Here is a 57671-nt window from a genome sequence, read left to right on the forward strand (position 1 = left end):
GCGTGTATTGTTTTCTGAGTCGCCGCCGCTGATGCGGAAAGATAGCGGCGAAAACCCCCTTCTGAACGGCCTGGAAAATGGTTCGCTTTGTGGCGAGCCTGGTGGGTTGGGGTGGTCTTCTTCCTGGTGTGGGTCCTGGGTGATGGATTTGTGTTGGGGTGGGGGATCGGGTAAGTTTGGAAAGTTGCTCCGGAGCGATCTGCGACTGGTTTTTGGTTGTGGTGGTGCCGGGTGTGTCTGTTGTTTGAGAACTCAATAGTGTGCCAAGTTTGTTGATACCAATTGTTTTTTGATTGGTTGTTTTGACTGGATCCGCCACCCCGTGGTGTGGTCTGGTTTTTACAGCTGGTTTCAAATTTTGTGCAGCCGGGTGTGGTGTTATTTCCACCTGCTTGGTTGTGTCTGTTTTTCTTCAACGGAGAGTTTGATCCTGGCTCAGGATGAACGCTGGCGGCGTGCTTAACACATGCAAGTCGAACGATGAACTGGTGCTTGCACTGGGGATTAGTGGCGAACGGGTGAGTAACACGTGAGTAACCTGCCCTTGACTCTGGGATAAGCCTGGGAAACTGGGTCTAATACCGGATATGACCTTCCATCGCATGGTGGTTGGTGGAAAGCTTTTGTGGTTTTGGATGGACTCGCGGCCTATCAGCTTGTTGGTGGGGTAATGGCCTACCAAGGCGACGACGGGTAGCCGGCCTGAGAGGGTGACCGGCCACACTGGGACTGAGACACGGCCCAGACTCCTACGGGAGGCAGCAGTGGGGAATATTGCACAATGGGCGGAAGCCTGATGCAGCGACGCCGCGTGAGGGATGACGGCCTTCGGGTTGTAAACCTCTTTCAGTAGGGAAGAAGCGAAAGTGACGGTACCTGCAGAAGAAGCGCCGGCTAACTACGTGCCAGCAGCCGCGGTAATACGTAGGGCGCAAGCGTTATCCGGAATTATTGGGCGTAAAGAGCTCGTAGGCGGTTTGTCGCGTCTGCCGTGAAAGTCCGGGGCTCAACTCCGGATCTGCGGTGGGTACGGGCAGACTAGAGTGATGTAGGGGAGACTGGAATTCCTGGTGTAGCGGTGAAATGCGCAGATATCAGGAGGAACACCGATGGCGAAGGCAGGTCTCTGGGCATTAACTGACGCTGAGGAGCGAAAGCATGGGGAGCGAACAGGATTAGATACCCTGGTAGTCCATGCCGTAAACGTTGGGCACTAGGTGTGGGGGACATTCCACGTTTTCCGCGCCGTAGCTAACGCATTAAGTGCCCCGCCTGGGGAGTACGGCCGCAAGGCTAAAACTCAAAGGAATTGACGGGGGCCCGCACAAGCGGCGGAGCATGCGGATTAATTCGATGCAACGCGAAGAACCTTACCAAGGCTTGACATGAACCGGTAATACCTGGAAACAGGTGCCCCGCTTGCGGTCGGTTTACAGGTGGTGCATGGTTGTCGTCAGCTCGTGTCGTGAGATGTTGGGTTAAGTCCCGCAACGAGCGCAACCCTCGTTCTATGTTGCCAGCACGTGATGGTGGGGACTCATAGGAGACTGCCGGGGTCAACTCGGAGGAAGGTGGGGACGACGTCAAATCATCATGCCCCTTATGTCTTGGGCTTCACGCATGCTACAATGGCCGGTACAAAGGGTTGCGATACTGTGAGGTGGAGCTAATCCCAAAAAGCCGGTCTCAGTTCGGATTGGGGTCTGCAACTCGACCCCATGAAGTCGGAGTCGCTAGTAATCGCAGATCAGCAACGCTGCGGTGAATACGTTCCCGGGCCTTGTACACACCGCCCGTCAAGTCACGAAAGTTGGTAACACCCGAAGCCGGTGGCCTAACCCCTTGTGGGAGGGAGCTGTCGAAGGTGGGACTGGCGATTGGGACTAAGTCGTAACAAGGTAGCCGTACCGGAAGGTGCGGCTGGATCACCTCCTTTCTAAGGAGCACCTACAACGGTTGCTGTCCCGTGTATGCGGGGTGGTGGTGTTGTCAGGAGTAAAGGCCCGTTTCGCGGACGAGTGTTTCGTGGCGGGTGCTCAAGGGTGGAATATCAACAAATAGCGGTCGTGGTGTTTTCTGCTTGTCTTAGTACGAGCCAGTGATGGTTCTGGAACGGTGGGTGGGTGATGGCGCGGTTTAGTGTTTGGCACACTGTTGGGTCCTGAGGCAACAGGGCCACGGATGGCTCCTGCCTGTTTGGGTGGGGGTTGTTGGTGGGTTTGTTTGTTTCTGGTTTCCTGGCTGCATCGATCATGCATGGGTGCGTCTGCTGTTGCGGGCGTGGTGTGTGGGGTGTGTGGTTTGGGGTTGTTGTTTGAGAACTACATAGTGGACGCGAGCATCTTGTATAAGAAGCAATTTCCAAGAATATGAACCTGGATCTGGCTGCGCTGTTGATGCCCTTTGTGGGTGTTGGGGTGTGGTTGGTTTCTGTGGTTCTCTCGAGAAATTTTTTGATCTTTGTGGTCAAGTTTTTAAGAGCACACGGTGGATGCCTTGGCATTAGGAGCCGAAGAAGGACGTAGGAATCTGCGATAAGCCTGGGGGAGTCGATAACCGGACTGTGATCCCAGGGTGTCCGAATGGGGAAACCCCGCTGAGCGCGCGAGTGACTTGGTGACCCGTACCTGAACACATAGGGTGCGTGGGGGGAACGCGGGGAAGTGAAACATCTCAGTACCCGCAGGAAGAGAAAACAATAGTGATTCCGTTAGTAGTGGCGAGCGAACGCGGATCAGGCTAAACCGTTCCATGTGTGATAGCCGGCGGGCGTTGCATGGTCGGGGTTGTGGGACTTTCCATACCAGTTCTGCCGGGCTGGTGGGGTGTGATGTGCGCGCATAGGTGAACGGTTTTGAAAGGCCGGCCAGAGAGGGTGTTAGTCCCGTAACCGTAATGTGTTTGTGCCGCCTGTGAGAGTATCCCAAGTAGTACGGGGCCCGAGAAATCCCGTGCGAATCTGTCAGGACCACCTGATAAGCCTAAATACTCCCTAATGACCGATAGCGGACCAGTACCGTGAGGGAAAGGTGAAAAGTACCCCGGGAGGGGAGTGAAACAGTACCTGAAACCGTGTGCTTACAATCCGTCGGAGCCAGTCTGATTCTGGTGACGGCGTGCCTTTTGAAGAATGAGCCTGCGAGTTAGTGTTACGTCGCGAGGTTAACCCGTGTGGGGCAGCCGTAGCGAAAGCGAGTCTGAATAGGGCGTTGCAGTGGCGTGATCTAGACCCGAAGCGAAGTGATCTACCCATGGCCAGGTTGAAGCGACGGTAAGACGTCGTGGAGGACCGAACCCACTTCAGTTGAAAATGGAGGGGATGAGCTGTGGGTAGGGGTGAAAGGCCAATCAAACTTCGTGATAGCTGGTTCTCCCCGAAATGCATTTAGGTGCAGCGTTGCGTGTTTCTTGCTGGAGGTAGAGCTACTGGATGGCTAATGGGCCCTACAAGGTTACTGACGTCAGCCAAACTCCGAATGCCGGTAAGTGAGAGCGCAGCAGTGAGACTGTGGGGGATAAGCTTCATAGTCGAGAGGGAAACAGCCCAGACCACCAACTAAGGCCCCTAAGCGTGTGCTAAGTGGGAAAGGATGTGGAGTTGCCCAGACAACCAGGAGGTTGGCTTAGAAGCAGCCACCCTTAAAAGAGTGCGTAATAGCTCACTGGTCAAGTGATTCCGCGCCGACAATGTAGCGGGGCTCAAGTACACCGCCGAAGTTGTGGCATTCAAACATTTACTAAGCCTTCGTGGTTCAGGTGTTTGGATGGGTAGGGGAGCGTCGTGTGGGCGGTGAAGTCGCGGTGTAAACCAGCGGTGGAGCCTACACGAGTGAGAATGCAGGCATGAGTAGCGAAAGACGGGTGAGAAACCCGTCCGCCGAATGATCAAGGGTTCCAGGGTCAAGCTAATCTGCCCTGGGTAAGTCGGGACCTAAGGCGAGGCCGACAGGCGTAGTCGATGGACAACGGGTTGATATTCCCGTACCGGCGAAAAACCGTCCATGTTGAACAGGGGATACTAACCGCCCGAGACCTGCCCGCTCACCCTTGTGGTGTTGTGGGTTTTGGTGGAGCGCGGGACCTGATCCTGGGAGGCAAGCGTATTAACAGGTGTGACGCAGGAAGGTAGCCGAGCCGGGCGATGGTTGTCCCGGTCTAAGGATGTAGGGCGAGTGGTAGGCAAATCCGCCACTCATGGTGCCTGAGATCTGATGGGACCCCCGTTTGGGGGGATTTGGTGATCCTATGCTGCCGAGAAAAGCATCGACGCGAGGTTTTAGCCGCCCGTACCCCAAACCGACACAGGTGATCAGGTAGAGAATACTAAGGCGATCGAGAGAATTATGGTTAAGGAACTCGGCAAAATGCCCCCGTAACTTCGGGAGAAGGGGGGCCCCAACCTTGATACACCTTCGCGGTGTGGAGGGGATCGGGGCCGCAGAGACCAGGGGGAAGCGACTGTTTACTAAAAACACAGGTCCGTGCGAAGTCGCAAGACGATGTATACGGACTGACTCCTGCCCGGTGCTGGAAGGTTAAGAGGACCGGTTAGCCTCACGGCGAAGCTGAGAATTTAAGCCCCAGTAAACGGCGGTGGTAACTATAACCATCCTAAGGTAGCGAAATTCCTTGTCGGGTAAGTTCCGACCTGCACGAATGGAGTAACGACTTCCCCGCTGTCTCAACCATAAACTCGGCGAAATTGCAGTACGAGTAAAGATGCTCGTTACGCGCAGCAGGACGGAAAGACCCCGAGACCTTTACTATAGTTTGGTATTGGTGTTCGGAGTGGCTTGTGTAGGATAGGTGGGAGACGTTGAAGCCCGGACGCCAGTTCGGGTGGAGTCATCGTTGAAATACCACTCTGGTCACTTTGGACATCTAACTTCGGCCCGTAATCCGGGTCAGGGACAGTGCCTGATGGGTAGTTTAACTGGGGCGGTTGCCTCCTAAAAAGTAACGGAGGCGCCCAAAGGTTCCCTCAGCCTGGTTGGCAATCAGGTGTCGAGTGTAAGTGCACAAGGGAGCTTGACTGTGAGAGAGACATCTCGAGCAGGGACGAAAGTCGGGACTAGTGATCCGGCGGTACATTGTGGAATGGCCGTCGCTCAACGGATAAAAGGTACCTCGGGGATAACAGGCTGATCTTGCCCAAGAGTCCATATCGACGGCATGGTTTGGCACCTCGATGTCGGCTCGTCGCATCCTGGGGCTGGAGTAGGTCCCAAGGGTTGGGCTGTTCGCCCATTAAAGCGGTACGCGAGCTGGGTTTAGAACGTCGTGAGACAGTTCGGTCCCTATCCGCTGCGCGCGCAGGAAATTTGAGAAGGGCTGTCCTTAGTACGAGAGGACCGGGACGGACGAACCTCTGGTGTGTCAGTTGTACTGCCAAGTGCACCGCTGATTAGCTACGTTCGGATGGGATAACCGCTGAAAGCATCTAAGCGGGAAGCTCGCTTCAAGATGAGATTTCCATACACTTTATGTGTGAGAGGCCCCCAGCCAGACCACTGGGTTGATAGGCCGGATGTGGAAGCGAGGACTAACGACTCGTGAAGCTGACCGGTACTAATAGGCCAACAACTTACACCACACAGATACATACAAAAATCTGCTTGCGTCCACTATGTGGTTCCCAACCAACAACCCCCAACACCCGGGGTTTGATACGGCACGGAACCAACAACTGAATAACAACACCACACATGTTGTAACCACAGTCTTCCCACCAACCCCACAAAGGGGTTGGGACGGGTAACAAGGTTACGGCGGTCATAGCGTGGGGGAAACGCCCGGTCCCATTCCGAACCCGGAAGCTAAGACCCACAGCGCCGATGGTACTGCACCCGGGAGGGTGTGGGAGAGTAGGACACCGCCGGACACACACCACTGGTCGAGGCCCCAACCAACACGGTTGGGGCCTCCCACATTTAAAAACACCACCACCCACCCCCGTGAAGGGGTGGATATAGCCTCCGAATTCGGTGATTAACCTCAAAAAGTCGCGGAAACACGCGGAATTTGCGGATCGGAACGTCCCAAGCTGGTAAGTTTTCGAACAGTGGCTTGCGCGCATGCCGCGTGCAGGCTTCAGAATCAAGAATCGTCCAGGAGGACATAAATGGCTAAGAACCGTAGTGAACTTGTTGCAGAGGTAGCTGGCAAGGCCGGCACCAGCCAGGCTGCCGTCAACTCCGTCCTCGACGCTCTGTTCGAGGTTTTCGAGACTTCTGTCGCCGCCGGCGAGAAGATCACCATCCCGGGCTGGCTCGCCGTAGAGCGCACCGACCGTGCCGCTCGCACCGGCCGCAACCCGCAGACCGGCGAAACCATCCAGATCGCAGCAGGCCACAGCGTCAAGCTGACCGCCGGCTCCAAGCTGAAGGCTGCTGTCTCCAAGAAGTAGAGCATTCTCCCTGTCCGGCGCGCAGCCGGCTGGAAAGGAGCGGCAACCCCATGGGTTGCCGCTCCTTGGCTTTAAGCCGGATTCGCCGCCCGGGCAGGCGTAGCGGACAATGGAATGGTGTCTTCTGCCGCAAAACCCCGTTCTACCGCGCCCCAGTCCGAACCTGGCAAGGGAGCCCCGGTCCGGGACGCCGGGATCAGGGGAATCCCGTTGCCCTGGCAGCTGGCGGGACTGGCAGCCCTCATCCTGGGCCTCACGGCAGCACTGCTCTTCTCCGGCGCGGCAGCAGCCCGCAGCGTCGCGGATCCCGGCGCCCTGGTCCGGTGGGGCCTTCCCATCAGCAAGGCCATCCACAACGTGTCACTGGCCACCGTCGTCGGCGGCCTGATTTTCGCCGTCGGCATCCTCCCCAAGAACCTCAACGCCCGCAGCCGCGACCGGGAAACATCCCGGGATGCAGGCCCCGAGCATCCGGCCTTCACCCGTGTCCTGGCCGTGGCAGCCGCAGCGGGCGCAGTGTGGACGCTATCCGCCATTGCTGTCCTGGTCCTCACCTACGCCGATATTGCGGGCCAGGGGCTCTCCGGGGACCCCGCGTTCACCCAAGCCCTGGTGTACTTCATGACGGATATCGAAACGGGCCGGGCGTGGCTCGCCGTCACCATCATCGCCGCCGTAGTGACAACCGCGCTCTTTGGCGTAAGGTCCACCGGCGGCCTGTTCCTCACCCTCATCCTGGCCCTCGTCGGCCTGGTCCCGGCAGCCCTGATCGGGCACTCGTCAAGTTCCTCAGACCACGAAGGGGCCATCAACTCGCTGGGCCTGCACTTGGTGGGCGTGAGCACTTGGGTGGGCGGCATCATTATCCTGGCCATGCTGTCCGGCATCCTCACCGGACCCAAGGCCGGCACGGCAGCTGATATCACCGAACCGACCCTCCGCCGCTTCTCCACACTGGCAGGCTTCGCCTTCGTGCTGGTTTTCGCCTCCGGCATCATCAACGCCAGCATCCGCGTCACCAGCTGGGCAGACCTCTTCGGATCGGCGTACGGCCAGCTGATCCTTGCCAAGACGGCCGGGGCCGTGGTGCTGGGCGGCATTGGCTTCATGCACCGCCAGTGGGTCATTCCGCAGCTTGGCCGCAAGGGCGCCGCCATGTCCTCCCGGCGGGTGCTGTGGCAGCTGATCCTGGCCGAGCTGCTGGTTATGGGTGCCACCTCCGGCATCGCGGTGGCGCTGGGCCGGTCCGCCCCGCCGCAGCCCACCACGCTGGCGCCGGATGCTTCGCCGGCCTTCATCCTCAGCGGCTATGAACTCCCCCCGGAACTCACGCCGGAACGCTGGCTCACTGAGTGGCGCCTGGACTGGCTCTGGGTCGCCGTTGCCCTCTTCGGCCTGGTGTCCTATTTCCTGGGCGTGGCAAAGGTCCGCCGCCGGGGCGACAGCTGGCAGTGGTTCCGTTCCGTGAACTGGGTCATCGGCCTGGTTGTCCTGACGTACATAACGTCCGGGCCGCCGTCGGTCTACGGCCGAGTCCTCTTCTCCGCGCACATGGTGGACCATATGGCACTGACCATGGTGGCGCCGATCTTCCTGGTGCTCGGAGCGCCGGTGACACTTGCCTTGCGGGCACTGCCCGCCCGCAGTGACGGCTCCCGGGGTGCGCGCGAGTGGCTGATGGTTTTCGTGCATTCGAAGTTTTCCCAGCTGGTGACGCATCCGTTGTTCGCGGCCGCCAACTTTGCCGGCTCGATCGTGCTGTTCTACTACTCGGACCTGTTCGGGTATGCAATGCGCGAGCATGTGGGCCACGAATTGATGAACCTGCACTTCCTGCTCACCGGCTACATTTTCGTGCTGACCATGATCGGCACCGACCCGCTGCCGCGCAGGGCGCCCTACCCCATGCGCCTCCTCCTGCTCCTGGCAACCATGGGGTTCCATGCCTTCTTCGGCGTCTCCATCATGGGTGGCACCGGTCTGCTGGCGGCCGACTACTTCGGCAACCTCGGGCGCGCCTGGGGGCCCTCCGCCCTCGGTGACCAGCAAGCAGGCGGGGCTGTGGCCTGGGGCATCGGCGAGGTGCCCACGCTCCTGGTGGCGATCGGCGTCGCCATTATGTGGTCAAGGTCGGACCAGCGGGAGACAAAACGCGTGGACCGGGCGGCGGACAGGAATAACGACGCCGATCTGGCCGCTTACAACGATATGTTTGCCAAATTGGCTGAACGCGACGCCAAGCTGGCTGACCGCAACAAGCTGGAAGGACGCTGATGAGCGAAACCGTACGCACGCACGCCCGGGTCAGGGCCTCCGAACTGGTGGGCCGCAACTGGTTGAACACCGGCGGCAAGAGCCTGGACCTCGAAGCCCTGCGCGGCAAGATCGTGCTGTTGGACTTCTGGACCTTCTGCTGCATCAACTGCCTGCACGTCCTGGATGAGCTGCGGCCGCTGGAAGAGCAGTACTCGGATGTCCTGGTCACCGTGGGGGTCCACTCGCCCAAGTTCGAGCATGAAGCGGATCCGGTGGCGCTGGCCGCCGCCGTGGAGCGGTACGAGATCCACCACCCCGTCCTGGACGATCCCGAGCTGGACACCTGGAAGGCCTACACTGCCCGCGCCTGGCCCACCCTGGTGGTCATCGACCCCGAGGGCTACATCGTGGCGCACCTGTCCGGCGAGGGCCACGCGGACGGGCTGGCGGTGCTGATCCCCGAACTCATCGCCGAACACGAGGCCAAGGGCACCCTCCACCGGGGTTCCGGCCCGTACGTGGCGCCCGAGGCGACCTCCGGCACGCTGCGCTTCCCGGGCAAGGCGTTGTTCCTGCCGCCGGGCCGCGGCTCCACGGCCGTGGCGGGAACGTCCGACGCCGGCAGCTCCCCGGATGCCGCCGCCAAAGGTTCCTGGCTGGTCACCGACACCGGGCATCACCGCCTGGTGGAGCTCGGTACGGACTTCACGACTGTCCTGGCCACCTTCGGCTCCGGCAACAAGGGCCACGCCGACGGTCCGGCCGCCGGTGACGATGCCACCGCCCGGTTCAACGAGCCGCAGGGCCTGGTGCTCCTCCCGGAAGATGTGGCAGCCAAAGCCGGGTACGACGTCGTCATTGCAGACTCAGTGAACCACCGCCTCCGCGGGCTGTCCCTCAGCTCAGGCAAAGCCTCCACGCTGGCCGGGAACGGCATCCAGCGCCTGCTGGAGACCGGACCCGCGCGGGTGGACGAAGAGGCAGCCGGCTTCACCGGACGCTTGGGCGGACACCCCCTTGAGGTCTCGCTGAGCTCACCGTGGGACGTTGTCTGGTCGCGCAAACTGAACGCGGTGGTGGTGGCGATGGCCGGAACCCACCAGATCTTCAGCTTCGATCCCCTGACCGGTGCCGTGTCCATCGTGGCGGGCAATGGGCTGGAAGGACTGCTGGATGGTCCGGCCCACGAAGCCTGGTTCGCCCAGTCCTCCGGCCTGGCTGAGGACGCCGACGGCAACATCTGGGTTGCGGACTCCGAAACGTCCGCGATCCGCAAGCTGGTCGTTGGCGAGGACGGCTCGGTGACGGTTGAATCCGCCGTCGGCAAGGGCCTGTTCGACTTCGGTTTCCGCGACGGTCCCGCCGCCGAGGCCCGGCTGCAGCACCCGCTGGGCGTGACCGTCCTGCCCGACGGTTCCGTGGCCATTGCGGATACCTACAACGGGGCCGTGCGCCGGTACGACCCCGCGTCCGGCACGGTGTCCACGCTGGCACGTGGCCTCGCTGAGCCCTCCGACGTGATCGTGGACCACACGCAGTCCGCCGGCTCGGAGCCGCTGCTGGTGGTGGTGGAGGCCAACAAGCACCAGCTGGTGTACGTTCCCATTCCCAAGGAAGCGCAGCAGGTGGATGAAGGCGCATCCCAGACCCAGCGGCCCAAGAGCCCCGTGGCCTCGGGCCCGCTGGAACTGACGGTCCGCTTCACGGCTCCCACCGGGCAGAAGCTCGATGACAGGTGGGGAGACCCCACCCAGCTGAAGATCTCCTCCACCCCGCCCGAGCTGTTGGTCTCCGGCGGCGGGACGTCCGTGGGGCTGCTGCGCACCCTTGAGTTGTCGCCCGACGTCCCGGAAGGCGTGCTGCACATTACCGCCCGTGCCGCGGCCTGCGACGGACCCGAGACCGAGGACGGCGAGATCCCCGACCACGCAGCCTGCCACCTCTACCAGCAGGACTGGGGCATCCCGGTGGTCCTGCAGGCCGACGGCGACACCGAGCTGGTCCTGGACCTCCGCGGAATGGACTGATACTGCCTCTGGTTTGCTGAAAGGCTGCTTCCTTGTGACTCCGCGTCACGGGAGGCAGCCTTTCGCGTTCCCGGCATGGCGGCCGTCCCGGAATTCCGGGCTTTTCGCAGACCGCCGGCCCTGAAAGCGTGCTCTGCGTGACGCTGGCCGGGTCCTCCGCTGTCCACATAGGGCGGCGCCGGGGTATGGGCGGCCCTCAGAAGCCGGGCACCATGGCCGGGTGGATGCCCTCAGAGCCTTGGAAGTCTGCGGCGGAGCCGCGCGAAGGCCCGCCCTGGCCAGACTGGGAGTGGATGACGCCGCCCTTCGGAGGGCAGTACGGGCGGGGGTCCTGCAACCGGACCGGGGTCTGTATGCGCTTCCGACGGCGCCTCCGGACTTGGTTGCCGTGCTGCGAAACCGGGAGTTGTTGACCTGTTCCAGTGCTGCGACTGCATATAGCCTGTGGTCGCTGCCCTCGGACGGAAAACGCCACGTCTACCACCGCCGGCAGGAGGCGGTCAGTGGCGAGGCAATCCATCATTCCGGGCTCCTGCTCCCACCGTCCCGGGTCCAGCCCGTGGCCGCTCTGGCTGATGTTCTGATCCACGCGCTTCGATGCCTGTCTTTCGCGGGATCGCTGATCATGGTGGAGTGCGCCGTAACCCGCGGCGACATGACCGTTGATTTCCTGCGCCAGCGCTTGCCGGGAAAACGCAACGGAAAGGCCAGGGCGGTCCTGGACTGGGTGGATGGCGGGGCGGATTCCCTCCTCGAGACGCTGGCACGCACATACTTCCGGCAAGCGGGAATCCAGGTGCAGCCGCAGGTGTACCTGGAGCGGGTGGGGTATGTGGACCTGCTGCTGGACGGATGGCTGGTCGTTGAACTGGACGGGAGGCAGCACGCGGAGTGGAAACAGGTTCAAAGGGATCATCGCCGAAACAATGAGTCGGTCCTCCAGGGATATACAGCCCTTCGCTACTACTACGCCGACGTGGTGTACGGGCCGCAGGCGATGGTGGAGCAGGTGCTGACTGGGCTGCGGCGGCGGCGCTAACTTGCCGGTGGTGTCACGCGGAGCAGGTTTTTGCGTTCCCTGAGCGGACGCAGCCCCGCAAACCCAGGGGCTGCGTCATGTGCCACTGTTGAAAGCGTGCCTGGCGTGACGCGGCGGGTAGGGGAGGGGCCTAGAAGCTCAGCATCGGGGTGACCTTGACGGTGTCACCGGCTACGTCCAGACGGGTGGTGAAGCTGAAGTCCACCTCCGCATCCAGGGGATACCAGGCCCCGGTAAAGGCATTCTGCTGGAGCGCCTCCACCTTGGCCTTGCCGTCCAGCGGTGCCACCACCCAGCGGCCGTCGAACGGTTCCACCGATACGCCCGGGTACTCGGTCACGGTCCACTTGATGCTGCCGTCCTGGACCCTGTTGTTGCTGGCGTAGTAGAAGGGGCAATCCGGCTGGAGCTTCTGTTCCTTGACCGCTTCTGCCGCGCAGCCGTCAAGGAATTCACGGACCTTGGCCGCAACATCGTTCTTCAGCTTGTCCGTGGCCTGGGTCAACAGGTTCAGCGGAGCCACCGGGGAGTCCTTGGAGGTGACGGTGGCGCGGGTGGCGGGCGCCGAGAAGTACTGCCCGTTCAGGGATGCCTCGTATTCGCCGGGATAGAAGACGGCAAAGGAGTTGCGGCCGCCCGGCATGTTCACCGGAACGCCGTTGACGGTGGCCTCGTTGCCGTTAACCACGGTCATGTCCACGGTTGGCAGCCGGGACGGGACAAAGGCCCAGGTGTTGAAGAAAAGCCACTCGGTGCCGGTCTTCTGCAGCAGGAACTCGGTGCGGAGCCGGCTGCCGTCGATCGTGTACTCCAGGGGCACCATCACCTGGTTGCCGGGGCGTTCCTCGGGATCGCCGACGTCGACGTTGGACAGCCGGGACGCGGCCGTCTGCAGCCCGCTGCCGTCAAGCATCGCGGCGTTGCCGGGCGGGACAGTGGCGCGCAGGATGCCCAGCGCCCGTCCGCCGTCACCGCTCCTGAGTGCGTCCAGGTACTCCCTGACCGGCTGCTGCGGACTGGCCACGGTGTTGTTGACGATATTGATGGCCACGACGGCTCCGGCGATGGCAAGCATGAGGCCCAGCAGCCATCCGGCCGCGATCCTCACCAACGCTTGACTCATCTGCACGTTTCTTACAGTAACGGCAGTGCGGACGCACTCTAAAGTTGGTGTCCCCCCTAATCCGGCGGGCGGGACACCGATAAGGCCCGACGGCGGGTGGCCGGCAGGGTCAGCGGGTGGGGCCTGACGTCGGCGCGCAGCACGTACCGGCGGCCAGGCGGCAGCAGAGCACCGGACTCAGCGGAGCCGGGGGAGTCAGCGGCGGCGGCGCCGGGTGGAAGAGGTGCCGAACACGCCGCGGAGCAGTTCGCGTCCCAACTGGGTGCCCATGGAGCGCGCCATGCTCTTCAGGCCGCCACCCAGGGCGCCGCCGAGCACACCGCCCAGGTCCCCCATCATGCCGCCGGGCTCGGGTTGAGGCTGGGGCTCGGCGGGCGGCCGGGGAGCGCGGGTTGCTGGGGCCGGGGTTGGCGCGGGCCGGCTGCTGGGCCGGCCCAGGATCTCCTCCTCGATCCGGCGGGCCTCGGCGTCAACGTCGTAGGCCGCCGGCGCGGACTGGCCCCCCGGCATCCCGGCGGACGGTTCCGGCGCGGCCGGGCCGGTGGGTGCCGCCCCTTTGCCGGTGAGCTTTTCGTAGGCGGAGGGGTTGTCCACGGCCGTCCCGTACTTGCCCAGCAGCGCCGAGCCGGCCACCGTGCTCCGCACTAGCGCGTCCTCGGCAGGACCCATCACGGATTCCGGCGCGCGGAGCCGGGTGAGGGCAACGGGCGTGGGCGCCCCCTTCTCATTCATGACGGTGATAACGGCCTCGCCGATTCCGGCCGAGGTCAGGGTTTCCTCGAGGTCGTAGTCGCTGACCGGGAAGGTGGACACCGTGGCCTTGAGCGCCTTGGCGTCCTCGGGGGTGAAGGCGCGCAGGGCATGCTGGACCCGGTTGGCCAGCTGGCCCAGGACGTCGGCGGGCACGTCCTTGGGGGTCTGGGTGACGAAGAAGATCCCTACTCCTTTGGACCGGATCAGCCGGACCGTGGTGGTGATGGCGTCCAGGAAAGCTTTGGAGGCGCCGTTGAAGAGCAGGTGGGCCTCGTCGAGGAAGAACACGAGCTTGGGTTTGTCCAGGTCGCCGGCCTCGGGCAGGTCCTCGAACAGGTCCGCCAGCAGCCACATGAGGAAGGTGGAGAACAGCATGGGCTTGGTCTGCAGGGTGGGCAGTTCCAGGCAGGTGACCACACCGCGACCGTCCGGAGCAGTGCGGAGGAGCTCGGCGGTATTGAATTCCGGCTCACCGAAGAACTTCTCCAGCCCCTGCGCCTCCAGGTTCACGAGTTCGCGCAGGATTACCCCGGCAGTGGCCTTGGACAGGCCACCGAGTTCCTCCAGCTTGTCCTTGCCCTCGTCCGAGGTGAGGAACTGGATGACGGCACGCAGGTCCTTCAGGTCGATGAGCTCCAGGCCGTTCTTGTCCGCGAAATAGAAGACCAGCTGCAGGCTGGATTCCTGGGTGTCGTTCAGCTCCATGATCCGGGCGAGCAGGACCGGACCGAAGGAGGTGACCGTGGCGCGGACCGGGACACCGTTGCCGTCCCCGCCGAGCGCCAGGAATTCCACCGGAAACGCCTTCCCCGCCCAGGGCTGGCCGATGCTTTGGGTGCGGGCGGTCAGTTTGTCGCTCCCGACGGCGGCTGTCGCCAACCCGGAGAGGTCGCCTTTGATGTCGGCCAGGAAGACGGGGACGCCGGCGGTGGACAGCTGTTCGGCCATCATGTGCAGCGTGACGGTCTTGCCCGTACCGGTGGCGCCGGCCACCAGCCCGTGCCGGTTCATCATGGCCAGCGGCAGCCGCACCGGCGCGTCCTTGTGGAGTTCGCCGTCGATGATGGCGGCCCCCAGCTCGATGGTGGCACCTTCCAGCGTGTAGCCCTGCTGGATGGTGGCAAGCTTCTCTGCTGTGGTTTTCGTGGCCATGGCGTTAGCTTAGCGGCGGGCTGCCCCGGATGGGACGGTACCCGCCCGGTCAGTTCAGCGGCCCTGCGGGCAGGTCCTTGGTGAACGCCAGGGGCCCGATGGTTTCCGGGTCCGCCGCAAGGTCGAACTGCGCCTGGTAACCGGTGTTCAGGTAGAGGTGCTTGGCCTCCGGCTGCCGTGGCCCGGTGGTGAGGTACAGCCTGGTGTAGCCTCGGGCGGCCGCCAGGGCCTCGAGTTCGGCGAGCACCACGCGGGCCAGCCCGCGACGGCGGTGGGCCGAGTGGGTCCAGATCCGTTTCAGTTCCGCCGTGGCGGGGTCGTACCGGCGGAACGCGCCGCCGGCGATCGACTCGCCATTTTCCTGGATCACCAGGAGGGCGCCATGGGGGCCTTCGAATTCGGCCGCCGGGTAGCGGTTCAGTTCCTCGGCCGCGGCGCCGCGGCCAAACAGGTTCCCGTAGCGGGTGTCGTATTCGACGGCGAGCTCGTCCAGGAGCGGGCGGACACGGGGATCGTGCATGGGCAGGCTGAGGACCGTCAGGGCGTTGGGGTCCAGGGGCCTGGGACGGAGGCCGGGTTCTGCGGTCACTGGTCATTCCTTGTCACGGATCAGGTCTTTCCGACGGCGGCTGGCTGGGGAGTTGCTGGTACTGAAACTACCGGTTCTTCGGGAGCCGGGGCGGACGCGCAGGCCAGGTCCCGGGCAGCTGCGAGGACGGTCCGGGCCAAGGCGTCATTTTCCCGGAACGGTGCGGCGTTGGTGTGCGGGCGGGCGAAGGCGCCGGCGCCCCACCCGGAGGTTCCCGGGCCCACTGCGAAGAGGGTGGGCTGGGGTGCGCCGCCGGAATCCACCAGCTGGTGCCGGGCCGAGACCAGCAGTTTTCCGGTGGAGTGGATGCCGTCCGAGGTCAGCAGCTGCTGTTCGCTGCCCAAACCGGTTCGGTGCAGCGAGGCGAGCACCGGGTTGAGCGAGCGGGCCACGGACGTGGCCGGGAGCCGTGCCTCGATCAGGGCCGTGGCTGGCACCGTGATTCCGGACTGCCGCGATGTGGCGACGAAGGTCCCTGTGGTCTCGTCGGCGGTCACGTTCAGGCCCGGGCCCAGGAACTGCAGCAGGCCGGCCCGGTGCAGTGCGAGCATCTGGCGCAACCGGTGCGGCGGGGGTCCGGAATCGACGAAGCTGAAGAAGCCGTGCCACCAGCCGTGGACCACGTGCTGGGAGCGCGCGTTCAACCGCTCCGGCGGAACCACCCGGCCCACTTCCATATATACGTGCAGCAGGGCCAGGAACAGCGCGAGCGTCTCCGGATGGTCCGGGCTGTCACGCAAGGCAAGGTCGTGTTCGATGTAGCCGGCCACGGCGTCCTGCACGTCCTCGTGGCCCGTGAAGGCCCGGCCGTCGAAGGGCCGGTCCAGCCGTTCCAGGTCCAGATGCAGTTCTGGGTCGGGGACCGCGGCGGCAACCAGCGCTTCGCGGCCGCCGCTGTACCAGTCCAGCTCCGCGTACCGGGCGGCGAACTCGCTCCACCCCATGGCGGCACGTTCGGGAGTGCCCGTCAGGAGCTCGCGGTAATAGCAGTAGCCGGTTTCCTTGGCGATGAGGGGCCACAGGTCCCGGCGGAAGTCCAGTTCTCCGTGCTGCTCCAGCAGGGCATCCACAGCAGCGGCCGTGAAGAACTGCAGCGGCCCCGGCGCCTGTCCGCGCAGGGCTGCGGAAATCTTGGAGTGGTAGGGCACGCCCCGGCGGGAGCCGGCCCACAGCCGTGGTTCGCGCCCGGACGGAAGGTAGCGCAGCCCGCCGTCGGACGTTTCCTGGAACCTGCCGCCGCGGCCCTCCATGAGCAGGACCAGCAGGTCCACGAAGGCCAGGCCCATCCCGGAGACGATCACGTCCTGCCCCGGGCTGATGGGGGAGTAGTCGACGTCGGTGGTGTAGCTGGGTGCCGCGTGGTAGCCGCCGTGCCGGTCGGCGAAGTCCGAGAACCCCGCGGACACGGCGTCCGGGCGGGAATCCGTGTGGCCCAGCGCCGTCACCACGATGTCCGCGTGCAGGGTGCGGCCGTTGCGCAGCTCGACGTCGTGCCCGCCGCCTGGCCGGGGCGTGATGCCAACGGCCGTGGTGCGGTGCACGGTGACGCTGCGGCCCAGCGATTTGGCGGCGCGGCGGAAGAACCATTCGAGGTATTGGCTCTGCAGCCGGCGGGTGGGAAACGTGGTGCCGGTGAGGGCCCGGAGCTGGTCCCACAGGGGCTGCGGAAAGTCCGGGACGTCGATGATGGAGGCATCCAGCACGCCCGCTGCCCATTCGGCCAGGCCAGGACCGGGGGCCGCCGGTCCGGCGCAGTCCACGGAATCGTCGGTGAACATGGTGATGTCCGCGGCCATGGAGTTAAGCAGGAGGCCCGGGTCCTGGCCGTACCGCCAGATGCGGCCGGAACCCGGGATGTGCGGTTCCACCACATGGAGCTGCAGCGGGCCGGCGAAGACGTCCGGCCGGTTGGCCGCGATCCGTTCGAGCACGCCCGCCGTGCGCGGTCCGCCGCCAATGAAGACGATGGCCGGGATGGTGGCTGGCATGGGTACTCCTGACGGCCGGGGCTGGGTTGATTGCCCATGCTAGGCAGCCGTGACGACGCCGGTCGAGCGCCTGGTCACGGCCGTTAACCCCGCGTCACAGCGCGTTAAGGGACGCAAAAAACCGACGCATGACGCCGTGCGAAGCCCCGTGAAGTATTGCAACCTGCCGCCTTGCTGGCCCGCTCCGGCCGGTCCTAGATTTGCAGCCAGCACCGGCCGCCACGCCCCGTATCGACGGGCAGCGGCCCACAAGGAAAACCCAGCACGAGAAGCGAGGTGGCGCATGAGTTCAGCAACAGGGGTGGCGCAGTCCCAACAGTCGCAGCCGGTACCGGCGGCGGAAGCGCCGCCGGCAGGAACAGGCACGTCCGGCGCCGGCGGCTCCGCCACGGAGGTGGCGCCCCGGGTGGCAAAGGACTACTCGTCCTACCGGGTGGTGGCCGCCAAGCATCCGTTGCGCTGGGTGGGGACTGCCGTCGTCGCGCTCGGTGTCCTGGCCGTGGCATGGTCGCTGGCCACCAACCCGCGCTGGGAGTGGGGGGTCGTGGCCCAGTGGTTCACCGCCCAGTCCGTGGTCAACGGCCTGGTGGAAACACTGAAGCTCACGGCGATCTCAGGTGTCCTCGGGTTCGTGCTGGGCTTCATCCTGGCGCTGATGCGGCTCTCGGCCTCGCCCCTGCTGGTCTCGGTGTCCTGGACGTTCTCCTGGATCTTCCGGTCCACGCCGCTGCTGGTCCAGATGCTCCTCTGGTACAACCTGGGCTACCTGTACGAAAAGATCAGCCTGGGGATCCCGTTCACCGATGTCCGGTTCTTCGAAGTGCAGACCACCACGCTGATCAGCCAGTTCGCCGCAGCCGTCCTGGGCCTGACCCTGAACCAGGCCGCCTACTCCGCGGAGATCATCCGCGGCGGCATCCTGTCCGTGGACCAGGGCCAGCTGGAGGCGGCGGCCGCACTGGGCATCCCCGCCTGGCGCCGCTCCACCCGGATCGTGCTGCCGCAGGCCATGCGCGCCATCCTGCCCACCGCCTTCAACGAGATCATCGGCCTGGTCAAGGGCACCTCGATCGTCTACGTCCTGGCCTACTCGGAGCTGTTCTACACAGTCCAGGTCATCTACAACCGCACCCAGCAGGTCCTGCCGCTGCTGCTGGTGGCCACGCTCTGGTACATCGTGATCACCTCCGTGCTGAGCGTCTTCCAGTACTACATCGAACGCCACTACTCCAAGGGCGCGGTGCGGAACCTGCCGCTGACGCCCCTGCAGAAGGCCCGCAAATTCTTCGCCACCCACGCGGCAGTGCCCAACCGGAGGAACTCCTGATGACTGACACCCTCACCGCCCCCACAGCCACCCGCGGCCTGGTGGAAATCACCGGCGTGCGCAAATCCTTCGGCCCCACGGAAGTCCTCAAAGGCGTCAGCCTCACCGTGGAACCGGGCGGGGTGGCCGTGATCGTGGGCCCCTCCGGCTCCGGCAAATCCACCCTGCTGCGCACCATCAACCACCTGGAAAAGGTGGACGGCGGCCACATCACCATCGACGGACAGCTGGTGGGCTACAAACTCCGCGGCGACCGGCTGCACGAGCTGCGCGAAAAGGAGATCCTGAAACAGCGCACCGACATCGGCATGGTGTTCCAGAACTTCAACCTGTTCCCGCACCTCACTGCCTTGGAGAACGTGGCGGAAGCCCCGGTCGTGGCCCAGGGGCGGTCCAAGGAGGACGCCCGCCGCCGCGGCCTGGAACTCCTGGACCGGGTGGGGCTCAAGGACCGGGCCGGCGCCTATCCCCGGCAGCTCTCCGGTGGCCAGCAGCAGCGCGTCGCCATTGCCCGGGCCCTGGCCCTGGATCCCAAGATCCTGCTGTTCGACGAGCCCACCTCCGCACTGGACCCCGAGCTGGTCAACGAAGTGTTGGACGTCATCCGCGAACTCGCAACGTCCGGCACCACGCTGATCATCGTCACCCATGAGATGGGCTTCGCCCGCGACGTGGCGGACACCGTGGTGTTCATGGACCAGGGCCAGATCGTGGAACAGGGCACCCCCAAGGAAATTTTCAGCAACCCCCAGGAACCGCGCACCCGGAGCTTCTTCTCCAAGGTGCTGGAACCGGCCTTCAACATCTAAGGACCTCTCCCATGGCTTTCTCCACCCCCGGCCTCCGCCGCAGCCGCGCGCTCGCGGTGCTTCCCGCCGTCGTCCTCCTTGGCACCGCCGCGCTGGCAGGGTGCGCCGACCCCGGTGCTTCGGCCGCCGGCAACCCCAGCGGCGGCGCGCAGACGACGGCGGCCCGCAACGGCGTGGTCTACAACACGTCCCCGGACCAGCAGCGGATCCGCGCGGAGAAGGACCCGGCGCTCGCCGCCAAGGTTCCCGCCCGGATCAGCAAGGACGGCAAGCTGACGGTGGCCACCACGGCCGGTTCCATCCCGCTGTCCTTCCACGCCACGGACGACAAGACGCCGATCGGCTCCGAGCTGGACATCGCCCAGCTGGTGGCGGACAAACTGGGCCTGGAGCTGGACGTGCAGGTCACGTCCTGGGAGAACTGGCCGCTGAAGACCCAGTCCGGCGATTTTGAGGCCGTCTTCTCCAACGTGGGCGTGAACAAGGACCGGGTGAAACTGTTCGACTTCGCCAGCTACCGCGCCGCCTACATGGGCTTCGAGGCCAAGAAGTCGGCCACCTATGACATCAAGGGCGCGGACGACATCTCCGGCCTGAAGGTCTCCGTTGGGTCCGGCACCAACCAGGAGAAGATCCTGCTGGCCTGGAACAAGGAACTGGAGGCCAAGGGGAAGGCCCCGGCAACGCTGCAGTACTACTCGTCCGACGCCGACACCATCCTGGCGCTCTCCTCCGGCCGGACGGACCTTAACATCGCCCCCTACCCGTCCACCGTGTACCGGGAAAACACCCGGGACGACCTGAAGGTGGTGGGCAAAGTGAACGCAGGCTGGCCGTCCGAAACCCTGGTGGCAGCCACCACCCTGCGCGGCAACGGCCTGGCGCCGGTCATCTCCGAGGCCCTCAACTCGGCCATCAAGGACGGCTCCTACGGCAAGGTCCTGGAGCGCTGGGGCCTGTCCGAGGAAGCCCTGCCCGAATCCAAGACCATCACCGATGAGAATTTCGCGGCCACCCAGGCAACGGCTACCTCCGCACCGTCCGGGAAGGCCTCATGAACGCCGTACACACTGAAACCGCCCTCGAGTCCTTCGACACCGACTGGCAGGAATGGCACGCCGCCCACGAACAGCACCGCGCCCACCCGCACGGCTTCCTGGCGGTGACCCACCTGCACTGGCTGGGCAGCGAACCCGCCCCGCTGGAAGGTGCCCCGGGCACCTGGAGCGTGGCGGCCGACGTCGTCCGCGTCCTTTTGGAACCGGGTGACAGCCTGCAGCAGGACGGCACGGAGCTGAACACCGAAGCCGGCGCATCGCTGGAGTTCGGGCCTGTCGAAGAACGCGGCGGCATCAACCTGGTCTCCGGCGAGACCGTCATTGAACTGGCCAAGCGGGGCGGCGAGTACATCGTGCGGCCGCGTCACCCCGAAAACCCGCTCCTGCAGGCCTACCAAGGCACGCCCACCTACTCCCCGGACGCTGCCTATGCCGTCCGCGGAACCTTCGTGCCGTTCGAGGCGCCGCGCCCCACCACCGTGGGTGCAGCCGTGGAAGGCATCCAGCATGTCTACGAGGCACCCGGGGAAATCCGCTTCAAGCTGGCCGGCCAGGAGCTGGCGCTGACCGCGTTCAACGGCCACGCGCCCGGCTCCCTGTCCGTGCTGTTCACCGACCAGACCTCCGGCAAAACCACCTACGCGGCCAACCGCTCCCTCTCGGTGGTGCCCGCCGCGGACGGGTCCGTGCTGCTGGACTTCAACCGGGCCGTGAACCTGCCGTGCGCCTACACGGACCTGGCCACCTGCCCGCTGCCGCCAGCCGAAAACCGCCTGCCCGTGGCCATCGAAGCCGGCGAAAAGATTCCCTACGAACGTCAGGACCAGCAGTGAGCAACTTTGAAAAGCCGGGCTTCCTGGCGATCGAGCTCGACGGCGCCGGCTGGGACGGTGCGGACCTTGCCCGCGCCGTGCTGGCAGCGGAGTCGGCCGGCTTCCACGCCGCCACCTTCACCGACGCACCGGTTCCCGGCCGGGCCAACGCCCTGCAGCGGGCAGCCTTCGCGGGGCCGGTGACGCACACCATTGCGCTGGTCCCGGAGGTGGACACCGTCTACACCGAGCCCTTCCACGTCTCCACCCAGCTGGCCAGCCTGGATTACGTGTCCCGCGGCCGGGCCGGGTGGATCGCCACCGCCGCCGACGCACCTGAAGCGGCCGCCGCCGTCGGCCGTTCCGCCGTGACCGGCGAGGCGCTGGGGCAGGAAGCGGCCGCCTCCATCGAGGTGTCCCGCCGGCTGTGGGATTCATGGGAGGACGACGCCGTGATCCGCGATGTTGCCACCGGCCGGTACATCGACGTGGACAAGCTGCACTACGTTGATTTCCAGACGCCTGCCGGGTTTGCCGGTGTTGGGTACTCGGTGAAGGGGCCATCCATCATTCCGCGGCCGCTCCAGGGGCAGTTGCCGGTGCTGGTTCCCGCGTCCCTGCTCGGAGAAGTTCCGGCGGACGCGGTGGATGCCGTGCTGGTGTCCGCGCCCGCAGCGGAACTGCTGGCGGCTGAGGTCCCCGACGTCCGGACCCGGGTGGGGACGTCCGTTGCCGTGATCGCCGAGCTCGACGTCGTCCTGGACGCCCGCGGACAGGACGCGGCGGCGCGGGACGCATCGTTCGACGGCGGCCGGGCGGCTTTCGCAGGTTCTGCGGCCGGCCTCACCGACTTCCTCGCCGACCTTCTAAAGGAGGCCGACGGCGTGCGGCTGCACCCGGCGTCGCTCTTTATTGACGTGGAGGAACTGGGCCGGCTGGTCCTTCCGGAACTGCGGCGCCGCGGAGCACTCCGCCCGGTGGCGCAGGACGGAACCTTCCGCGACCTGCTCGGCCTGGAGCGCCCGGCCAGCCGCTATGCAACCGCCGCCGCTGCTGCGCCTGCCGGCGCCGGAAAGTAAGGGAAAAACATGACACAGCACACCCGTGCTAAATCCGAGATCTTCATCCCGAGCGGCCAGATCCAGTTTGGGGTCTTCTTCCAGGGCGTCAACTCGGGCACCATCTGGAAGGCCGCCGAATCGGGCTCGCAGACGGACTTCGAATCGTTCCGCCGGATCGCCCAGACCGCGGAGCGGGGCCTGTTCGCCGCGTTCTTCCTGGGCGAGGGGCTGCGCCTGCGGGAGCACCTGGGCCGCCCGCACGCGCTGGACGTGGTGGGCAGGCCGGATGCACAAACCATGCTCGCCGCCCTGGCGTCGGTGACGAAGAACATCGGCCTGGTGGCGACCCAGAACACCACCTACAACGATCCCGCCGATTTGGCGCACCGGCTCGCCTCCCTGGACCTGATCTCGGGCGGCCGCGCGGCGTGGAACATCGTGACCACTGACAACGCCTGGACCGGTGCGAACTTCCGCCGCGGCGGCTACCTGGACCACGCCGACCGGTACAAGCACGCCGAAGCATTCGTGGAGACAGCCAAGCGGATCTGGGATTCATGGGAGACGCCGGACGGCCCTGCCCGCCGGGTGCTTCATCAGGGGCAGCACTATACGGTGGACGTCACGCCGCGGCTGCCGCGCAGCGCCCAGTACCGGCCGGTGCTGTTCCAGGCCGGCGACTCGCCCGAGGGCCGCAACTTCGCAGCCCGGCAGGCGGACGTGATCTTCTCTGCCCACCCGAAGTTCGACGACGCCGTGGACTTCCGGAAGGACCTCGTGGAGCGGTCCGTGGCCGCTGGCCGTGGCGCCAACGTCGTGCAGATCATGCCGGCCAGCGAGTTCATCCTGGCGCCTACTGCCGCCGAAGCCGCGGAGAAGAAGGAGTGGGTGCGCAGCTTGCAGATCGGCCCGCAGCAGGCCATTGCCTACCTGGAGCAGTTCTGGGGCCGCGAGCTGTCCTCCTACGATCCGGACGGCCCCCTGCCGGAGATCGATCCGGTGGTGGAGGAAACGTCTGAAACCCGGGGCAGTGGTTTCCATGGCGCCAAGGCCCGGCAGCTGGCGGACCAGTGGCGGGCGGAAGCCAAGGACAAGGGGCTGTCCATCCGGCAGTTCGTCACCTCGAAGACCGCGCGGATCGATTCCACGTTCACCGGCTCCTACACTGCCGTGGCCGATCACCTGGCCGAGTACGCGCGGGTGGGGGCGGTGGACGGATTCAACATTTCCCCGTGGCTGATCCCCACCGGCCTGGATGACATCGTGAACCATCTGGTCCCGGAACTCCAGGAACGCGGCGTGTACCCCACCGAGTACCGGGGCAGCACGCTCCGCGAGCACCTGGGGCTGGAAACGCCGGTGCGTACCGCCGATGAGGCCGCCGCGGCGGTCCGCGCCTGATGCGCTGGGCCGGTTTCGTCGGCTGGGCTGGCTTTAATTGGAAGGCTGGTTTTGCCGGACGGGACGACGACGGCGGCAGGGCGGGTGCCGCCGTCGACCCTTCCGTGGGGGCTGGTGCTGTGGTGGCTGGTTCGTCCGGGAGCATCACCCTCAAGCTGACGGTATGGGAGCAGTGGGTGTAGGGCCCGACAGCTGGGCCGCTAGTCGGTTTCCGGGCTCTGGCAGTAGAAGCAGGTGCCTTCATCGCAGTCTTCTGCAATGTCCTGCTCCGTTTGGCGCTGGCTCATTGGCGGGTCCTTTCCGTGTGGGTTTGTGCAGTGGTACCCCGCTCAGGGATCTGCCCGGGACCCGTTCCGGGGTCCCGGGCAAACCCTGGGGTGGTGGCTTGGCGGCCGGTTAGTGGGCCAGGGCCGGTTCGGCCAGCTGAACCTTCTCCGCCTCGGTGGGCACGAAGCCCGCCTGGAGCTCGGAGCGGAGCTTGACCATGTCCAGCTCACCCTGCCACTTGGCGATTGCCACGCAGGAGACGATGTTGCAGACCGTGCTGGTGAGGGCGCGGGCCTCGCTCATGAACCGGTCGATGCCAACGATGAGGGCCACGCCGGCCACCGGCAGGGTGGGCATGACTGTCAGGGTGGCCACCAGGGCCACGAAGCCGCTGCCGGTGACGCCCGCCGCGCCCTTGGAGGTCAGCAGCATCATGCCGAGCATCAGCAGGATCTGGCCCCAGCTCAGGTGGATGTCGCAGGCCTGGGCGATGAACATGGAGGCCAGGGTGAGGTAAATGGCCGTGCCGGTGAGGTTGAAGGAGTAACCGGTGGGGACCACGAGTCCTACAACGCTGCGGTCGCAGCCGATCCGCTCGAGCTTGGACAGCAGGCGCGGCAGGACCGGTTCGCTGGAGGACGTGGCCAGGACGATCAGGAATTCGTCCTTGAAGTAGCGCAGGATCTGCCACAGGCTGAAGCCGGTCACCTTGGCCAGGATGCCCAGGCCGACCACCACGAAGACGATGCAGGCGGCGTAGAAGGCAAGGATCAGCATGCCGAGGTTGCCGATGGAGTGGGCGCCGTACTTGCCCACCGTGAAGGCCATGGCCCCAAAGGCTCCCAGCGGAGCCACCTTCATGATGTAGCCAAACATGATGAAGAGCAGCTTGTTGAAGCTGTTGACCACGTTCAGGGCCAGCTGGCCCGGTGCGCCGAGCTTGCTGAAGGCGAAGCCGCACAGCAGTGCAATGACCAGCACGGGCAGGACTTCACCATCGGCGAAGGCGCCAACGAAGGTGGTGGGGATGATGCTGAGGATGAAGTCCACGGGGTTGCTGCTGGGCAGCTGCGTGGTGTACTTCTGCGCCACCGAGGAGTCCAGATGCGTGGGATCGATGTGCATCCCGGCGCCGGGCTGGAACAGCGTCACCGCGGCCAGGCCCAGGGCCAGGGCGAGTGCCGTCAGCGCGTAGAAGAGGCCCAGCGAACGGATCAGGGTGGGGCCCACCTTCTTGGTGTCCCTCAGCGACGTGATGCCTCCCACGATGGTACAGAACACGATGGGGGCGATCATGAACTTCACGAGTTTCACGAAGCCGTCGCCGATGGGCTTGAGGGACGAACCGAGGTCCGGCCACAGCGCGCCCACAACGACGCCGAGGGCGACTCCGATGAGTACCTGGACATACAGGTGTCCGAGGATGGATTTGATCTTCATTGAACAACTTCCTGGTTGGTGCGGCCCCTTAATGATGGGGCAAAGAGATAGGGGTGTTAGGCAGACAGCTCGGCGGCCGGGGCCACGTCGATATCTGCGGTGGCGATGTGGCGGGCTGCCCGGTGGAGGGCCACTTCGCTGACGGTGCCGGTGTCATCGGTGATAATTTCGGCGGTGATCACGCCGGCAGGTGTCCCGATCCGCAGCAAGCGGGGAGTTCCGGTGCCGGCGGAGGATGATTGGGCTGCTGCGTTGGCTACCACCGACGACGGCAGCGAGGCTGCGAGGGCCACTGCCACGGCTGAGGTGAGGCCGATGGCCGGGTGGGGCGCGAGCATGGACAGCATCCGCACCCGCACGTCGTGGCTTGCGGCGGTGATGGTGGTTCCGTCCGCGGCGATGTAGTCCCCGGCAGGCGCCACAACCCCGACTTTCGGGACAGCGTTCTGCGGCGGATCCTCAGGCTTGCGCAGCCCCATGATCAGGCCTGCTGATGCCCGTGCCGCAATGAGGGTGGGCAACTGCGCGGAGAGGTTGTCCGTCATCGAGGAAAGGTCGACGCCGGCCTGGTCGGCTGCGAGGAGCACGGCAGGGGCGCCGGCGTCCACCATCGTTGCGTCCAGGATCCTGCCGTTGACCTCAAGCTGGTCCACCGTGTTGCCGGTGGGCAGGAGTGCGCCGGTGTTCTGGCCCCAGGGGCCGTGGAACGAGAGGCTGACGGGAACACCGGCGGCGCTGCTGCCCGGAACCCGTGCCAGGCCCGATTTGGGAATGTGGCCGCCGGGAGTTGGAACCGCTCCGCTGAGCACGGCGCCGGAGGTGACGTGGCGCATGCGGACCTTGGTCATGCCGTCCCCGGCGGGAACGATGCCCGTCTGGACTGCGAACAGGGCAATGGCGGTGGCGCAGTTGCCGCAGTTGGAACCCAGCTCAACGGTGGGGTCGCCGATCCCCACCTGGGCGAAAAGGTAGTCGAGGTCTGCCTCCGCGCCAGGGGTGGCCCAGATGACCGCGGCCTTCGACGTGGTGGACGTTCCGCCCCCGACGCCGTCCAGCTGCCGCGCATCCGCTGCGCCGAATGCGGCGGACAGCAGTGCGGGGATGTCCTCGCGGGTGGGGGCGTGGAGGGCCACGTCCCTGGCATCGAAGAGCCAGCACTTGCTGGTGCCGCCCCGGTACCAATGTCCTTTGAGTCCCACTGTATTTCTCCCTCGTAACTTGCAGGTGCCCTACTTCACAGCACCTTGTCCTTCTACGATCCGGGATGGCAGCCTTCAGCACAATCGCAAATAAGTGGACGACTATCTACTTTTGCTAAACTCAATGCATGGCAATCCTTGACCTCCACCGGCTCCATGTGCTCCGCGAGGTGGGCCGTTCCGGCTCCCTGACCTCCGCTGCCGCCGCACTCTCCTTCACCACGTCAGCGGTGTCGCAGCAGATCGCCAAACTCGAGCAGGAGATGGGTGTGGTCCTGATCGAGCGCCACCCGCGGGGCGTGGTCCTGACCGAGGCGGGGCACGCCCTGCTGCACTACGCCGACGAGATCGACAGGACCGTGGAAGCTGCCCGTGCCGAAATGGGGGAGTTCGCGGGCCTTCGGCGCGGCCAACTGCGGCTCGGGACCTTTCCCACCGGCGGGGCCTCCCTGATGCCGGATGTGGTGCTGGCGTTCCGCGCCCGCCATCCGGAGGTGGCGGTAACGGTGGTGAGCGCCCGGCGGGACGGTTTGCTGGAACGGTTGCGGCGGCGGGAAATCGAGCTGACGCTGCTGTGGGACTACCCCTGGCAGCAGATCCAGGATCCTGACTTGACCCTGGCCACGCTGATGAACGATCCAACAATGCTGCTGGTCCCGCGGGAGCATCCCATTGCGAAACTGCGCTCGGTCCGCATCGGCGCATTGAGCGACCAGGAATGGGTGGTGCGCGATGAGCACCCCGTGGCCGATGTCCTCAGCCGGGTATGCCGCGACGCCGGGTTCGAGCCGCGGATCGCCTTCGCGGCCAATGATTACCAGGAGACGCAGGGCATGGTGGCGGCCGGTATCGGGATCGCGCTGGCACCAAGGCTGGCGCTGACGGCCCTGCGCCCCGACGTCGTTGCAGTCCCGCTCGCGGGGGCTCCGAAGCGCCGCATCCTTCTTGCGCACCTGGCAAACAGGAGGCTCAGCCCCGCCGCGCAGCAGGCAACCAAGGTGTTCCGTTCCGTCGCTAAGGGCGCGGCTTCCTGACAATGGATGGGGCCGCCGTCGTACCGTGCCTTTCTGATGCCTGCCGGGCCAGGGGCCCGGCAACCAGCGCCCTGGCAAGGTCCATGAATTCGGAGTGGGTCACCGGAGCGGGGCCTGCCGTCGAGGCAGTTGCCGTGCGGGTGTTCCGTGCGATGGCGAAGCTGTCGCTGACGACGCGCCGGTGCACAATGACGCTCCCGATCGCCGGCAGGACCAGCAGGAACTGGCCGTAGTTGCCCGCAGCCAGGAACGCCCCTTCCCACTGCGGGCCGGATTCCCGGGGGAGCCACCACAGGTAGCCGTAGTCGCAGGTGCCAAAACCGGTGGCCGGCGCCATGTCTGCGCGCCTCACATGGGTGGCCACGCTCTCCCTGACCCATTCCCGGGGGACATGCTGCCGGCCCTGCCACTGGCCGCCGGCAGCCATCAGCAGCCCGATCTTCGCCAGGTCCCGGGCGGAGAGGAAGAAGTGGTAAGCCCGGAAGGCGGACTTTTGGTCGTCCCCGAGCATCTGCTGGCGTGTGGGGACGTAGTCGTCGAACCCCAGCGGACCGGCCAGGTGCTTCTCGAACGCATCGAAGACGGCCAGGCCGCTGGCCTTCTCGAAGATGGCGCCGGCGGCGTTGAAATCCCAGTTGTTGTAGACGAAATATTGCCCGGGTGCCTTTGTGCCACGTATAGGGAAAGCATCCTCGTCACTGCCCGGGCTGGACGGCGGATGGTAGACCCCCGACCGCGACGTCAACAGGTCACGGAGCCGGGCCGTCCGCTCGATGGGCAGCAGGCCGCCCACATCGTCAACACCGAGCTCACCAAGGGTGGCGTCGAGGCTGACCGTGCCGGCGTCCACCTGGATGCCGAAAAGGATGGAGAGCAGGCTCTTGCGCATAGAGGCGATGTAGCTGGCGCGGGTGGTGTCGCCGAGTTCGACGACGGTCCTGCCGTCCTGGAGGACCAGCAGGGACGAGGTGTTCCGGGGTACCGGAAGTGCGGCGGCGTGGACGGCGGTCACAGGGCTCCTGATGGTGGTGTGAAACAAGAAGCCCGGGGACCCGGCGGAGGCCGGGTCCCCGGGCGTGGGATTTCGGGGTTACTTGGTGTAGCCGAAGACCTGGTTCCACTTGGCAAGGTCGTCCTTGCCGTAGGTCGCGGCGTCGGTGTTCTGCATGCGGTAGACCTTGCCGGAATCGACGGCGGGGAGCGTCACGCCCATGATGGTGGGCGGTGCCACGTCGGTGCGGACCGGGTATTCACCGATCTGCGCGAAGACCTGCTGGCCCTGCTTGGAAAGGTTGTAGTTCATGAAGACCTTCGCGGCTTCCACGTTTGTGGCGGTGCCCGTCATGCCCAGGTAGTAGTCGTACGAGACGAGTCCTTCCTCGGGGACGATGAACTTGACCGGAGCCTTGTCCTGGACGGCCGAGATGTTGGTGCCGCTGATGGTGACCGTGCCTACGGCCACTTCACCACGGGCCAGCGCCGTGGCTTCAGCGCCCAGGGAGTCATAGATTTTGGGCTTCTGCGCAGCGTACTTGGCGAAGTAGTCGCCGCCCATCTTGGTTTCCATGAACCTGTTCAGCGCAGCTGTGCTCCCGCCCGAGCCGCCCTGGACGATGCCCAGCTTGCCCTGCCACTTCCCGCCGACGGCATCCGCCCATGACTTGGGGGCATCGGCTTCCTTCACCAACTGGGTGTTGTAGCCCAGGGTGTAGACGGAGTTGAACATGCGGGTGAACTGGCCGCCGTCCACGGAAACGTCCTTGAGGGCCGAGGCACCGGGTACGTCGTAGGCCTTCCAGACCTTGGCGTCCTCCATGGACTTGGCAATCCGGTAGTCGGACGTGCGGATGACGTCGGCGCTGAGCTTGCCGGCACCCTGCTCGGACAGTACGCGCTCGGAGAGCTTGTTCGGGGTGAGCCGGACGACGTTGACCTTGATGCCGGTGTCCTTGGTGAAGGCGTCCACCAGCGCGCTTTCGGAGGAGTCGGTGTAGCCGGAGTACAGGGACAGGGTTTGCGATTTTGCCTTCTCGTACGTGGCCTTGTCCGCGATGGACTCGCCGTTGATCACCAGTCCGTCATCGGTGCTTACGGTGGCGGTGGCCGTGACCACGCCGGCACTCTGGGCGGGGCTTCCGCAGCCGGCAAGGCTGAGGGCTAGCAATACTCCGGCTGCGGTGAAAGCGGGCAGTTTGGACGCTAACTTCATTGTGGTGTCCCTTTCAAAGGTGGGTGGGAGGTCAGTTCTTGGTCTTGCGTTCGCCGCCGACTTTTTGGGCGATGACGGCGAGGATTCCGATGACGAGGCAGTACAGGACGCTGACGGCGGCAGCTGCCTGGCTCTGGCCGTTGTCGAAGTTGTCGAAGACGAGGATGGACAGGATCCGGGTGTTCGAGGTGAAGAGGAAGATGGAGGCGCTGAGCTCACGCATGGAGAGCATGAGGAACAGCAGGAACGAGGACATGATGCCGACGCGCATCAGGGGCAGGGTGACATCCAGTACGGACCGGGTCCGCCCGGCGCCGAGCATCACGGCGCTGTCTTCGAGGTCCTGGTCCATCTGGAGCATTGACGCGGAGACACCGCGGTATCCCTGCGGCATGAACACGGCCACGCAGGCGACGGCGAGGATCGCCAGGGTGCCGTAGATGGGCAGGGGCAGCAGCAGCCAGGTCCAGAGCAGTCCGATGCCCATGACGATGGCGGGGACGGCGAGAGGGGTCATGGCCACCAGCTCGATCAGGCGTCCCACCTTGGACTTGGTGCGGTACCGGATGTAGGAGGCGATGAAGCTGAGGGTGGTTCCGGCGAAGGCTGCGATCAGGGCCACCAGGACACTGTTCTTCAGGGCGAGCTGGAAGTCGTTGGATCCCAGGACCTCGATCAGCTTCGCGAAGCTAAGGGAGTTGGCTTCGAGCAGCTGCGACATCGAGGACACGAACGGGGTGGCCTGCATCGAAGCGGCCAGCAGGGCCAGCATCGGCAGGACCACCGAAACGGCGAAGTAGGCCAGGGCCAGGATGGTGAACGGCCAGCGCATCTTGCGAAGCGGCACCTGGCGGGGACGGTTGCCCTTGCCGGTCATGGTGGTGAATTTGCGCTTGTTGATGATGCGCTGCTGGATGAGGGTCACGGCCATCAGCGCAACGGTCAGGATCACGGCGACACTCGCCGCCTGGTTGCTCTTGGCGGGCGTGGCGCTCATAAGGCGGTAGATGTAGGTGGGCAGGGTGTCCACGCCGGCGGGGTTGCCGATGACCTGGGCCACGGGGAAGTTCTCCATGGTCAAGGCGAAGACCAGGACGGCGGAGCCCAGGATGGCCGGCAGGGCCAGGGGCAGGGTGACGGTACGCAGCATGGTGCGCAGTGGCGCCCCGTGGACGGTGGCGGCCTCTTCGAGGTCGGCGTTCATCATAGACAGCGAGCTGTGCAGCAGCAGGAAAGCGTACGGGGCGTAAAAGATTCCCAGCACGAACACCAGGCCCGGCAGGCTGTAGATGTTGATGGCGGCATCAATGCCCAGGTCGCGGAGGAAGATGTTGATGTACCCGGCGCTGGGCGAGCACAGGAGGGACCAGGCCAATGCGCCCACCAAAGCGGGAATGAACATCGGCGCCATCCCGATGAAGAAAATGAACTTCCGCAACGGCGCATCGGAGCGGGCACACACGAAGGCCAGGAATGCCCCGATCAGCAGGGCGACGATCGCTGAGCCGGCACCGACCATGAGCGAGTTGACCAGGGCCCCGAGTGCTTCCGGGGTGGCCAGCAGTGCCAGGTTGGACAGTGTCAGGCCGCCCAGCGAGATGCTGCCGGGCCGGGGAACGCTGTCCGAGAAGGCGGCGAGCAGGACGAGGGCAAGAGGAAGAACGATGAGGACGCCGAGGATGACCAGGACGATCAGGCCCGGCGTGTTCTTTCGGAGGCCTGAAAGGGTCCGGGCTGCACGGTAGTCCCGGGGCGCCGGCGTGGGTGCGAGGCGGGCGTCGGCGCGGGTGGCCGCCTCGGTGGTCTTGAGGCTCATGCGAGGACCTCAGCCGGCAGGATCTGGACTTCGCGGGGGTTGACGGTCACCCACACGCGGTCCCCCACTTTGTGCTGTTCGCCGCGGCGCAGTCCCCCCAGGGCGTCCAGCTCGGGCCCGGATTCCAGCTGGATGGCGTACCGGATGTCGTTGCCCTGGAAGCCCGCCACGCGGACCGTTCCCGGCCATGAGTTGGGGTGTTCGGTGGGCATGGCGGTGATCTGCAGGTCCTCGGCCCGGATGCATACCTTGGGGGATGTGCCGGCGTCGCTGGCCTGCTGCGCCGACTGGATGGTGAGCTCGCTGTTGGTGATGCGTGCGGTGGTGGACCCGGTGGCGGTGCCCTCCGGGGTGCAGTCCATGATGTTGGAAACACCCAGGAAGTGGGCGATCGAAGCGCTGGCGGGTGCCTCGTACATGTGCTGCGGGGCGCCCATCTGGACAATCCGGCCGCCCTGGAGCAGGGCGATGCGGTCTGCCAGTGCGAAGGCTTCGTGCTGGTCGTGGGTGACGTACACACAGGTGAGCCCCAGCTGGAGCTGGATTTCACGCAGTTCAACGCGGAGCCGGTCACGCAGGCGGGCGTCAAGGTTGGAGAGCGGTTCGTCGAGCATGAGCACGCTGGGCCGCATGACCAAGCTGCGCGCCAGCGCGACGCGCTGCATCTGGCCGCCGCTGAGCAGGCTGGCGCCGCGGTCCGCGTAGGGCTCCAGGCCCACCAGCGTGAGGGCCTCCATGACGCGCTCATCGATTTCGCTCTTGGACAGCTTCTTCTGCTTGAGCGAGTAGGCAACGTTCTGGGCCACCGTCATGTGCGGCCATACCGCGTAGGACTGGAAGACCATGCCGACGTTGCGCTTGTTCGGGGGCAGGTTGATGCCCTTTTCGGAGTCGAAGACCACCACGTCGTCGATGATGATCCGCCCCGACGTGGGTTCCTCCAGGCCGGCGATGCAGCGCATGGTGCTGGTCTTGCCGCAACCGGACTGGCCCAGCAGGACGAGGGCCTCGCCGTCTTCGATGTCGAGGTTGAGGTTTTCGATGGCAGTGAAGCTTCCGTACTTCAGCTGCAGGTTTTGAATGCTGATTTTCATGGCTGATTCCTTGGCTGGGTTTTTCCGGTAGGGGTTTCTTCAGTCACTGGGCACCAGAATGGTGCTTTCGCTGATGACGCGGGCCGAGCGTTGAAAGGAGACTTCGGTGGGATCGGCTGCATCCAATGCCAGCGCCGTCTTGCCTCTCAGCAGGTGGATAAAGAGTCCGGCCTCCGCAGCCGAAACCAGGCTGCGCTGCACCACGCTGCCTGCTGTTCCTGAGGCGGCAGCGACGGCGACAGCGCTGGTGAGGCCGATGGCGGGGTGGAGTGCGGTCATCGAGATCATCCGGGCGGAAACGCCGGTTGTTCCTTCCGGCGGAGGCCCCACGATGCCCACCTTCGGAATGGAGCTGAGGTCCTGCGGCAGGCCCATCCTGCGGGCGGCCGCAGCGCGCAGCCGCGGAGCGATCCGGACCAGCGCCTCCAAAGCTTCCTCGCTGCCGGTTGCATCCAGCCCCAGGTCCTGTGCGGCAAAGAGTGCGGCCGGCGCGCCTGCGTCGATCAGCGTCGCCTGGTACCGCTGCCCGTCGACCTCAAGCTCATCGATGGCGTTGCCTGTAGGGAACTGTGCTCCGTAAGTGGACCATGAGGTTTTCTGGAAGATGACATCGATGGGGACGCCGGGGTAATGCTGGCCGTCAAGTCGCCGCCCGCCGTAGGCTGGCACCTTGGCCCCTGGTGTGGGGATCTCGCAAATCAGGCGCAGCCCGGTCACGGTGTTCAGGATGGGTACCCGGGTGACTTCCCCTGTGGGAGCGACCAGCCCGGCGTGGAGCGCGTACAGACCCAGCGCCGTTGCGCAGTTGCCGCAGTTGCTGGCCCACTCGACTGCCGGCTTGTCGATGGCCACCTGGGCGAACCTGTAGCGGACCGTTCCGTCCGGGTCGGTGCCGGCCACGGTGATGGCCTTGCTGGTGGTTGACGAGGCGCCGCCGACTCCGTCGATTTGGCGGAGGTCCGGCGAACCGAAGGTGCGGATAAGGAGGCGGTCCGTCTCCAGGGCGTCAGACGGAAGGTCCTCGTCCCGGAATATCCAGCATTTGCTGGTGCCGCCACGGACGAGGGTGGCCGGCACCGGGGTGACGGGGAGGGTGCCGGCCTGCGGCTCTTCCCTGGATAGAAGCGTCATTGGTTCTCCTGAAAATACCCGTGCCACCGTGTGCAGCCGCCGGGTGAATGTTCAAAGCTGAGCAAACCAGAATCCGGTACATGCCCTGCTGTATGGCGTTGGTCACAAACGGTATACCGTTGGTATGACTTAAGCAACAGTCCCTCGAATATGAATACCGACAAGGTGGTTTGGCGGGCTTCCTGCTGCAGCGGGTGTGCCGAAAATCGGCACGGTGTTCACAGCGCGCCGAAACGGTATGCAGTGCGATAGAATTGCGGCTAAAGGTATGGCGCCGGCGCGTCCTGCCGCTTGTTTGCATGAAGACCGGAGGCCGCCCGTGGCGTCGCAACCAGAGACAAGCCCCTACCTGATGATCAGGAACGCCATCATCTCGCAGGAGCTGCCTCCCCGTGCCCAGCTCGTTGAAAGCGCCCTGGCCAAGAAGTACAACGTCTCCCGGACGCCCATCAGGGAAGCCTTGCGGCGCCTCGAAACCGAGGGGCTCGTGGAGCGGTACGGTTCGCGAATGCAGGTGCGGGAGTACCGCCCGGAGGAGATGCTGGACCTCTACGAGGTGCGGACCTTCCTGGAGGAGGCGGCCGCAAAAACCGCGGCTCTCCGGCACACCGACATGGACCTGATGCTGATCGACCGCGCCCACCAGGCCATGGTCACCCTTGATTTCGATGCTGCCACTCCGGCTGAGCTGGCCGCCGCCAACCGCACCTTCCATGAGCGCATCTGGGCCGCCAGCCACAGCGCCGCCCTCCTTGACCTGCTGGACCGGATCCTGGTCCACTTCATCCGCTACCCCGGCACCACGCTCTCCACCAAGGAGCGCTGGGACCGCGTGCTGAAGGAGCATGAGGAGCTGTTGGTGGCCATCCGCGCACGGAACGCGGAGGAAGCCGGCCGCATCGCCAGCGCCCACATGGACGAGGCAAAGAACATCCGCATCCAGATGTACATCGACGCCCAGGAAATCAGCCACCCGCGCCTGGGGTAGCCGCAAATCCCGGTAATAAACCGCTCCCGCCGAGCCCGTTAAGCCTGCGCCAAGACGCTATTGCATGCGACGGCATACCTATGTATACAATCGTGTACAGCGATGGAGCTGAGGAGACTGATGATGATCAAGAGCGACGTTTTGGTGGTTGGCGGCGGCAACGCCGGATTTGCGGCAGCCCTTGCAGCCGCCGAGCGTGGACGCAAAGTGGTCCTGCTCGAAAAGGCGCGGGAAGCCGCATCGGGCGGCAACAGCTTCTACACCGCCGGCGCCACCCGCATCTCCCATGACGGGCTCCAGGAGCTGACCGAATTCGTGGAGCCTGACGAGCGGCACGCCGTCAGTGAAGTCCCCGCCTATACCGCTGCCGAGTACCTTGCCGATCTGTCCAAGGTCTCTGAAGGGCGCAACGACCCCGAGTTGTCCGCGGTCCTGGTCAGCGAAAGCAACCCGACATTGCGTTGGCTTCACGGCATGGGACTCAAATACCGGCTGATGTATGAGCGCCAGGCGTACCGGACCCAGGACGGTGGGTATCTGTTCTGGGGCGGGCTGCACGTGGGCAACGTGGGAGGCGGAAAGGGGCTCATGACCGACCATCGGGCGGCCGCGGAGCGCATGGGCGTTGAGGTCATCTATGACTGCGCAGCCACCGGACTGATCCAGGAGGACGGCCGCGTCCGCGGAGTCCGGTACCGCACCTCATCCGGAGAAGGTGAGCTCCGGGCCGAGTCGGTCATCCTCGCCTCGGGAGGTTTTGAAGCATCACCTGAACTGCGCCGCCAACACCTGGGGGAGGGCTGGCAGAACGCGAAGGTACGCGGCACACCGGGCAACACGGGTGAGATGATCGTCGCCGCATTGGACGCCGGCGCGGCCAGGGGCGGCGATTGGTCAACCTGCCACAGCGTCGCCTGGGACGCCTGGCACCCGGAGAACGAGGGCAACCTGGAACTCACCAACCAGCTCACCCGTGGCGGGTACCCGCTGGGCATCGTGGTGAACAGCGACGGGAAGCGGTTCGTGGACGAGGGCGCCGACTACCGCAACTACACCTATGCGAAGTACGGCCGGGACATTCTTGCCCAGCCGGGCTCCGCCGCCTTCCAGATCTTTGACGCTTCCTCCCGTCCCATGCTGCGAGCGGAGGAGTACGACATGCCGGGGGTTTCGGTGGTCACTGCGCCGAGTCTTGCCGAGCTGGCACAGAAGGCCGGCATCAGCCCTGAGGGGCTGGAGGAGACGGTGAAGAGCTTTAATGATTCGATCACCGAGGGCGCCCCGTTTGATCCCAACGTCAAGGACGGGCGCCGGGCGGATACCCAGCCGCCGAAGAGCAACTGGGCCCGAAGCATCGCCACCGGCCCGTACTACGCGTTCCCGGTAACCTGCGGCATCACCTTCACATTCGGCGGCCTCAAGACAGACACCTGGGGACGCGTGCTGACCGAAGACGCAGGGCCGCTTGATGGGCTCTATGCCTGTGGTGAAGCCTTGGGTGGTTTGTTCAGCGGAAACTACCCCGGCGGCTCCGGGCTTGCGGCGGGAGCCGTCTTCGGCCGCCGCGCAGGCTCCATCGCCTAGGCAGCCCAGCAACCCCACCAGCAACGGAAAGAGGAAAAAGTGGCCATTCCCATCCACCAGCGGCTTCGCGAGGATGTCCTCGCAAGCGTCTTTGCGCCTGACGAGCCGCTCACGGAGGCCAAGCTCACCGAGCGGTACGGGGCCTCCCGGACACCGGTGCGGGAGGCGCTGCAGCGGCTGGAACAGGACGGACTGGTGGAACGGCGCGGCAAGGCGGTGGTGGTCCGAACGCATTCAGCCGAGGAGATCATCGACATCTACGAGTCGAGGATCATCCTGGAGCAGGCCGCCGCGGCCAAGGCTGCCGTCAAGGCAACCGCCCTGGACCGGCAGCTGCTCACGGGGCTGCTGACGCAGATGCAGCAGCTGGACCCCAGCGACGGCCGGGCGCTCGCGGAAACCAACCGCGCCTTCCATACCCAGCTGTGGCGCGCCACCCACAGCCCGTCGCTGATCGGACTGCTCGAACGCCTGGACCAACAGGTCCGCCGGTACACGCTCACCACCCTGACCTACCCGGGGCGGTGGCCGGTGGTGCTGGCGGATTACGCCGACCTGCTGGCCGCCATAGGGGACGGCAATTCCGCCCTCGCCGGGGAGATCGCGGCCCGCCACATGTCGGACGCCTTGAACATCAGGTTGAAGATGTACGCCGAAGATCCCAGGACGCTCTAGGCCGCGCCGACGGCCGCGGGTGTTCCGCACAAAGACCCGCCGGCAGATGTTCCTGCATACTCCATCGCAACAGGAAACCCGAAAGTCGGGCGCAGGTCATCAGCCGGTGCAAAGAGGCGGGGCAGGCTCCCAAGGGCCTGCCCCGCCTCGCTTTTTCCGGCACCTCGTGCGCCGGGCTGCTATTGCTGGAACGGACGACGACGGCGGCGGGGTGGGTGCCGTCGTCGAGCCTTCCATGGGGCAGGTTCCGGCAGCATGAAGCCCGCCAGGACGCACAGCAAGGGCACAGATACCACCAGTCCCCGGCATAGCCTCATGCGGTTTCCTTGGACCATGACCACTTCACGCACACCCGATCAGCCCGACGTCGACCAGCCCCATCCCAACCATGACCGCGGGCTGGAGTTCGATCTGACCACCCTGATGAGCCGCCGCACCCTGGGGCTGTTCCTGGGTGCAGGCGGGGCGGCCGCCGCGCTCGCCGCCTGCACCCCTGCCGGAACCACGGGGTCCACGTCGTCGGCTACGACGTCAGCCACTTCTTCGGCGGCGTCTTCAGGTTCCGTCGCAGCATCCACGGGCTCCGCTGCCGCCTCGGCCACGCCAGCGCTGACGCGGGCCATCGCCGAATGCGGGGTGGAGATTCCGGAGGAAACGGCGGGCCCCTACCCAGGCGACGGCTCCAACGGGCCGAACGTCCTGGAAGCCTCCGGCGTGGTGCGCCGGGACATCACCTCAAGCTTCGGCAGCGCGTCAGCGACGGCGGAGGGCGTGCCGCTGACGTTCACGCTGACCCTCCTGGACAACGCCAACGGCTGCACCCCGATGGCCGGCGCCGCGGTGTACGCCTGGCACTGTGACCGGGACGGGAAGTACTCGATGTACGACTCCAGCCTGAAGAACGAGAACTACCTTCGCGGCGTGCAGGAAGCGGACGCCAACGGGCAGGTCACCTTTACGTCCATCTTCCCGGCCGCCTACTCCGGGCGCTGGCCGCACATCCACTTTGAGGTCTTCGAGTCCATGAACAATGCCACCTCTGCCGGACAGGTGCTGGCCGTCTCCCAGATCGCCCTGCCCAAGGCGGCCTGCGACGACGTCTATGCCACCCCCGGATACGAAAAGAGCGTCACCAACATGACCCGCACCACCCTGCAGTCGGACAACGTGTTCGGGGACGACGGCGGCATCTACCAGCTGGCGACCATGACCGGCTCGGCGGCGGCCGGCTACACGGCGGGGCTCAACGTGACCATCTAGCGCGCCGGCGCTCCCCGGTTCCAGGCAACGCCCCCCGGGTTTCACCATCCGGGCTCTTCAGTAAGGGACAATCGAAGGGTCAACACCTGAGGAGCGTGCGGATCGATGGGGCTGGGGATGGGGCGCACCCGCGGGAGCGTAGCTGCCGCCTGCCTGCATGTCCTCCTGGCGGCGATTTGCGTAGCGGCTCTCGTCTGCGGTGGTGACAGCATGGCCGGTGCGCCGTACCCGGCGTTGCACGCCCACGAACGGGTTTCCAGCCAACCGGAGACCGTGGCGTTGCCCCAGCCGCTCTCGGATGCGCTGGACGGGCCGGTGGAGGTGCCCGGCGGGTACGGGATGGCCTTGACGGCCCACGTGGGGGAGCACCACGTGCATGCGTCCTGGACCTACGTTGACGGGGTGCCGGGGTTGAACACGCATGTTGACTCGTGGCTGCTGGGACTCCTCGATGCCGCTGCCCCGGCGGGTGGCCGGTACCGGCCCGCGATGGCGCTGAACGCACAGCAGCCCGCGGGCCAGGAGCTGACGGTGTCCGCGGCGCCCGTTCAGGCTGCGGGAACAGTGATTGTTGTCCGCCAAAAAGTGAAGACGTCCGGGACGGGCGGGACCGTCTCAGAGCGATCCGAAACCGTCTATGTTGACACGGTTTCCGGGGCTGTCCGTGGTGGCGCGGAGCTGGTGCGGCCGGAGGCGGTTCCGGGCATCCAGTCGCGCATGGTGGGCGTTCCAGCGCAGATCGCCACCCCCGTCCGGCAGGACATCCCGGTAGGCGACCTGGTCCTGAAACCGTCCGGGGAGCTGGCGGTGTCCGCGGAGGTTCCGGGAAACCCCGGGGGCAACGTGACCTTGACCATGAACGCCGCCGATGCCGGCGCGGTGCTCAGCGACTACGGCCGGCAGGTCCTGGGGCAGCTGAACGCCGCCGCCGTCCCGCGTCCCGCGACAGCGCCGGCAGCCAGGCACGTGAACTGCGACATCGTCCCGTGCGCTGCCTTGACGTACGACGACGGGCCGGACGCCCGCACTACGCCGGAGCTTTTGGCCATCCTGGCAGAGCGGAAGGCCCAGGCCACGTTCTTCATGACCGGGTCCAATACGGCCGCCAACCCGGCAACCGCGAAGCAGGTGGCCGACGCCGGCTTCGCGATCGGCAACCACACGTTCAGCCACCCTTACCTGACCAAGCTGCCCACCCCCGCAGTCAAGAAGGAGATGGAGCGTACGGACGCCGCCATCCTGGCCGCGACCGGCTCCACCCCGGTCATGATGCGGCCGCCCTACGGCGCGGCCGATGCCGCAGTGCAGGGCGCTGTGGGCAAGCCACTCATCATCTGGGCCGTGGACTCACTGGACTGGCAGAGCAAGAACCCGGCAGTGTTCGTGCCCAAAGTGCTCAAGGAGATCACGCCCGGCGCGGTGGTGCTCATGCATGACGTGCAGCCGACGACGATCGCCGGGCAACAGGAGCTGATTTCCACGCTGCAGGCCCAGGGCTACCAGCTGGTGTCCGTCCCGCAGCTCTTCGAGGGAACGCCCTTGGTCCCGGGCCATGTGTACAGGTCCCGGCCCGTGCGCCAGTAGGCGTTTTACGGGCACCCGTTGACCGCAAACAGGGGCGTGAGTACTGTGGGCCGCCTATTCATCCTCGCCGTGGAGGCACCTATGGCCGGCACTTCGACCAGCAGCACTGACTACGAATTCCTGACTGTCTGGCGGGTGGCGGGAACCCCTCGGGAGGTCACGGACATCTTGGGCGATGCCGGCACGCTTCCCCGCTGGTGGCCGTCGGTGTATCTGGCTGTTGAGCAGTTGGATCCGGGCAATCCGGACGGCACCGGGAAGGCGTTCTTCCTCCACACCAAGGGCTGGCTGCCGTACACGCTCAAGTGGCAGCTCACCGTCACCGAGCCCGTCACGGAGCACGGATTCGCCATCTCGGCCCGGGGCGACCTCAACGGCGCCGGCCGCTGGACCTTTGAGCAGGACGGCCCCGAAACGGTGGTCACCTACGACTGGCGGGTCAGCACGGCAAAGCCACTGTTGCGCCGGCTGAGTTGGCTGCTCAAGCCGGCCTTTGCCGCGAACCACCGGTGGGCGATGGCCCGCGGGCAGGAGGCGCTGGCGTTGGAGCTGCGGCGACGGCGGCCGGGCGCCGACCCTGCCAAGATTCCGGCGCCCGCGGGGCCCACCTTTTCACGGCTGCCCCGCTGGCCGGGGAAGGCACGGCAGGCCTGACGTACCGGACTGCCTTGGCTGGAAGGTTCGACGACGGCGGCGGGGTTAGTGCCGTCGTCGTACCTTTCCGCCGGGGTGCTTTCCTCCGGGACGGCCAGCCTGCTGCCTACGGGGCTGGGGAATCCTGCCGCTGGGTGACGCGCTGGATGAATTCGACCGTTTCGCGCTCGGTTTCGGCGCGGGTGGTGGGTTCGTTGTGCACCTCGTGCCGGACGCCGGGGAAGACGCGGGCGCGGACGTCCGCGTGGCCCGAATCGGTGAGGCGGTTGGCCACGTGGTAGGCGCCTTCGCCGTAGTTGGTCACGGGGTCCTGGTCGCCGGCGAGGATGAGGACGGGGAGGTCCGCGGGGAGCTGTTTGTACCAGTCGTCGGAATTGACGTGGTCGTAGAGGTCCACGAAGCCTTGCAGGAACCGGGCGCTCAGGGGTGCGCCGAAGTTGTTGAAGGGGTCCCTGGCGTGGTCGGCCACGACGTCGGCGTCCAGCGCCACCCAGGCCGTGGGGCCGGGATTGTCGCCGAAGCGGCCCAGGAAACCATCGAACAGCTGGCCCACGAGGTCCTGCGGTGCGGCGTCCGCTGCGCCGGCGCCGGAGGCAAGCCGCGCCAGTTCCGGCCGGTTGATCGTTGTTTCGATGCCGCGCATTTGGGCGGCGATGCCGCACAGGATCAAGCCGGACAGCTGAGCCTGTGGGTCCACTGCCATGCCGCGCGCGATCATGGAGCCCCAGCTGTGGCCGAACACCACGTAGGGAAGCTGGGGGAGGGCCGCCCTGGCTTTGGCCTGGAGCGTGAGCTCGTCCGCGACCACCACCTTGGCGGCGTCCTCGCCGGCGTCGCCCCAGGTGCCCTGCTGCATGGCGGTGCGGCCGTGCCCGGCGTGGTCACCTGCCACCACGATGAATCCGGCGTCCACCAGCGTGGAGATGAGGTGGAGGTAGCGGCGGGAGTGCTCGCCGAGCCCGTGGACCAGCTGCACGATTGCCTTGGGCTGGCCGATGGGTTCGTAGACCCAGGCCTGGATGGTGTCGCGGCCGTTGGCGGACGTGAATTCGATTTCCTGCAGTGACATGTATTCCTCCTGTGGCGGCGCCGTCGCCTGCCCGTGGTGAGCCTAACCCGTGTGCGGACACGTCCGTCAAGGGTGAGGGTGCTTCTGGCGGAGCCTTGGGGGCGGCGGGACATGTTGGTTCATCCGGTGGCCCACGGCCTAGTCTGAAAAACAGTCACGTTCCCTGATCACTTGGAGGAAGCCGATGCCGCATCCCACTCGTCCCCTGCGGAAGCTGGGGTTCCTCACGATTGGCTTGTTCGATCCCGCTGATCCAGCTGCCGGCCACGAGTCGACCTTGCAGATCATTGAACTGGGGGAGCGGCTGGGGTTCGACAGTGCCTGGCTGCGGCACCGGCACCTGCAGTTCGGGATTTCTTCGCCTGTGGCCGTGATGGCGGCCGCGAGCCAGCGCACTTCGAGGATTGAGCTTGGTACTGCCGTGACGCCGCTGGGGTGGGAGAACCCGCTTCGCCTGGCGGAGGATCTGGCCACCGTGGACCTGCTAGCCGGTGGACGGATCAACCCCGGCGTAAGCGTGGGGGAGCCGATGCAGTACGACACAGTGAAGCATGAGCTGTACCCGGATACGGCGGACCTGGAGGATTTCAGCTACGCCCGGGTGGAGCGGTTTGCGCGTCTGGTGGCGGGTGAGCGGGTGCGTGAATTCTCGGGCAAGCAAGGGGTGGTGGAGGAGTTCTCCAACCGTGTGGAGCCGCATTCGCCCGGGCTGCGGGACCGGCTGTGGTACGGGGCCGGGAGTACAAAGTCAGCGGTATGGGCGGGTTCTCATGGATTCAACCTGCTCTCCAGCAGCGTGATCTTCCCCGACAAGGACCAGGAACCGGACTTCGCTTTGGTCCAGCAGTCCCAGATCCGGGCGTTCCGCGAAGCGGCTGCTGCCGCCGGACATGTTCAGGCGCGGGTTTCGCAGGGGCTGGTGGTGATCCCTACTGACTCGGCGACTGCTGCCCAGCGGGAGAAGTACCAGCGGTATGTTGACGAACGCACTCCGCGCACGGCTTCTCCGCAGGGGCCGCGGGGCATGATGTTCGCTGCTGATCTGATCGGCACCAGCGAGGAGATCGCGGAGCAGCTGTACGCCCACGCAGGGTTCCGGGAAGTGGATGAGGTGGCCTTCGCCCTGCCCTTCAGCTTCGACCACGAGGACTACGTGCAGATCCTGACGGACATGGCGGGGAAGCTCGGGCCGGTGTTGGGGTGGGATCCAAGTCGCGGCAGGGCGGCGTCGTAGGCATCCTGGGTTGGTCGACAAGCCCGCACAAGAAGCTGTTGTCATGCAGCGGGAAGGCGGGGCAACCTGAACGGGAATGTCGAGGAAACGAAGGTCGGGATGCGTCGGTGAAGGTGGTCGGCTGCTAAAGCGAGGTGGAGGAGCATCCGCGACAGGAGAACTGAAGCCCCTAGGAAGCAGAACGCATGCTCGCGCGGGTGGTCGAGAACATCCACCGTTCCGCGGTGACCGAGGCAGGCGGGGTCGAGGCCGACTACCGACTCTCCCTGATCGCAGTGTCAGCGGCACAGATCGCCAAGAAAGCCAAGTCCACCACCGCCGGGGACGCCGCCCCTGCGCCCGGGCTGCACTATGGAAAAAGCCCTGCTTCTGGCCGAGTTCTTTCTTATGTGGACACTGCGGCGACCGAGGAACTTGAATTAGTCCTCGCCGACGAACCCGACATGCTCATGCGCGTCACCCAGCGCCTACGGGACAAGCGGGACATCGCCGCCCGCGCCGAGCTCATCGCAGAACCCGAAGTGCAGAACTGGAAGTCCAGGGAAAGGAGATCGTGGAGGACGCCAGATACTACGCCGACGAAGAAGCCCTGTACGTCTCGGGCGCGAACCGGGCCGACGGCGAACCCGCCACCGAAGACGACGCCAACGCCTACGTCATCCAGCGCAACTGGCAAGGCCACCACTCCGCCAAACCAGTGATTAACAGGTGGAAGAAACTTGGGTTCACCCCCACCGCGAACGCTACGACGGTGTCAGCCAAGCACAGTCCGGCCCGATGACCGATGAATAGAAAGCAGAGCGGAAGACCCTGATCGCCAACAACACGGCCATGGAATCCGCCGGTGTCGTCCGCAGCGAGTTCGTGAAAAGCCTGCTGGTCAGCAAGCAGGCACCCAAAGGCTGGCAGTAACGGTACTCTCGCCGGAAGCAATGCCGCCTCGTCGAGATCTGCCTATTGTCATCTGCGAGGGCGAGCGGGAACCTGGTGTTCTCCATCAATGCAATGCTTGAGTCAGAGCTATTGAACAATAGAACGCGTACGCCGAGGCAGGAAGTCACCTATATGCAGGGAATTATTGAGGAGTATTGGTCAGGGGTCACGCGGCGTCTGCAGATTGAGATCAACGTATTGAACTCTCTAGTTGAGCACAACGGAGAGAAGGGGCGCGCGAACGAGATTTCGCTGGCTCAGCTGCTCACCAGCCTGTTGCCCTCTTCCCTTGGCGTTGGAACCGGCATAATTTTTGATCGCGCCGGGCAACGTTCAGCGCAGACCGACATCATTCTCTTTGACGAAGCAAAGCAGCCTCAGCTTCTCGCACAGACCAGCCAGCTGCTATTTCCGGTCGAGACTGCCGTTATGGCGATCGAGGTCAAGACGACCGTGGATATTGAAGCAATTAATGACTTCAAGAGTAAGAAGGCGAGGCTAAATGCACTTCAAGATTCACGAGCGGATACGGCTCAGCCTATGTTTGTACTGTTTGGATTCAGCGTCAAGGGTGCGACAGCATCCATTGTCGAAGCCATCGCCAATCTTCCAGAAGCGGAGCGCCCTGATCTGACATGCATCATTTCCCCCGGACTGGTGGGTAGCGCAACCTCAACCGTCCCCTACGTTCCTGAGTTGGTCCCACTTCATAAATCGGACCCCAATAGCAAACAAAAGCTATCCAAGCAATGGCAGGAGTTGCCAGCGCGAACTCCCGGGGGACCCCAGGTGGAGATGTCCCAAGTCATCGATCAAGTCGTTTACCCTGCAACTGCCTTGCGAGCTTATGGGCGGCAGTACCTACTAGGGGACCCTGCACGCGCACTGCTCCTGTTTTGCGAACTGCTCCTTGCTGACCTTGCGGGGCGAGGAATAACCGACGAAACCTGGCTTGCAAACTATCTACCGGATACCACTAAAGAGACCCAGGTATTCAGCTTTTAGGCTTAGGCAGCCAGATGTTGAGCCAGTCCTTCAGCGATCATGTAGTCCTCCAAATTCATGACCGATATGCCGAATTTCGGGGCTACGATTGCTAGCGTTTCCCGATCGGGCAGGCTGACCGGCTCCTCGGAAATAATTGTCGCGGTATGCCCTTGATCCTGCAGGGCGAGGGCCAGGGCGAGGACGTCAACCGGCGTTGCGTCGACGTCTTTGCGTACCTTCGGATCTTGCTCATCCGGCATTATTTCTGGATGGTTGGCCATGACGAGCCCGATCGCAGAGTCTGGAGCCTCGTGCTCTTGCCGATGTCCACTGCAGGCGTGTGCCCACATGTACCCGGTCCCCTTGGGGTCAAAGTAGTGGCAATGTTTCACGACCCGATCTGGGAACGTGAGGACGGCTGACTGCACGTTTGTGGTCATCGTAATTAGGCAGGCCCGTACATCCCTTTCCGACGCACAGCGGGATTCGAGGGCTACCAGGGCGTAAGCGTCCACTACGCAAACGTCCATCCCTACGCCCCGCTCTTGAGGACATTAGCGAGCTCTCGAAGCTGGGGACCGTCAGCCCGCAGGTACCTTGCTGCGTCTAGAACACTCAGGCGGCCATGTTCCATCGCGTCGATGAGAAGCCGCGGATAGGTTGCACCGAACTCGGCTTGTCTCTTAACTGGGACGGTTTGTCTGACTGTAGAGAATGCAGATTTCTTCTCCAGAAACTCACCACGCGTCTGTTCGACGAGGTCAACGAGGTGCTGAGTTGCTAGGCCCAAGGATTTCAGCCTGATAGCCACCGCTGCCCAACTCGCGCCGTAGCGGTTGGAAATTAGGCGTACCGCCTCCAAGTTTCCGTCTAGCGAGGTGAATTTCTTAGTCTGAAGGTACGCCCTCAGATGACTCTCTGGCATAAGGACGGCAGCAGCGAATCGGTTACACCACGCTTCCACCCCGCCTTCGTTGTCATGGCAGACCGTTTCCTCATCTCGAATCAGATGAGCCACCTCATGGAGCAGGGTGAAAGTACGTAGCGTCGGGAGTTCATATGCGGCGTTGATATAGATCAGCGACACCCGGCCGTGAGGCAGCGAGAAACCCCGGAAGTTGTTTGATCCCGCGTTTCTAAGCAGAACGACAATGCCCAGATTCTCGATTTGCCGGCGAAATTCCCGGAATACTGCGGACTTGCTGGATGCGACAACTTGATCGGAAATCGAGTACTGAAGTGACTCCCGGAAATCACGAGCGGTGCTCTCAGGAGAGCTATGGCGCGGGGTAAGACGCGCGTGAATATTGCTTTCCTGCGCTGCCCAGTCGGCGACCTTCTGGACGGACCGAGCATGGCGAAGTTCCTTCAGCTCCTCGACGGGCCGAACTGCCTGTTTTTCGATGGACTTACGAAACTTTGCGACGACTGGGACTGTCTCAGGCGGCTTTGCTCGAAAGAAGAAGTAGGGATTGCGACCCAGTAGTTTTGCGATCTTGTCCAGATCGCCCTTGTGGGGCTTCTTGGTTCCTTTCAGCCAGGTCTCTACGACCTCGGAGGATTTCCTGGTGGCGTCCGCCAATGTTTCAGCGTCATAACCGGCGTCGTTAACGGCCCAGCGCAGGACTTCTGGATTGACGGACTTCACTTCCATAGCAGGAAGTCTATGGGAAGAGGTCTGGTGGTCCCTTTATCTGCTGCCGAGGATTCGGCAGGGACAAGTGATCCCAGCCCGGGCACGAGGCTCAAAAGCGACCCTTTCTGCCCCTGTCGACTCCGGTGACGCCAATTGGGTCCTTATGTCCGAGTATGCGGGAGATGGCCGTAATTTCGATTCACTCCGTCGTCGGGATCCTGTCACACAGAGGAATAGGACCGGTCCCCGCAGCCTAGGTAGCGCCGACCATCCCTAAACACGGGATGCCGGCCGTACCCTTAGGCATGGCACGAGTACGAACTGCCCGGAAGCGTCTCAGCCACCGAATCGAAGGTCGCTACGACCCACGCAAAGGCGCCCAAGGGTACGCGCCCATCGTGGCCACGTTCGGAGCTCTCGCCGTCACTGCAATCGTTGTCGTGTTCAACATCCCCGACCACAAAATCAGCGACGAAAATCTCACCCTCGCAACAGGTCTCCTCGTCATCGGAGTGTTCGCCAGTTTCCTCGGATCCTTCGGCCTCGCCGCAGTAGCAGCCGAAGACGACCCCACCGCCAACCTCGCCGCAACCGTCATGTTCATGGCCATCCCAGTAGCCCTGGCATTCGTGGCAATCCTCGGCGCATTTGAAGTGCTCGCCGCGACCTTCGTCCATCGGCCAGCCGCGACCACATTGTTTTCGATCATCACCGCCTTAGGCGGAGCCACTGCCGTCACCTTCACCGGGTTCGTCGTCGGAGACAGCTATGCCCTGCACCCCACGACCATGCGCAAAGGCGAACTCTCAAGGTGGCGGCGCATGCAATGGATCCGAAGGCAGCAACAGGCGCATGGGCAAAGTACCGTCATCATCACCGTGGGAGCAGTGCCCATGATCGTAGCCGTGGTCCTCAGGATCGTCCAAGTCCAACTCGATACCGGTCTGGTCGGGATTAGCCTCCTCATCTACGGCGGCATCATCATCGCGGCCATAGCTACAGCGAGGGCACTCGTCCGAGCCAGGCATCCGATCGACAGCAACAACCAGATCGGCCTCAAACGCTGGGAAGCGTGGGTCAGCACCATGACCATCAGCGGGTACACCCTTTGGCTGGTACTCGTCCTTCCAAACGGCCCCGGCGTACTCAACTAAGGGGGACAGGCGCGCTGCTACCCGTGAAGCACGACTGGGATTGAGACTCAGCGTCAAAACGACCATTTCTGCGGCTGACTCTGGGATGCGATGATGAAGAGGTCGGCCGGGCCACAGTTTTTCAGCTGTTTGGAGACGCATCCCGGACAGGTCCATAACGATCTTTTATGACCTGCACTAGGTAAGCCTGTAAAAGGGTCGGTGGCTGTTGGCCGCAGGTTGTTCCTTCTGATGACGCTAAACGGCAGCCTGTGAGTCGGCAATTAGACGGCACCGGGTGCGGGCAAAGTTTGAAACGCTATTCTCGGTTCGATTCCATGGACTCGCCCGTATCGAAAATGCCGGAAGGGGGCCGGCTGACACGACCGGCAGCATACTTTCGTCGGTTCGCCCAGCTCAGGTCTCGGATATTGACTTCTTGCACGGGTTCCTCATACCACGGGTCATTCGTGGGCGGCGCGAGTTGATTGAACGTTTCTTGGTCGAAGTCAGGCGACAACTTCCAGTCGGGTTTGGTGCCGCTAATGGTTTGAGCGGACACGAGCCTAGATGCCAAGATCGAGAGGTCTACAGCCTTCGATTCAAGGAGTTTGTGGACAGCAGTCCGAAGCTGTTCTGCACGATGGGAGAGAACGAAGTGGACTTGGTATCCGATACCAGAACTAGTCGCAGCGTCGTCACCTTGCTTGAGGTGCTCCAGGAAGTCGGCAGTTGAGTCATCAACCAGCATCGCTGTCACTTCGTCGTACCAAGACGGTTTCCCAGACCGATACGCATGATCGATGCTGTATGCCAGCCTCCTCCATGCCCGTATGCGAAGAGCTGGACGGTCGAACGTCCACATCACGGTTCGAAGCTTTTCCGCAGGCGTTTCTTTAGCAAGTCCTATGAGTACGTCACCAATCCAGGAGAGAAGCTGATCCTGCTCGGTGAACGGCGCGCTGTCGTCCTCCGGGAAATCGTTGGCAATCCCGGCAAGAACTGTAGCCAACTGGATGCGCCCCTCGTCCATGGTCGGCTGGCTCGCCGGGTTGAGGCATTTGCTTAAAACCAGGTTCCGCAATTCATCCTGCGTTCCGGTAAGGAGATCCCTTAAGGACGCTGCAGCCCCGTCTGTGGCCGCCTTCACCGCGGCATGTACGGTTGCGTCGCTGACGTCATGATCGAGGATCCCCATCGCGAAGTACCGGTCGAAGTATTCCTCGTGTTGCACACTTTGGTGCCGGTGACTTCCATGAACCGAGATCTGGCCCTTTTTGGCGACCTTAGGGAACAGCGAAACCAACAGGTCCCTGGCAGCGAGGCGGAGCGCTTGAGGGACGACCTCGAACAGTTGCCCGATGTCGAACGGCTCGTATTCTATTGACCCGGCATCGACTTTCCATTCACCGGTGTGACCGGAGATGAGTTGGCTGCGGTACCGCGGTATTGAATTGAACAAGGACGGGAAGCTGACGCGAATTAGGGTCAGCAGTTGGACGTCCTCGTCATCGACCTCGTCGGAAGGTAGGAGCGGAATATGATGTTGCAGCTGGGCGATGTAACGGTCAATGGCTCGAGGAGTCGTAAGTAGGCTCGTGAAACAGTCAATCAGGTTGCTGAGACGCTGGCTTGCTGAACCATCGTCGACAGTTTGCCGAGAGATGCGCGCTAGCCCGCTTCTCAAGCGTGAAATCTGCTGGTGCCGCAACAAGGGAGGTACGAAGAGCGGGTACTGAACGATCTTTTCCATGAACCGCTCCGCCGAACCGTCGTGTGGATTGACGGTACTCGACACGGTCATGCTCCGATAGAGGGTCTCGTCGTCGTAAGCGAGGAGGTACTGAACACCGTCGAACCTGCCTAACAACCGAACTACCTTCAGGAGCGCAAGCAATTCGTCTCCATGAAGCCGATCGATATCATCGACGACAATGAGAATGGGCTGTTTCAGCTCCTTCAGTTCCCTTGATGCCTTGTTGAACGCCGCTTGCCACGAAGGCGACTTTGCCAGAGCACCAGCTGCAAGCTTGACTCCTTCGGCAGCGACGTCCCCAGCGATTGGAATGAGCTTCGCAGCCGGGGCAGCTACTGACGCGGTCATCGCGAGTGCCCGCCGTACTTGCTTGCCCTTGCTCTTCGGAAGCACCTCAGCAAGGGATGAGTAAAACTCACTTAGCAGCCCGGGAACATCGCTAGTCGCCCACGGGGTGAACCTAGCCACACCCCACTCTGGGTGCTCCTTCTGCAACTCTTCCACGATCATATTGACCAGTGATGTCTTGCCGCTACCCCAAGGTCCAGTGAGCCCAAAGACTGCACTTGATTCGAACGAGTGAGTCGCCTGGATAAGTTCTGCCGCCCGTTGTGCATACGGTAGGCGCCCAAGAGCGTCTTGTTTCCCCGCGCTGAGAGCTTCATCAGTCCAAACGGTGTTCATCATGTGTCAATCATCCCTTGCCATCGGATGAGAATTTCCCTAAACCCTTCAGGGCTAACTCAATAACGACCCTTTGTGCCAGCGCCGACGGTCAAGCGAGAAACCCTGCCAAAAGGCCCGATTTTCCTTGCATCGTTGGGTCAGAACTCGACTGCAAAACTACTGGAGCGAACGTGGCCAAAACTTGGCGAGGGAGGGTTTTGAATTGAGGAGGCGGAATGTGCGGGGCCCACCTCCGCCGTAGCATCCGGACACACAGCGCAACGTTGGCGCCCCCACACGTAACCTGATTAAACGCCTCGTTTCGCACTGGACATCGAGTCCGTCCCCCGCCCCGCCCGTTCCCAGGAACTCCTGGACGCAGTGAACCACCGGGTGGTCATTGCCGACGGCGCCATGGGCACCATGCTCCAGGGCCGGGACCTCCAGCTCGACACGGACTTCCAGAACCTCGAGGGCTGCAACGAGATCCTCAACGACACCCGCCCGGACGTCATCGCGGATATCCATGACGCCTACTTCGCCACCGGCATCGACGCCGTCGAGACCAACACCTTCGGCGCCAACTGGTCCAACCTCTCCGACTACGGCATCGATGACCGCATCGAAGAGCTGGCAAGAAAAGGCGCCAGCATCGCCCGCGAACGCGCCGAAGCCGCGGAAGAAACAGACGGCCGCATGCGCTGGGTCCTCGGCTCCATGGGCCCCGGCACCAAGCTCCCCAGCTTGGGCCACACCAGCTACAACTACCTCAAGCAGACCTTCGCCCTCCAGGCCGAGGGCCTCATCGACGGCGGCGCGGACGCGTTCCTCATCGAAACCAGCCAGGACCTCCTGCAGACCAAGGCTGCCGTCAACGGTTGCAAACAGGCCATCGTCTCCAAGGGAATCCGCCTCCCCATCTTCGTCGAGGTGACGGTCGAAACCACCGGAACCATGCTCATGGGCTCCGAAATCGGTGCCGCGCTCACCGCCCTCGAACCGCTCGGCGTCGACGCCATTGGCCTGAACTGCGCCACCGGCCCCGACGAGATGAGCGAACACCTCCGCCACCTCTCCAAGCAGTCCTCCGTCGCCATCGCCTGCATGCCCAACGCCGGCCTGCCCATCCTCGGCGCCAACGGCGCGCACTACCCGCTCACCCCCACCGAACTCGCCACCGCGCACGAACAATTCGTGCGCGAATTCGGCCTGGGCCTGGTAGGCGGCTGCTGCGGTACGACGCCGGAGCACATGGCCGCCGTCGTCGAACGCCTTGCCCCCTTCCGCGCCAAAGCCGTGGACGCCAAGGCAAGCAACGCACCGGCGCGAATCCCCACCGAGCGCGAGGCCGGCGTCGCCTCCCTCTACCAGCACGTGAACTTCGACCAGGAATCCGCCTACCTGGCCATCGGCGAACGCACCAACGCCAACGGCTCCAAGGCCTTCCGCCAAGCCATGCTTGAAGAACGCTGGGACGATTGCGTGGACATCGCCCGCGAACAGATCCGCGTCGGCGCCCACCTGCTGGACGTCTGCGTGGACTACGTGGGCCGCGACGGCGTCGCCGACATCAAAGAGGTCGTCTCCCGCTTCGCCTCCGCCTCCACCCTCCCGCTGGTCATCGACTCCACCGAACCGCCAGTCCTGCAGGCAGGCCTGGAACTCATCGGCGGCCGCCCGGTGGTCAACTCCGTCAACTACGAGGACGGCGACGGCCCCAACAGCCGCTTCGCCCGCATCATGCCGCTGGTGAAGGAACACGGCACCGCCGTCATCGCCCTGACCATCAACGAAGAGGGCCAGGCCCGCACCACCGAGGGCAAGGTGGCCATCGCCTCCCGCCTGGTGGACGCCCTGGTGGGCGAATGGGGCATGCGGGTGGAGGACATCATCGTCGACTGCCTCACCTTCCCCGTGGCCACCGGCCAGGAGGAAACCCGCCGCGACGGCATCGAAACCATCGAGGCCATCCGCCAGATCACCGCCAAATACCCCGGCATCAACACCACGCTCGGCGTCTCCAACGTCTCCTTCGGCCTCAACCCGGCCGCCCGCATGGTCCTGAACTCCGTGTTCCTGCACGAAGCCGTCCAGGCCGGCCTGACCAGCGGCATCATCGACGCCGCCAAAATCGTCCCGCTCGCCTCCCTCCCGGAAGAGCAACGCAAGGTGGCCCTGGACCTCGTCTACGACCGCCGCGAATACGACGCCGACGGCAACACCACCTACGACCCCCTCGCCAGCATGCTGGACCTCTTCGCCGGCGTCGACACCGCAGCGCTCAAGGACCAGCGCGCCGCCGAACTCGCCGCCCTGCCCACCGGCGCCCGCCTGGAACGGCGCATCATCGACGGCGAAGGCAAGGGCCTGGAAGAGGACCTGGACCTGGCCCGCAGCGAAGGCATGACCCCGCTCGGCATCATCAACGACCACCTGCTTGAGGGCATGAAAGTGGTGGGCGAACGCTTCGGTGCCGGCGAAATGCAGCTGCCGTTCGTGCTGCAGTCCGCCGAGGTCATGAAGAACGCCGTGGCGCTCCTTGAGCCGCACATGGAAAAAGCCGACTCCTCCGGCAAGGGCACCATGGTGATCGCGACCGTCCGCGGGGACGTGCACGACATCGGCAAGAACCTGGTGGACATCATCCTCACCAACAATGGCTACAAGGTAGTCAACATCGGCATCAAGCAGGGCATCGCCGAGATCATCGCCGCCGCGGAGGAACACGACGCCGACGTGATCGGCATGTCAGGGCTGCTGGTGAAATCCACCGTGGTGATGAAGGAAAACCTCGCCGAACTGCAGACCCGCGGCCTGGCCAAGAAGTGGCCGGTCATCCTGGGCGGCGCAGCCTTGACCCGCGCCTACGTGGAGCAGGACCTGGCCGAACAGTTCGAGGGCACCGTCAGGTACGCCAAGGACGCCTTCGAGGGCCTTGCCCTCATGGAACCGCTGGTCCGCGTGGCCCGCGGCGAGGACCCGGACTCCGTGGGCCTGCCGCCGCTGAAGAAGCGCATCCACAAGGGCGGCCCGAAGTTCACCATCACCGAGCCCGAGGCCATGCCCGGCCGGTCCGACGTCGCCACCGACAACCCCGTCCCCGCGCCGCCGTTCTGGGGCACCCGGATTGTCCGCGGCGTCTCGCTGCACGACTACTCCGCCTTCCTCGACGAGCGCGCCACCTTCATGGGGCAGTGGGGCCTCAAGCCCGGCCGCGGCGAGGACGGCGCCTCCTACGAGGAACTGGTGGAACGCGAAGGCCGGCCGCGACTGCGCTACTGGCTGGACCGCATCCTGGGCGAGGGCATGCTGGACGCCTCGGTAGCCTATGGCTACTTCCCCGTGGTCTCCGAAGGCGAACAGGTGGTGGTGCTGCACCACGGCGAGGATCCCGACGGCGTCCTGGGCCAGGCGGGCCTGCTCGCCCCGGACGGTGGTTCAGGCGGTCCCATCGGCACCGACCGCCTGCGCTTCGATTTCCCGCGCCAGCGCCGCGACCGGCACCTGTGCCTGGCCGACTTCGTGAAGTCCCGCGAATCGGGACAGATCGACGTACTGCCCGTGCAGTTGGTCACCGCCGGCTCCAAGATCGAAGAGTTCACGTCCAAGATGTTCGCGGCCAACCAGTACCGCGACTACTACGAGCTCAACGGACTGGTCATGCAGCTGACCGAGGCGCTGGCCGAGTTCTGGCACGCCCGGATCCGCAAAGAGCTCGGCTTCGCGGCCGAGGAGCCCAAGGACACGGCAGGGTATTTCAAGCTCGACTACCGCGGCGCCCGGTTCTCGCTGGGCTACCCCGCTTGCCCGGACATGGAGGACCGCCGCAAGGTCACCGAGTTGTTGAAGCCCGAGCGTATGGGCGTGGTCCTGAGCGATGAGCTCATGCTGCACCCCGAACAGTCCACCGACGCGTTCGTGTTCCACCACCCGGAGGCCAAGTACTTCAAGGTGTGAGCCGGCGCCGGCCCGGCCGTCCGCGCCGGAAGCGGCGCCGGGCTCTTGTCATTCCGCGCCAGGCAGCGAGGCCAGCTCCGTCAACGACCCGTCAGGTCCCATGCCGAGGATGAGGTCCAGGTCCAGCCGGTCCAGGAAGGCGTCATCGTGGCTGACCACGATGACGGCGCCGCCGTAGGCCCCGAGCGACTCCACCAGCTGGTCAACGCTCCGGATGTCCAGGTTGTTGGTTGGCTCATCCAGGATCAGGACTTGAGGCGGCGGGTCGGCGAAAAGCAGCCGGGCCAGGGAAACCCTGAACCTCTCACCGCCGGAGAGTGTGTGTACCGGCCGATTCACGCTGTCGCCGCGGAGGAGGAACCGGGCCAGCTGGTTGCGGACATCACCCGCAGGCACGTCCGGCGCGGCGTCCTGCACGTTTTCGAGGGTTGTGGCCTTTTCCCGCAGCCCGTCGAGCCGTTGACGCAGGTAGCCGGCGCGGTCCGTCAGCAGGCTTCCACCGGCTTGGCCCTCCATGCACGGGACACCGCCCATCAAGCGTTCCAGCAGTGTGGTCTTGCCGGCGCCGTTGGGTCCGGTGATGGCCACCTTCTCCGGGCCCTGCACCACGAAGGAGCGGTTGGTGCCCCGAAGTTCCGCGATCCGCCGGCCGCGCGGAACGTCCGGGTCGGGAAGGTTCAGGGATATCCGGTCCTGGTCCCGCACCCTTGATACGGCGGCGTCCAGGGCCGCTTGCGCGGCCTGCACTTTGGCGTCCATGCCGGAACGCATTCGTCCGGCTGAGACCTGGGCATCGAAGGCCCGCTGGTTCATCAGGATCTTGGATCCCTTCTTATTGTCGTAGCTGGCCTGGCCCGTCCTGGCCCGTTGGGCGAGCTTCGATTCCGCCTCCTGCTTTTGCCGTTTTTCCTTCTTCACCAGTTGTTCAGCGGCACGGGTTGCCTGTGCGGCTGCGGCTTGCTGGCTGTCCAGGTACGCCTGCCACTCGCTGTAGGGGCCGCCGAACACCGTGAGCCCTCCCTCGTACAGTTCGGCCGTGCTGTCCATGAGTTCCAGCAGTGCCAGGTCGTGGCTGACCACCACCAGGCTGCCCGGCCAGTCAGCCAGCATCCCTCCGAGCGCCGAGCGTGCCCCGCGGTCCAGGTTGTTCGTCGGTTCATCCAGCAAGGTGATGGGGGTGCGCCGGATCCGGAGCCCGGAGATGGCGGCCAGCATGGCTTCCCCGCCGGACAGTTCGCCCACGCGCCGGTCCAGCCCGACACCGGTCAGGCCGATCCCCTCCAGCGCCTCGTCCGCACGGGCCTCGATGTCCCAGTCGTCGCCCAGCACATCGAAGTGCTCCACCGCCGCGTCGCCGGATTCGATAGCCCGCAGGGCACGGACTTTGTCCCTAATCCCGAGCAGCTCCATCAGGGTGGCATCGTCGTGCAGCGTCAGGGTCTGCGGAAGGTAGCCGACGTCGGCTCCCGTGCTGATACTGCCGGCCGTCGGTGTGAGGGTCCCGGCCACGAGTCGCAGCAGCGTTGACTTCCCGGAGCCATTGGTTCCTACGAGCCCGGTTTTCCCGGGCCCGAAGCTCCCGGAGATCCCGGACAACGCCGGCGAGCCGTCCGGCCACCGGAAATGCACGTCCGTGAGGACGATAGATGGATTTTTTGTTGCAGGCATGGTGCTCCCAAAACAGGGTGTTGGGCGGCTGGGCCGCGGTTCGCCAAGGTCAGGTCCGAAAAGGAGCGGGTCCTAAGGCGGACGGGACGTGGCGGTGGGCGGCCACGGCGGCCCGGGGAATGGGCAGGCGTATGCTGCGGGGCAGGAAATCAGTGCGGGGGAAAGAAAGCCGTGGATCGGCATCGGGCTCCGGGTGGTTTCAGCGGATGAAGCGCTGAACTTGCCGGCCCTTGGGGCATCAGGGAAGTGTCAGCGCGCGGACTGCGTCGCGAAACCTGAAATGCCCGTCAAAACATTGCCTAACACTGGGGAACAGAGGACAACAGTGTCACAAATTCGTTGGCTGGAGGCAACCTTCCTGCGTCACGGGGTGAGCTGGCGCCGGTCCCGCACCTGCGGTGACGGCACACTGGCGGCCCGGCCGTCCGCGCCGGAAGCGGCGCCGGCCACCGGCTTCACCCGGCGGAGCGAGGCCAGGACGGCGCGCCCCACCACGGCGATGCCGATGACCGTGGTGACGGCGCGCAGGGTGTCCCAGCCCGCCGTCGACGTCAGCAGTGAGTAGAGCAGGAAGCTGCCGAGGTTGGTGCCCAGCGGTGCGCCCGGAACATAGGAAATCCCGGTGCCGCTGCCCACGGCGAAGGGCCAGAACCACAGGTTGAGCAGCAGGCCGAACACATAGGACGCCACCACGCCGTACCCGGCAAGCATCCACAGCTCTGCCCTGCCGCGCACCCGGCGGGGGAGCAGCCCGGCTCCGGCACCCACCCAGGCGCAGGCGAACATCTGGAACGGTGTCCACGGCCCGATTCCGCCCCACAGCACGCTGGAGACGGCGATGGTGGCGGCGCCGAGGAGCAGGCCAAACCGCGGACCGAACGCCCGGCCCGCCAGGACCAGCAGGATGAACACGGCCTCCACGCCGCCGACGCCGGTACTCGCCACCCGGACCGCGGAACCTACCGCGGCGAGGACGCCGAGCAGCGCCACGGTGTGTGCCGAGCGGACCGAGCCGTCCAGGGCCACCACGACGGCGGCCGCCGCCAGGGGTGCGATGGCCAAGGCAGCGTACGGGGTGGCCGCAGCGGCATCCTGCGGCAGTGCCGCGGCCAGCAGCGGCCAGCAGAACGCCGCCAACGCCAGCAGGTTTGCTGCCGCCAGGACGGCCAGCTCGGCGGCGCGCGGCATTCGAGGGCGGCGGGCCGGCTTCGCGGCAGGCAGGTCAGGCCGGCGCCCGGCGGCCCGGGCCGAGGCCACGGGTAGTGCAGCGGGAACGGCAGCTTCTGTTGTCACGGCTGCCCCGGCTGTCACGGCGGCCGGCGCCACCCCGTCCCGCATCGGCAGGATCCGGGCCCCAAGCCGGTGCGCAAACTCGAGATCGTGGGTGGCGAACAGGACCGCGGCGCCGTCATCCGCGGCCGCCCGCAACGCCGCCGCCACCGCCGTCCGCGCCGCGGGATCCAGCCCGCGGGTGGGCTCGTCAATCAGGAGCACCTGCGGCCGGTCCATGGTCTGCAACGTCATGGCAAGGATCCTGCGCTCGCCGGCGGACAGGTCCCGGGGATGCTCATGCCCGATCGGCATGCTGGCGTTGCCCCGCAGGAGGGCCAGCCGGGACGCCGCAAAGCCGGGCTCCGCAGGCTGGCCCGGCTTTCCCCGCGCCAGGCGCCGCTCCGCCGCCCGCAACTCGCCGGCGACGGTGTCCCTGGTGAAGAGGTCGTCCGAGGCGTCCGGCACCAACGCCACCCGGCCGCCGTCGTCCGTCCTTGAACCGCTGGTCCCCTCACCGAGGGCCAGCGCCACCAGGAGGGAGGACTTCCCGGCACCGTTCGGGCCCACCAGCGCCACAATCTCGCCGGGATGCAGGGCCAGGGAAGCCTCCCGCACCACGGGCGT

At 64.8% G+C, this 57671-nt stretch carries 40 protein-coding genes and 3 rRNA genes (1 of these 43 running past the window's edge); 26 read left to right on the forward strand and 17 right to left on the reverse strand.

All coding sequences use genetic code 11. The annotated features are described in order from the left end of the window. Positions 1 to 412 precede the first annotated feature (412 nt). The 7 genes from AC4EEO_RS00005 to AC4EEO_RS00035 all read left to right on the forward strand — a co-directional run bounded on the left by AC4EEO_RS00005 (position 413) and on the right by AC4EEO_RS00035 (position 11728). A 16S ribosomal RNA gene (locus AC4EEO_RS00005) occupies positions 413 to 1936 on the forward strand. Positions 1937 to 2464: 528 nt separating this feature from the next. Then, positions 2465 to 5593, forward strand: a 23S ribosomal RNA gene (locus AC4EEO_RS00010). A 171-nt stretch (positions 5594 to 5764) separates the two neighbouring features. Beyond that, positions 5765 to 5881, forward strand: a 5S ribosomal RNA gene (gene rrf / locus AC4EEO_RS00015). Together the 16S, 23S and 5S rRNA genes form the textbook arrangement of a ribosomal RNA operon. A 240-nt stretch (positions 5882 to 6121) precedes the next feature. Next, positions 6122 to 6406 (forward strand): HU family DNA-binding protein, encoded by a 285-nt coding sequence (locus AC4EEO_RS00020; protein WP_011693739.1) that lies wholly within the window; start codon positions 6122 to 6124, stop codon positions 6404 to 6406. A gap of 114 nt (positions 6407 to 6520) precedes the next feature. Beyond that, the gene (locus AC4EEO_RS00025; protein ID WP_491339570.1) at positions 6521 to 8680 is read left to right on the forward strand and encodes a bifunctional copper resistance protein CopD/cytochrome c oxidase assembly protein; all 2160 of its coding nucleotides are present in this window, start codon (positions 6521 to 6523) and stop codon (positions 8678 to 8680) included. After that, on the forward strand, positions 8680 to 10689 hold the full coding sequence (locus AC4EEO_RS00030; protein ID WP_491339571.1) for an NHL domain-containing thioredoxin family protein: 2010 nt from the start codon (positions 8680 to 8682) through the stop codon (positions 10687 to 10689). The genes AC4EEO_RS00025 and AC4EEO_RS00030 overlap by 1 nt, the downstream gene beginning before the upstream one ends. A 559-nt stretch (positions 10690 to 11248) precedes the next feature. Continuing rightward, on the forward strand, positions 11249 to 11728 hold the full coding sequence (locus AC4EEO_RS00035) for an endonuclease domain-containing protein (protein ID WP_491339572.1): 480 nt from the start codon (positions 11249 to 11251) through the stop codon (positions 11726 to 11728). 130 nt (positions 11729 to 11858) lie between these two features. On the opposite strand, the gene AC4EEO_RS00040 is transcribed toward AC4EEO_RS00035, so the two are convergent. The 4 genes from AC4EEO_RS00040 to AC4EEO_RS00055 all read right to left on the reverse strand — a co-directional run bounded on the left by AC4EEO_RS00040 (position 11859) and on the right by AC4EEO_RS00055 (position 17333). Next, positions 11859 to 12851: a hypothetical protein gene (locus tag AC4EEO_RS00040; RefSeq protein ID WP_196803377.1), complete on the reverse strand. Its 993-nt coding sequence runs from the start codon at positions 12849 to 12851 to the stop codon at positions 11859 to 11861. 195 nt (positions 12852 to 13046) lie between these two features. Further along, positions 13047 to 14756 (reverse strand): helicase HerA-like domain-containing protein, encoded by a 1710-nt coding sequence (locus AC4EEO_RS00045; protein ID WP_491339573.1) that lies wholly within the window; start codon positions 14754 to 14756, stop codon positions 13047 to 13049. Positions 14757 to 14805: 49 nt separating this feature from the next. Then, positions 14806 to 15345 (reverse strand): GNAT family N-acetyltransferase, encoded by a 540-nt coding sequence (locus AC4EEO_RS00050; protein WP_491339574.1) that lies wholly within the window; start codon positions 15343 to 15345, stop codon positions 14806 to 14808. Between the two features lie 20 nt (positions 15346 to 15365). Further along, positions 15366 to 17333 (reverse strand): FAD/NAD(P)-binding protein, encoded by a 1968-nt coding sequence (locus AC4EEO_RS00055; RefSeq protein WP_491339575.1) that lies wholly within the window; start codon positions 17331 to 17333, stop codon positions 15366 to 15368. Between the two features lie 283 nt (positions 17334 to 17616). On the opposite strand from AC4EEO_RS00055, the gene AC4EEO_RS00060 reads away from it, so the two are divergent. Genes AC4EEO_RS00060 through AC4EEO_RS00090 form a run of 7 tightly spaced genes read left to right on the forward strand, consistent with a single transcriptional unit; the run spans position 17617 to position 23983 of the window. After that, complete coding sequence (locus AC4EEO_RS00060; protein ID WP_491339576.1) at positions 17617 to 18660, forward strand: amino acid ABC transporter permease; 1044 nt, start codon at positions 17617 to 17619, stop codon at positions 18658 to 18660. Then, on the forward strand, positions 18660 to 19469 hold the full coding sequence (locus AC4EEO_RS00065) for an amino acid ABC transporter ATP-binding protein (RefSeq protein WP_018763852.1): 810 nt from the start codon (positions 18660 to 18662) through the stop codon (positions 19467 to 19469). Before AC4EEO_RS00060 ends, AC4EEO_RS00065 begins: the two co-directional genes overlap by 1 nt. An 11-nt stretch (positions 19470 to 19480) precedes the next feature. Next, positions 19481 to 20527, forward strand: a complete 1047-nt coding sequence (locus tag AC4EEO_RS00070) for a transporter substrate-binding domain-containing protein (RefSeq protein ID WP_491339577.1) — start codon at positions 19481 to 19483, stop codon at positions 20525 to 20527. Continuing rightward, positions 20524 to 21360 (forward strand): DUF1684 domain-containing protein, encoded by an 837-nt coding sequence (locus AC4EEO_RS00075; RefSeq protein WP_491339578.1) that lies wholly within the window; start codon positions 20524 to 20526, stop codon positions 21358 to 21360. The genes AC4EEO_RS00070 and AC4EEO_RS00075 overlap by 4 nt, the downstream gene beginning before the upstream one ends. Further along, positions 21357 to 22418 (forward strand): LLM class oxidoreductase, encoded by a 1062-nt coding sequence (locus AC4EEO_RS00080; protein WP_491339579.1) that lies wholly within the window; start codon positions 21357 to 21359, stop codon positions 22416 to 22418. The genes AC4EEO_RS00075 and AC4EEO_RS00080 overlap by 4 nt, the downstream gene beginning before the upstream one ends. A 9-nt stretch (positions 22419 to 22427) precedes the next feature. Beyond that, entirely contained in the window at positions 22428 to 23801 is a 1374-nt protein-coding gene (locus AC4EEO_RS00085; RefSeq protein ID WP_491339580.1) for an NtaA/DmoA family FMN-dependent monooxygenase, read from the forward strand. Beyond that, on the forward strand, positions 23801 to 23983 hold the full coding sequence (locus tag AC4EEO_RS00090) for a hypothetical protein (RefSeq protein WP_491339581.1): 183 nt from the start codon (positions 23801 to 23803) through the stop codon (positions 23981 to 23983). Before AC4EEO_RS00085 ends, AC4EEO_RS00090 begins: the two co-directional genes overlap by 1 nt. A gap of 214 nt (positions 23984 to 24197) precedes the next feature. Here the strand turns inward: AC4EEO_RS00090 and dctA are convergent, their stop codons facing one another. After that, complete coding sequence (gene dctA / locus AC4EEO_RS00095) at positions 24198 to 25508, reverse strand: C4-dicarboxylate transporter DctA (protein WP_018763858.1); 1311 nt, start codon at positions 25506 to 25508, stop codon at positions 24198 to 24200. Positions 25509 to 25564: 56 nt separating this feature from the next. Beyond that, positions 25565 to 26707, reverse strand: coding sequence for a PrpF domain-containing protein (locus AC4EEO_RS00100; RefSeq protein ID WP_491339582.1), 1143 nt, complete (start codon positions 26705 to 26707; stop codon positions 25565 to 25567). A 128-nt stretch (positions 26708 to 26835) separates the two neighbouring features. Here AC4EEO_RS00100 and AC4EEO_RS00105 point away from each other — a divergent pair, with 128 nt between their 5' ends. After that, positions 26836 to 27741, forward strand: a complete 906-nt coding sequence (locus AC4EEO_RS00105; protein ID WP_109045438.1) for a LysR family transcriptional regulator — start codon at positions 26836 to 26838, stop codon at positions 27739 to 27741. Here the strand turns inward: AC4EEO_RS00105 and AC4EEO_RS00110 are convergent. The 5 genes from AC4EEO_RS00110 to AC4EEO_RS00130 form a co-directional block, all read right to left on the reverse strand. Then, entirely contained in the window at positions 27722 to 28753 is a 1032-nt protein-coding gene (locus AC4EEO_RS00110; protein WP_491339583.1) for a serine hydrolase domain-containing protein, read from the reverse strand. The two genes, AC4EEO_RS00105 and AC4EEO_RS00110, sit on opposite strands and share 20 nt — an antisense overlap. 78 nt (positions 28754 to 28831) lie before the next feature. Then, positions 28832 to 29950, reverse strand: a complete 1119-nt coding sequence (locus AC4EEO_RS00115; protein ID WP_285320207.1) for an ABC transporter substrate-binding protein — start codon at positions 29948 to 29950, stop codon at positions 28832 to 28834. A gap of 31 nt (positions 29951 to 29981) precedes the next feature. Further along, complete coding sequence (locus AC4EEO_RS00120) at positions 29982 to 31766, reverse strand: ABC transporter permease (RefSeq protein WP_018763863.1); 1785 nt, start codon at positions 31764 to 31766, stop codon at positions 29982 to 29984. Continuing rightward, positions 31763 to 32860, reverse strand: a complete 1098-nt coding sequence (locus AC4EEO_RS00125; RefSeq protein ID WP_109045441.1) for an ABC transporter ATP-binding protein — start codon at positions 32858 to 32860, stop codon at positions 31763 to 31765. Before AC4EEO_RS00125 ends, AC4EEO_RS00120 begins: the two co-directional genes overlap by 4 nt. Positions 32861 to 32899: 39 nt before the next feature. Further along, positions 32900 to 33991, reverse strand: coding sequence for a PrpF domain-containing protein (locus AC4EEO_RS00130; RefSeq protein WP_285320208.1), 1092 nt, complete (start codon positions 33989 to 33991; stop codon positions 32900 to 32902). Between the two features lie 319 nt (positions 33992 to 34310). On the opposite strand from AC4EEO_RS00130, the gene AC4EEO_RS00135 reads away from it, so the two are divergent. The 6 genes from AC4EEO_RS00135 (at position 34311) to AC4EEO_RS00160 (ending at position 40736) form a co-directional block, all read left to right on the forward strand. Further along, positions 34311 to 34979, forward strand: coding sequence for a GntR family transcriptional regulator (locus AC4EEO_RS00135; protein ID WP_223992974.1), 669 nt, complete (start codon positions 34311 to 34313; stop codon positions 34977 to 34979). Between the two features lie 120 nt (positions 34980 to 35099). Then, a complete protein-coding gene (gene tcuA / locus AC4EEO_RS00140) occupies positions 35100 to 36563 on the forward strand; it encodes an FAD-dependent tricarballylate dehydrogenase TcuA (protein ID WP_285320209.1) in 1464 nt (487 codons plus the stop codon). 39 nt (positions 36564 to 36602) lie between these two features. Continuing rightward, positions 36603 to 37238, forward strand: coding sequence for a GntR family transcriptional regulator (locus tag AC4EEO_RS00145; protein ID WP_285320210.1), 636 nt, complete (start codon positions 36603 to 36605; stop codon positions 37236 to 37238). A gap of 333 nt (positions 37239 to 37571) precedes the next feature. Continuing rightward, positions 37572 to 38498: an intradiol ring-cleavage dioxygenase gene (locus tag AC4EEO_RS00150; protein ID WP_491339584.1), complete on the forward strand. Its 927-nt coding sequence runs from the start codon at positions 37572 to 37574 to the stop codon at positions 38496 to 38498. Between the two features lie 117 nt (positions 38499 to 38615). Then, positions 38616 to 40082 (forward strand): polysaccharide deacetylase family protein, encoded by a 1467-nt coding sequence (locus tag AC4EEO_RS00155; RefSeq protein ID WP_491339585.1) that lies wholly within the window; start codon positions 38616 to 38618, stop codon positions 40080 to 40082. Positions 40083 to 40163: 81 nt separating this feature from the next. After that, complete coding sequence (locus tag AC4EEO_RS00160) at positions 40164 to 40736, forward strand: SRPBCC family protein (RefSeq protein ID WP_491339586.1); 573 nt, start codon at positions 40164 to 40166, stop codon at positions 40734 to 40736. A gap of 106 nt (positions 40737 to 40842) precedes the next feature. Here AC4EEO_RS00160 and AC4EEO_RS00165 read toward each other — a convergent pair whose 3' ends face one another. Then, on the reverse strand, positions 40843 to 41805 hold the full coding sequence (locus AC4EEO_RS00165) for an alpha/beta fold hydrolase (protein WP_018763872.1): 963 nt from the start codon (positions 41803 to 41805) through the stop codon (positions 40843 to 40845). A 184-nt stretch (positions 41806 to 41989) separates the two neighbouring features. Here AC4EEO_RS00165 and AC4EEO_RS00170 point away from each other — a divergent pair, with 184 nt between their 5' ends. From AC4EEO_RS00170 to AC4EEO_RS00180, 3 genes are all read left to right on the forward strand, one after another. Further along, positions 41990 to 43039, forward strand: coding sequence for an LLM class flavin-dependent oxidoreductase (locus AC4EEO_RS00170; protein WP_491339587.1), 1050 nt, complete (start codon positions 41990 to 41992; stop codon positions 43037 to 43039). A gap of 553 nt (positions 43040 to 43592) precedes the next feature. Next, positions 43593 to 43820, forward strand: a complete 228-nt coding sequence (locus tag AC4EEO_RS00175) for a hypothetical protein (RefSeq protein ID WP_491339588.1) — start codon at positions 43593 to 43595, stop codon at positions 43818 to 43820. A gap of 206 nt (positions 43821 to 44026) precedes the next feature. Next, positions 44027 to 44977, forward strand: a complete 951-nt coding sequence (locus AC4EEO_RS00180; protein WP_491339589.1) for a DUF6602 domain-containing protein — start codon at positions 44027 to 44029, stop codon at positions 44975 to 44977. Positions 44978 to 44979: 2 nt separating this feature from the next. Here AC4EEO_RS00180 and AC4EEO_RS00185 read toward each other — a convergent pair whose 3' ends face one another. Further along, a complete protein-coding gene (locus AC4EEO_RS00185) occupies positions 44980 to 45240 on the reverse strand; it encodes a hypothetical protein (protein ID WP_491339590.1) in 261 nt (86 codons plus the stop codon). 251 nt (positions 45241 to 45491) lie between these two features. Then, positions 45492 to 46613: an ImmA/IrrE family metallo-endopeptidase gene (locus AC4EEO_RS00190; protein ID WP_491339591.1), complete on the reverse strand. Its 1122-nt coding sequence runs from the start codon at positions 46611 to 46613 to the stop codon at positions 45492 to 45494. 287 nt (positions 46614 to 46900) lie between these two features. On the opposite strand from AC4EEO_RS00190, the gene AC4EEO_RS00195 reads away from it, so the two are divergent. After that, positions 46901 to 47749, forward strand: coding sequence for a hypothetical protein (locus tag AC4EEO_RS00195; protein WP_491339592.1), 849 nt, complete (start codon positions 46901 to 46903; stop codon positions 47747 to 47749). 298 nt (positions 47750 to 48047) lie between these two features. Here AC4EEO_RS00195 and AC4EEO_RS00200 read toward each other — a convergent pair whose 3' ends face one another. Then, on the reverse strand, positions 48048 to 50171 hold the full coding sequence (locus AC4EEO_RS00200; protein WP_491339593.1) for a KAP family NTPase: 2124 nt from the start codon (positions 50169 to 50171) through the stop codon (positions 48048 to 48050). Between the two features lie 351 nt (positions 50172 to 50522). On the opposite strand from AC4EEO_RS00200, the gene metH reads away from it, so the two are divergent. Then, entirely contained in the window at positions 50523 to 54107 is a 3585-nt protein-coding gene (gene metH, locus AC4EEO_RS00205) for a methionine synthase (RefSeq protein WP_491340374.1), read from the forward strand. 48 nt (positions 54108 to 54155) lie between these two features. Here the strand turns inward: metH and AC4EEO_RS00210 are convergent, their stop codons facing one another. Beyond that, complete coding sequence (locus AC4EEO_RS00210) at positions 54156 to 55775, reverse strand: ABC-F family ATP-binding cassette domain-containing protein (protein WP_491339594.1); 1620 nt, start codon at positions 55773 to 55775, stop codon at positions 54156 to 54158. 363 nt (positions 55776 to 56138) lie between these two features. Then, a protein-coding gene (locus AC4EEO_RS00215; protein WP_491339595.1) for an ATP-binding cassette domain-containing protein crosses the window boundary here: on the reverse strand, positions 56139 to 57671 show its 3' portion. Its footprint extends 1311 nt past the window's final position; only the last 1533 of its 2844 coding nucleotides appear in the window; its start codon lies beyond the right edge, outside the window; it ends in the stop codon at positions 56139 to 56141.

The organism is Pseudarthrobacter sp. MOO13, assembly GCF_058267655.1.

What these genes read in the sequence shown, in the direction of transcription:
- AC4EEO_RS00030 (WP_491339571.1), top strand. Translation starts at nt 8,680, where the DNA reads ATGAGCGAAACCGTACGCACGCACGCCCGGGTCAGGGCCTCCGAACTG.
- AC4EEO_RS00195 (WP_491339592.1), top strand. Translation starts at nt 46,901, where the DNA reads ATGGCACGAGTACGAACTGCCCGGAAGCGTCTCAGCCACCGAATCGAA.
- AC4EEO_RS00115 (WP_285320207.1), bottom strand. Translation starts at nt 29,950, where the DNA reads ATGAAGTTAGCGTCCAAACTGCCCGCTTTCACCGCAGCCGGAGTATTG.
- AC4EEO_RS00125 (WP_109045441.1), bottom strand. Translation starts at nt 32,860, where the DNA reads ATGAAAATCAGCATTCAAAACCTGCAGCTGAAGTACGGAAGCTTCACT.
- AC4EEO_RS00190 (WP_491339591.1), bottom strand. Translation starts at nt 46,613, where the DNA reads ATGGAAGTGAAGTCCGTCAATCCAGAAGTCCTGCGCTGGGCCGTTAAC.
- AC4EEO_RS00070 (WP_491339577.1), top strand. Translation starts at nt 19,481, where the DNA reads ATGGCTTTCTCCACCCCCGGCCTCCGCCGCAGCCGCGCGCTCGCGGTG.
- AC4EEO_RS00065 (WP_018763852.1), top strand. Translation starts at nt 18,660, where the DNA reads ATGACTGACACCCTCACCGCCCCCACAGCCACCCGCGGCCTGGTGGAA.
- AC4EEO_RS00120 (WP_018763863.1), bottom strand. Translation starts at nt 31,766, where the DNA reads ATGAGCCTCAAGACCACCGAGGCGGCCACCCGCGCCGACGCCCGCCTC.
- AC4EEO_RS00020 (WP_011693739.1), top strand. Translation starts at nt 6,122, where the DNA reads ATGGCTAAGAACCGTAGTGAACTTGTTGCAGAGGTAGCTGGCAAGGCC.
- AC4EEO_RS00210 (WP_491339594.1), bottom strand. Translation starts at nt 55,775, where the DNA reads ATGCCTGCAACAAAAAATCCATCTATCGTCCTCACGGACGTGCATTTC.
- AC4EEO_RS00105 (WP_109045438.1), top strand. Translation starts at nt 26,836, where the DNA reads ATGGCAATCCTTGACCTCCACCGGCTCCATGTGCTCCGCGAGGTGGGC.
- AC4EEO_RS00085 (WP_491339580.1), top strand. Translation starts at nt 22,428, where the DNA reads ATGACACAGCACACCCGTGCTAAATCCGAGATCTTCATCCCGAGCGGC.
- dctA (WP_018763858.1), bottom strand. Translation starts at nt 25,508, where the DNA reads ATGAAGATCAAATCCATCCTCGGACACCTGTATGTCCAGGTACTCATC.
- AC4EEO_RS00200 (WP_491339593.1), bottom strand. Translation starts at nt 50,171, where the DNA reads ATGATGAACACCGTTTGGACTGATGAAGCTCTCAGCGCGGGGAAACAA.
- AC4EEO_RS00060 (WP_491339576.1), top strand. Translation starts at nt 17,617, where the DNA reads ATGAGTTCAGCAACAGGGGTGGCGCAGTCCCAACAGTCGCAGCCGGTA.
- AC4EEO_RS00040 (WP_196803377.1), bottom strand. Translation starts at nt 12,851, where the DNA reads ATGAGTCAAGCGTTGGTGAGGATCGCGGCCGGATGGCTGCTGGGCCTC.
- AC4EEO_RS00075 (WP_491339578.1), top strand. Translation starts at nt 20,524, where the DNA reads ATGAACGCCGTACACACTGAAACCGCCCTCGAGTCCTTCGACACCGAC.
- AC4EEO_RS00090 (WP_491339581.1), top strand. Translation starts at nt 23,801, where the DNA reads ATGCGCTGGGCCGGTTTCGTCGGCTGGGCTGGCTTTAATTGGAAGGCT.
- AC4EEO_RS00150 (WP_491339584.1), top strand. Translation starts at nt 37,572, where the DNA reads ATGACCACTTCACGCACACCCGATCAGCCCGACGTCGACCAGCCCCAT.
- AC4EEO_RS00025 (WP_491339570.1), top strand. Translation starts at nt 6,521, where the DNA reads ATGGTGTCTTCTGCCGCAAAACCCCGTTCTACCGCGCCCCAGTCCGAA.
- AC4EEO_RS00170 (WP_491339587.1), top strand. Translation starts at nt 41,990, where the DNA reads ATGCCGCATCCCACTCGTCCCCTGCGGAAGCTGGGGTTCCTCACGATT.
- AC4EEO_RS00130 (WP_285320208.1), bottom strand. Translation starts at nt 33,991, where the DNA reads ATGACGCTTCTATCCAGGGAAGAGCCGCAGGCCGGCACCCTCCCCGTC.
- AC4EEO_RS00045 (WP_491339573.1), bottom strand. Translation starts at nt 14,756, where the DNA reads ATGGCCACGAAAACCACAGCAGAGAAGCTTGCCACCATCCAGCAGGGC.
- AC4EEO_RS00055 (WP_491339575.1), bottom strand. Translation starts at nt 17,333, where the DNA reads ATGCCAGCCACCATCCCGGCCATCGTCTTCATTGGCGGCGGACCGCGC.
- AC4EEO_RS00160 (WP_491339586.1), top strand. Translation starts at nt 40,164, where the DNA reads ATGGCCGGCACTTCGACCAGCAGCACTGACTACGAATTCCTGACTGTC.
- tcuA (WP_285320209.1), top strand. Translation starts at nt 35,100, where the DNA reads ATGATGATCAAGAGCGACGTTTTGGTGGTTGGCGGCGGCAACGCCGGA.
- AC4EEO_RS00155 (WP_491339585.1), top strand. Translation starts at nt 38,616, where the DNA reads ATGGGGCGCACCCGCGGGAGCGTAGCTGCCGCCTGCCTGCATGTCCTC.
- AC4EEO_RS00165 (WP_018763872.1), bottom strand. Translation starts at nt 41,805, where the DNA reads ATGTCACTGCAGGAAATCGAATTCACGTCCGCCAACGGCCGCGACACC.
- AC4EEO_RS00185 (WP_491339590.1), bottom strand. Translation starts at nt 45,240, where the DNA reads ATGGCCAACCATCCAGAAATAATGCCGGATGAGCAAGATCCGAAGGTA.